General features: G+C 28.2%; 58 protein-coding genes (1 of these 58 cut by a window edge). 30 read left to right on the top strand and 28 right to left on the bottom strand.

Translation table 11 applies throughout. The features are described 5' to 3' along the window. Window positions 1-228 carry the end of a hydroxymethylglutaryl-CoA lyase-like TIM-barrel protein gene (locus BTO18_RS06355; RefSeq protein WP_105015425.1) on the top strand. 1,293 nt of this gene lie to the left of the window's left edge, so only the last 228 of its 1,521 coding nucleotides appear in the window; its start codon lies beyond the left edge, outside the window; the stop codon is at window positions 226-228. 99 nt (window positions 229-327) lie between these two features. Further along, window positions 328-1,383, top strand: a complete 1,056-nt coding sequence (leuB, locus tag BTO18_RS06350; RefSeq protein ID WP_105015424.1) for a 3-isopropylmalate dehydrogenase — start codon at window positions 328-330, stop codon at window positions 1,381-1,383. Between the two features lie 73 nt (window positions 1,384-1,456). Here the strand turns inward: leuB and BTO18_RS06345 are convergent, their stop codons facing one another. The 10 genes from BTO18_RS06345 to BTO18_RS06300 all read right to left on the bottom strand — a co-directional run bounded on the left by BTO18_RS06345 (window position 1,457) and on the right by BTO18_RS06300 (window position 17,011). Further along, window positions 1,457-2,212, bottom strand: a complete 756-nt coding sequence (locus tag BTO18_RS06345) for an NYN domain-containing protein (protein WP_105015423.1) — start codon at window positions 2,210-2,212, stop codon at window positions 1,457-1,459. 120 nt (window positions 2,213-2,332) lie between these two features. Continuing rightward, complete coding sequence (locus BTO18_RS06340) at window positions 2,333-4,003, bottom strand: ATP-binding protein (RefSeq protein WP_105015422.1); 1,671 nt, start codon at window positions 4,001-4,003, stop codon at window positions 2,333-2,335. A gap of 11 nt (window positions 4,004-4,014) precedes the next feature. After that, on the bottom strand, window positions 4,015-5,688 hold the full coding sequence (locus BTO18_RS06335; protein WP_105015421.1) for a response regulator: 1,674 nt from the start codon (window positions 5,686-5,688) through the stop codon (window positions 4,015-4,017). A 37-nt stretch (window positions 5,689-5,725) separates the two neighbouring features. Next, entirely contained in the window at window positions 5,726-7,444 is a 1,719-nt protein-coding gene (locus tag BTO18_RS06330; protein ID WP_226789129.1) for a response regulator, read from the bottom strand. Next, entirely contained in the window at window positions 7,419-9,113 is a 1,695-nt protein-coding gene (locus BTO18_RS06325; protein WP_105015420.1) for a response regulator, read from the bottom strand. The genes BTO18_RS06330 and BTO18_RS06325 overlap by 26 nt, the downstream gene beginning before the upstream one ends. Window positions 9,114-9,334: 221 nt before the next feature. Then, window positions 9,335-10,264 carry a peptidylprolyl isomerase gene (locus BTO18_RS06320; protein ID WP_105015419.1) on the bottom strand — a complete coding sequence of 310 codons (930 nt, stop codon included), beginning with the start codon at window positions 10,262-10,264 and terminating at the stop codon, window positions 9,335-9,337. 50 nt (window positions 10,265-10,314) lie between these two features. Beyond that, window positions 10,315-11,883, bottom strand: a complete 1,569-nt coding sequence (locus tag BTO18_RS06315) for a hypothetical protein (protein WP_105017519.1) — start codon at window positions 11,881-11,883, stop codon at window positions 10,315-10,317. A gap of 4 nt (window positions 11,884-11,887) precedes the next feature. Next, window positions 11,888-13,480 carry a peptide chain release factor 3 gene (locus tag BTO18_RS06310; RefSeq protein ID WP_105015418.1) on the bottom strand — a complete coding sequence of 531 codons (1,593 nt, stop codon included), beginning with the start codon at window positions 13,478-13,480 and terminating at the stop codon, window positions 11,888-11,890. 229 nt (window positions 13,481-13,709) lie between these two features. Further along, window positions 13,710-14,408, bottom strand: a complete 699-nt coding sequence (locus BTO18_RS06305) for a peptidylprolyl isomerase (RefSeq protein WP_105015417.1) — start codon at window positions 14,406-14,408, stop codon at window positions 13,710-13,712. 107 nt (window positions 14,409-14,515) lie between these two features. Next, a complete protein-coding gene (locus BTO18_RS06300) occupies window positions 14,516-17,011 on the bottom strand; it encodes a ligand-binding sensor domain-containing protein (protein WP_146106884.1) in 2,496 nt (831 codons plus the stop codon). 324 nt (window positions 17,012-17,335) lie between these two features. On the opposite strand from BTO18_RS06300, the gene BTO18_RS06295 reads away from it, so the two are divergent. The 5 genes from BTO18_RS06295 to BTO18_RS06280 all read left to right on the top strand — a co-directional run bounded on the left by BTO18_RS06295 (window position 17,336) and on the right by BTO18_RS06280 (window position 23,122). After that, a complete protein-coding gene (locus BTO18_RS06295; protein WP_105015415.1) occupies window positions 17,336-19,096 on the top strand; it encodes a leucine-rich repeat domain-containing protein in 1,761 nt (586 codons plus the stop codon). 43 nt (window positions 19,097-19,139) lie between these two features. Beyond that, window positions 19,140-21,929, top strand: a complete 2,790-nt coding sequence (locus tag BTO18_RS06290) for a DUF8693 domain-containing protein (protein WP_105015414.1) — start codon at window positions 19,140-19,142, stop codon at window positions 21,927-21,929. Window positions 21,930-21,957: 28 nt separating this feature from the next. Then, window positions 21,958-22,122 (top strand): hypothetical protein, encoded by a 165-nt coding sequence (locus tag BTO18_RS17600; RefSeq protein WP_170063239.1) that lies wholly within the window; start codon window positions 21,958-21,960, stop codon window positions 22,120-22,122. 75 nt (window positions 22,123-22,197) lie between these two features. Next, window positions 22,198-22,716: an isopentenyl-diphosphate Delta-isomerase gene (gene idi / locus BTO18_RS06285; RefSeq protein WP_105015413.1), complete on the top strand. Its 519-nt coding sequence runs from the start codon at window positions 22,198-22,200 to the stop codon at window positions 22,714-22,716. Continuing rightward, on the top strand, window positions 22,709-23,122 hold the full coding sequence (locus BTO18_RS06280; RefSeq protein WP_105015412.1) for a 6-pyruvoyl trahydropterin synthase family protein: 414 nt from the start codon (window positions 22,709-22,711) through the stop codon (window positions 23,120-23,122). The genes idi and BTO18_RS06280 overlap by 8 nt, the downstream gene beginning before the upstream one ends. 30 nt (window positions 23,123-23,152) lie before the next feature. Here the strand turns inward: BTO18_RS06280 and BTO18_RS06275 are convergent, their stop codons facing one another. The 5 genes from BTO18_RS06275 to BTO18_RS06255 form a co-directional block, all read right to left on the bottom strand. Next, window positions 23,153-24,127 (bottom strand): hypothetical protein, encoded by a 975-nt coding sequence (locus tag BTO18_RS06275; protein ID WP_105015411.1) that lies wholly within the window; start codon window positions 24,125-24,127, stop codon window positions 23,153-23,155. Window positions 24,128-24,212: 85 nt separating this feature from the next. Next, window positions 24,213-25,127, bottom strand: coding sequence for a hypothetical protein (locus BTO18_RS06270; protein ID WP_105015410.1), 915 nt, complete (start codon window positions 25,125-25,127; stop codon window positions 24,213-24,215). A 220-nt stretch (window positions 25,128-25,347) separates the two neighbouring features. Continuing rightward, window positions 25,348-26,067, bottom strand: coding sequence for a DUF6090 family protein (locus tag BTO18_RS06265; protein ID WP_105015409.1), 720 nt, complete (start codon window positions 26,065-26,067; stop codon window positions 25,348-25,350). Between the two features lie 28 nt (window positions 26,068-26,095). Continuing rightward, window positions 26,096-26,287 carry a hypothetical protein gene (locus BTO18_RS06260; RefSeq protein ID WP_105015408.1) on the bottom strand — a complete coding sequence of 64 codons (192 nt, stop codon included), beginning with the start codon at window positions 26,285-26,287 and terminating at the stop codon, window positions 26,096-26,098. Between the two features lie 174 nt (window positions 26,288-26,461). Continuing rightward, window positions 26,462-26,632: a lmo0937 family membrane protein gene (locus BTO18_RS06255; RefSeq protein WP_105017518.1), complete on the bottom strand. Its 171-nt coding sequence runs from the start codon at window positions 26,630-26,632 to the stop codon at window positions 26,462-26,464. A 101-nt stretch (window positions 26,633-26,733) separates the two neighbouring features. Between BTO18_RS06255 and kdsB the strand changes: the two genes are divergently transcribed. The 4 genes from kdsB (at window position 26,734) to BTO18_RS06235 (ending at window position 28,775) form a co-directional block, all read left to right on the top strand. After that, complete coding sequence (gene kdsB, locus BTO18_RS06250) at window positions 26,734-27,468, top strand: 3-deoxy-manno-octulosonate cytidylyltransferase (protein WP_105015407.1); 735 nt, start codon at window positions 26,734-26,736, stop codon at window positions 27,466-27,468. Beyond that, the gene (locus BTO18_RS06245) at window positions 27,461-28,153 is read left to right on the top strand and encodes an HAD family hydrolase (RefSeq protein ID WP_105015406.1); all 693 of its coding nucleotides are present in this window, start codon (window positions 27,461-27,463) and stop codon (window positions 28,151-28,153) included. The genes kdsB and BTO18_RS06245 overlap by 8 nt, the downstream gene beginning before the upstream one ends. A 41-nt stretch (window positions 28,154-28,194) precedes the next feature. After that, window positions 28,195-28,455: a hypothetical protein gene (locus BTO18_RS06240; RefSeq protein ID WP_105015405.1), complete on the top strand. Its 261-nt coding sequence runs from the start codon at window positions 28,195-28,197 to the stop codon at window positions 28,453-28,455. 122 nt (window positions 28,456-28,577) lie between these two features. After that, complete coding sequence (locus tag BTO18_RS06235) at window positions 28,578-28,775, top strand: hypothetical protein (RefSeq protein WP_105015404.1); 198 nt, start codon at window positions 28,578-28,580, stop codon at window positions 28,773-28,775. A 26-nt stretch (window positions 28,776-28,801) separates the two neighbouring features. Here the strand turns inward: BTO18_RS06235 and BTO18_RS06230 are convergent, their stop codons facing one another. The 4 genes from BTO18_RS06230 to BTO18_RS06215 form a co-directional block, all read right to left on the bottom strand. Next, on the bottom strand, window positions 28,802-29,263 hold the full coding sequence (locus BTO18_RS06230) for a sensor of ECF-type sigma factor (RefSeq protein WP_105015403.1): 462 nt from the start codon (window positions 29,261-29,263) through the stop codon (window positions 28,802-28,804). A gap of 12 nt (window positions 29,264-29,275) precedes the next feature. Further along, the gene (locus tag BTO18_RS06225; RefSeq protein ID WP_105015402.1) at window positions 29,276-29,803 is read right to left on the bottom strand and encodes a hypothetical protein; all 528 of its coding nucleotides are present in this window, start codon (window positions 29,801-29,803) and stop codon (window positions 29,276-29,278) included. 31 nt (window positions 29,804-29,834) lie between these two features. Continuing rightward, on the bottom strand, window positions 29,835-30,383 hold the full coding sequence (locus tag BTO18_RS06220) for an RNA polymerase sigma factor (protein WP_105015401.1): 549 nt from the start codon (window positions 30,381-30,383) through the stop codon (window positions 29,835-29,837). Between the two features lie 68 nt (window positions 30,384-30,451). Further along, window positions 30,452-31,900: a nicotinate-nucleotide adenylyltransferase gene (locus BTO18_RS06215; protein WP_105015400.1), complete on the bottom strand. Its 1,449-nt coding sequence runs from the start codon at window positions 31,898-31,900 to the stop codon at window positions 30,452-30,454. Between the two features lie 75 nt (window positions 31,901-31,975). On the opposite strand from BTO18_RS06215, the gene BTO18_RS06210 reads away from it, so the two are divergent. The 5 genes from BTO18_RS06210 (at window position 31,976) to BTO18_RS06190 (ending at window position 36,097) form a co-directional block, all read left to right on the top strand. Next, entirely contained in the window at window positions 31,976-32,758 is a 783-nt protein-coding gene (locus BTO18_RS06210) for an MBL fold metallo-hydrolase (protein WP_105015399.1), read from the top strand. Window positions 32,759-32,871: 113 nt separating this feature from the next. Beyond that, window positions 32,872-33,225 carry a hypothetical protein gene (locus BTO18_RS06205; RefSeq protein ID WP_105015398.1) on the top strand — a complete coding sequence of 118 codons (354 nt, stop codon included), beginning with the start codon at window positions 32,872-32,874 and terminating at the stop codon, window positions 33,223-33,225. Beyond that, window positions 33,226-34,044 (top strand): cell envelope biogenesis protein OmpA, encoded by an 819-nt coding sequence (locus BTO18_RS06200; RefSeq protein WP_105015397.1) that lies wholly within the window; start codon window positions 33,226-33,228, stop codon window positions 34,042-34,044. Window positions 34,045-34,065: 21 nt separating this feature from the next. Continuing rightward, a complete protein-coding gene (locus BTO18_RS06195; RefSeq protein ID WP_105015396.1) occupies window positions 34,066-34,551 on the top strand; it encodes a Rab family GTPase in 486 nt (161 codons plus the stop codon). A 4-nt stretch (window positions 34,552-34,555) separates the two neighbouring features. Continuing rightward, on the top strand, window positions 34,556-36,097 hold the full coding sequence (locus BTO18_RS06190; protein ID WP_105015395.1) for an ATP-binding response regulator: 1,542 nt from the start codon (window positions 34,556-34,558) through the stop codon (window positions 36,095-36,097). On the opposite strand, the gene prmC is transcribed toward BTO18_RS06190, so the two are convergent. From prmC to BTO18_RS06175, 3 genes are read right to left on the bottom strand one after another with little or no spacing between them, the layout of a single operon-like run. After that, the gene (gene prmC, locus BTO18_RS06185; RefSeq protein WP_105015394.1) at window positions 36,094-36,960 is read right to left on the bottom strand and encodes a peptide chain release factor N(5)-glutamine methyltransferase; all 867 of its coding nucleotides are present in this window, start codon (window positions 36,958-36,960) and stop codon (window positions 36,094-36,096) included. The genes BTO18_RS06190 and prmC overlap by 4 nt on opposite strands. A gap of 4 nt (window positions 36,961-36,964) precedes the next feature. Continuing rightward, complete coding sequence (cls, locus tag BTO18_RS06180) at window positions 36,965-38,389, bottom strand: cardiolipin synthase (protein WP_105017517.1); 1,425 nt, start codon at window positions 38,387-38,389, stop codon at window positions 36,965-36,967. Window positions 38,390-38,394: 5 nt separating this feature from the next. Then, window positions 38,395-38,886, bottom strand: coding sequence for a GNAT family N-acetyltransferase (locus tag BTO18_RS06175; protein ID WP_105015393.1), 492 nt, complete (start codon window positions 38,884-38,886; stop codon window positions 38,395-38,397). Between the two features lie 51 nt (window positions 38,887-38,937). On the opposite strand from BTO18_RS06175, the gene BTO18_RS06170 reads away from it, so the two are divergent. Genes BTO18_RS06170 through BTO18_RS06150 form a run of 5 tightly spaced genes read left to right on the top strand, consistent with a single transcriptional unit; the run spans window position 38,938 to window position 42,557 of the window. Continuing rightward, complete coding sequence (locus BTO18_RS06170; protein WP_105015392.1) at window positions 38,938-39,402, top strand: LEA type 2 family protein; 465 nt, start codon at window positions 38,938-38,940, stop codon at window positions 39,400-39,402. Between the two features lie 51 nt (window positions 39,403-39,453). Continuing rightward, window positions 39,454-40,488 (top strand): bifunctional diaminohydroxyphosphoribosylaminopyrimidine deaminase/5-amino-6-(5-phosphoribosylamino)uracil reductase RibD, encoded by a 1,035-nt coding sequence (gene ribD / locus BTO18_RS06165; protein WP_244905135.1) that lies wholly within the window; start codon window positions 39,454-39,456, stop codon window positions 40,486-40,488. Further along, window positions 40,481-41,089, top strand: a complete 609-nt coding sequence (locus tag BTO18_RS06160) for an HAD family hydrolase (RefSeq protein WP_105015390.1) — start codon at window positions 40,481-40,483, stop codon at window positions 41,087-41,089. Before ribD ends, BTO18_RS06160 begins: the two co-directional genes overlap by 8 nt. After that, a complete protein-coding gene (locus tag BTO18_RS06155) occupies window positions 41,086-41,952 on the top strand; it encodes an EamA family transporter (RefSeq protein WP_105015389.1) in 867 nt (288 codons plus the stop codon). Before BTO18_RS06160 ends, BTO18_RS06155 begins: the two co-directional genes overlap by 4 nt. After that, window positions 41,949-42,557, top strand: coding sequence for an IMPACT family protein (locus tag BTO18_RS06150; RefSeq protein ID WP_105015388.1), 609 nt, complete (start codon window positions 41,949-41,951; stop codon window positions 42,555-42,557). Before BTO18_RS06155 ends, BTO18_RS06150 begins: the two co-directional genes overlap by 4 nt. Before the next feature lie 24 nt (window positions 42,558-42,581). Here BTO18_RS06150 and BTO18_RS06145 read toward each other — a convergent pair whose 3' ends face one another. Next, window positions 42,582-42,980 carry an acyl-CoA thioesterase gene (locus BTO18_RS06145; protein WP_105015387.1) on the bottom strand — a complete coding sequence of 133 codons (399 nt, stop codon included), beginning with the start codon at window positions 42,978-42,980 and terminating at the stop codon, window positions 42,582-42,584. A 174-nt stretch (window positions 42,981-43,154) separates the two neighbouring features. On the opposite strand from BTO18_RS06145, the gene dnaA reads away from it, so the two are divergent. The 3 genes from dnaA to BTO18_RS06130 all read left to right on the top strand — a co-directional run bounded on the left by dnaA (window position 43,155) and on the right by BTO18_RS06130 (window position 45,815). Beyond that, the gene (gene dnaA / locus BTO18_RS06140; RefSeq protein ID WP_105015386.1) at window positions 43,155-44,582 is read left to right on the top strand and encodes a chromosomal replication initiator protein DnaA; all 1,428 of its coding nucleotides are present in this window, start codon (window positions 43,155-43,157) and stop codon (window positions 44,580-44,582) included. Between the two features lie 9 nt (window positions 44,583-44,591). Then, a complete protein-coding gene (locus BTO18_RS06135; RefSeq protein WP_105015385.1) occupies window positions 44,592-45,044 on the top strand; it encodes a low molecular weight protein-tyrosine-phosphatase in 453 nt (150 codons plus the stop codon). 66 nt (window positions 45,045-45,110) lie between these two features. Continuing rightward, on the top strand, window positions 45,111-45,815 hold the full coding sequence (locus BTO18_RS06130) for an SAM-dependent methyltransferase (protein WP_105015384.1): 705 nt from the start codon (window positions 45,111-45,113) through the stop codon (window positions 45,813-45,815). A 6-nt stretch (window positions 45,816-45,821) separates the two neighbouring features. On the opposite strand, the gene BTO18_RS06125 is transcribed toward BTO18_RS06130, so the two are convergent. The 4 genes from BTO18_RS06125 to dapF form a co-directional block, all read right to left on the bottom strand. After that, window positions 45,822-46,403, bottom strand: coding sequence for a peptidoglycan-binding protein LysM (locus tag BTO18_RS06125; RefSeq protein ID WP_105015383.1), 582 nt, complete (start codon window positions 46,401-46,403; stop codon window positions 45,822-45,824). Between the two features lie 195 nt (window positions 46,404-46,598). Beyond that, window positions 46,599-47,630 (bottom strand): endolytic transglycosylase MltG, encoded by a 1,032-nt coding sequence (mltG, locus tag BTO18_RS06120; RefSeq protein WP_105015382.1) that lies wholly within the window; start codon window positions 47,628-47,630, stop codon window positions 46,599-46,601. A gap of 20 nt (window positions 47,631-47,650) precedes the next feature. Further along, window positions 47,651-48,175, bottom strand: a complete 525-nt coding sequence (locus BTO18_RS06115) for a GNAT family N-acetyltransferase (protein WP_105017516.1) — start codon at window positions 48,173-48,175, stop codon at window positions 47,651-47,653. Continuing rightward, on the bottom strand, window positions 48,175-48,945 hold the full coding sequence (gene dapF, locus BTO18_RS06110; RefSeq protein ID WP_105015381.1) for a diaminopimelate epimerase: 771 nt from the start codon (window positions 48,943-48,945) through the stop codon (window positions 48,175-48,177). Before dapF ends, BTO18_RS06115 begins: the two co-directional genes overlap by 1 nt. Before the next feature lie 130 nt (window positions 48,946-49,075). Between dapF and BTO18_RS06105 the strand changes: the two genes are divergently transcribed. Together BTO18_RS06105 and BTO18_RS06100 are read left to right on the top strand one after the other, a co-directional pair. Next, window positions 49,076-50,461, top strand: coding sequence for a trypsin-like peptidase domain-containing protein (locus BTO18_RS06105; protein ID WP_105015380.1), 1,386 nt, complete (start codon window positions 49,076-49,078; stop codon window positions 50,459-50,461). Between the two features lie 130 nt (window positions 50,462-50,591). Further along, a complete protein-coding gene (locus BTO18_RS06100) occupies window positions 50,592-52,034 on the top strand; it encodes a glyceraldehyde-3-phosphate dehydrogenase (RefSeq protein ID WP_105015379.1) in 1,443 nt (480 codons plus the stop codon). Window positions 52,035-52,208: 174 nt separating this feature from the next. Here the strand turns inward: BTO18_RS06100 and BTO18_RS06095 are convergent, their stop codons facing one another. Then, on the bottom strand, window positions 52,209-53,261 hold the full coding sequence (locus BTO18_RS06095; RefSeq protein WP_146106883.1) for a glycoside hydrolase family 113: 1,053 nt from the start codon (window positions 53,259-53,261) through the stop codon (window positions 52,209-52,211). A gap of 374 nt (window positions 53,262-53,635) precedes the next feature. On the opposite strand from BTO18_RS06095, the gene BTO18_RS06090 reads away from it, so the two are divergent. The 4 genes from BTO18_RS06090 to BTO18_RS06075 all read left to right on the top strand — a co-directional run bounded on the left by BTO18_RS06090 (window position 53,636) and on the right by BTO18_RS06075 (window position 57,662). Then, complete coding sequence (locus BTO18_RS06090; RefSeq protein ID WP_105015377.1) at window positions 53,636-54,193, top strand: DinB family protein; 558 nt, start codon at window positions 53,636-53,638, stop codon at window positions 54,191-54,193. A 3-nt stretch (window positions 54,194-54,196) separates the two neighbouring features. Then, on the top strand, window positions 54,197-54,817 hold the full coding sequence (locus BTO18_RS06085) for a hypothetical protein (protein WP_105015376.1): 621 nt from the start codon (window positions 54,197-54,199) through the stop codon (window positions 54,815-54,817). Next, window positions 54,818-56,815, top strand: coding sequence for an NAD-dependent DNA ligase LigA (ligA, locus tag BTO18_RS06080; protein ID WP_105015375.1), 1,998 nt, complete (start codon window positions 54,818-54,820; stop codon window positions 56,813-56,815). Between the two features lie 139 nt (window positions 56,816-56,954). Beyond that, entirely contained in the window at window positions 56,955-57,662 is a 708-nt protein-coding gene (locus BTO18_RS06075) for a DUF4294 domain-containing protein (protein ID WP_105015374.1), read from the top strand. Window positions 57,663-57,671 lie beyond the last annotated feature (9 nt).

The following is a 57,671-nucleotide window of genomic DNA, read 5'->3' as shown; positions in this document are numbered from 1 at the left end:
GCTTTTATGAATGCATTGCGTAAATTGTACAAAACTCACAGTAAAAAAGATTTACCAGATTTAATCGATTATGGAGTTCGTATTCCTCCTGGAAGTCATTCTGATGCATTGTGTGAAACTATTATTACTTGGAAAAGAAAAGAAAAAGAATTTATTACACGTGGTTTAGATTCAGATCAAACAGTATCTGCAATTAAAGCCACAGAGAAAATGTTGAATATAATTTAGGCGTTGTCATTCCGAAGGAAGAATGACTGAAGGAATCTTTTTATTAATAAACAGATTGCTTTGTAAACTCGCAATGACATATTAAAAACAAACAACAAAATGAAATTAAACATAGCCTTATTAGCAGGAGATGGAATTGGTCCTGAAGTAATAGACCAAGCAGTAAAAGTATCTAATGCAATTGCAAAAAAGTTCAATCACGAAATTAATTGGAGACCTGCTTTAACAGGTGCTGCTGCTATTGATGCAGTTGGAGAACCTTATCCTGATGAAACACACGAAATTTGTGCTTCTTCTGATGCTGTTTTATTTGGCGCCATTGGACATCCACGTTTTGATAATGATCCTTCTGCAAAAGTTCGTCCAGAACAAGGCTTGTTAAAAATGCGTAAAAAATTAGGATTGTTTGCCAATGTTAGACCAACATTTACATTTCCTTCTTTGTTAGATAAATCTCCTTTAAAAAGAGAAAGAATAGAAGGAACTGATTTGGTTTTTTTACGTGAATTAACTGGAGGAATTTACTTTGGTGAAAAGGGTAGAAGAGAAGAAGGAGAAACTGCTTTTGACAATTGTGTATACACAAGAGCTGAAGTACAAAGATTAGCCAAAAAAGGTTTTGAATTGGCAATGACACGTGGCAAGAAATTATGTTGTGTAGATAAAGCCAATGTTTTAGAAACTTCACGTTTATGGAGAGAAACTGTACAAGCCATGGAAAAAGATTATCCAGAAGTTGAGGTTGCTTATGAGTTTGTAGATGCAGTAGCAATGCGTTTGGTTCAATGGCCAAATAGTTATGATGTTTTAATCACTGAAAATTTATTTGGAGACATTTTAACTGATGAAGCTTCAGTAATTTCTGGTTCTATGGGATTAATGCCAAGTGCTTCTTTAGGTGCTGATATTGGCTTATTTGAACCAATTCACGGTTCTTATCCACAAGCAACAGGATTAAATATTGCAAATCCTATGGCTACAGTTTTATCTGCAGCAATGATGTTTGAAAACTTTGGTTTACAAGCAGAAGGAAAAGCAATTAGAGATGCTGTAAATGAAGCCTTAAACAAAGGTATTGTTACAGAGGATTTAGCAGATGGAGGAAAAGCTTACGGAACTTCTGAAGTTGGAGATTGGTTAGCAGAAAATATCTAGTTTTTAGATTTTAAGTCTAAATACAAGTAAAAAAGCTCTCGAATTTCGAGAGCTTTTTTTGTGTTTGTAAATTTTATTTTATTTTTAAAAGTGGCTGAATTGAACCTCCAATTTCTTTTTTAATCACTTCAAACTTATCAATATTTTGAAAGAGTTTAGTCAGATTTTTAAAGCCATAACTTCTGGGGTCAAAACTTGGATCGATTTTTCTAATATTTAATCCTAAAGTTGATATAAAAGCAACATCATCTTCATTAGTAGAAATATCAAAAGCTTTATGAATTGTTTTCCAGTCGTCTTTAGAAATCCATACTTTTTCAGGAGTTACCTTTTTAGTAGGTTTGGTTTTACTTTTTTTGGTTATAGTTTCCTCTTCTTCCTCTTCCTCATCATTTTTTAAATTTTCTGTATACGTGAACACTTCACAAGATTTTACAAAAGCTTCTGGGGTTTTTTTCTCTCCAATTCCCATTACATATAAACCTTCTTCACGTATTCTTTTAGCCAAACCAGTATAATCGCTATCACTAGAAACAATACAGAAACCTTCAATATTTTTTCCGTGTAAAATATCCATAGCATCTATAATCATTGAGCTATCTGTTGAATTTTTTCCAGTTGTGTAGGCAAATTTTTGAATAGGACTAATTGAATGTTGATTGATAATGGCTTTCCAACTATTCATTTGTTGCGATGTCCAATCTCCGTAAATACGTCTAATGGTTGCTTTACCATATTTAGAAACTTCTTCTAATATTTCTTTAATAATTTTTGGTTGTGCATTATCACCATCAATAAGTACAGCTATATTGAATTTGTTTTCCATCAATTTCTTTTTTTTAAGTTCTTAAACTTATGAATTGCGAAGTTAATTGTTTTATGATAAAAGGGATGCTAAAAGGTTCAATTATAAAGCAAATACATTATCATTTTGATAAGAAATAGAATTTTAATTTTTAATAGCATTTTCAATTTGAGTTAATAGATCATCAGGATCAAAGGGTTTAAATATAAAACCATTCATTCCACTTGCGTTTATTTTATCTTTTACTTCCATAAAAACTGATGCAGAAAGAGCTAAAATTGGAATTTTTGAGTTAAATTTTCTAATTTCTAATGCTGCTGTATAGCCATCCATAATTGGCATTTGTATGTCCATTAAAATAATATCGTAAGTGTTTTCTGTTACCATATTTACAGCTTGTAAACCATCATTAGCAACATCAACAATTAAATTCTCTTTCTCTAAAATTTGTTTACCAACCATTACATTAATAAGATTGTCTTCCACCATTAGAACTTTGTTCTTATTAAATTTGTAATCTCTTTTTTCAATGGTTTTATGCATTTCTTTATCTGATGCAATTTTTAAATTGATAGTAAAATAAAAACGACTTCCTTTGCCTACTTCACTATCAATTTTTATATCGGATTTCATTGTTTCTATAATACTTTTTACAATAGGTAGCCCCAAACCTGTACCACCATATAAACGATTTGTAGTTGACGATGCTTGGGTAAACGCTTGCCAAATTGCTTCATGTTTATCTTTTGGGATGCCAATACCAGTATCTATTACTTCTGTGAGTAGTTTTATATGTGTTTTTGTTTCTTGTTGTTTTTTAATTTTTAAAGTTACACTGCCTTTATCAGTAAACTTTATAGCATTAGTTACCAAATTATTTATCACTTGATTAAAACGAACTATATCTAGCCACACTATGGGTATATTATCATCTATATAAAGATTCATTTTTACACCTTTTTTTAAGCAAGTAGCTTCGTGTATTTTTTTTATCTGTTTGGTAGCTATCGAAATATCTGTGGGTACTTCATCTAACTCAATTGTTGTAGATTGCATTTTACTAAAATCTAACACATTATTGAGTAGGTTTAATAATATTTTACCAGAATAATTAAGTGCATTAATATTTTCTATTTGATCCTTTCTAGGATTATTATCGCCCAAAATATGCGATAAACCAATAACAGCATTTAGAGGTGTTCTAATCTCATGACTCATAGTGCTTAAAAATTGAGATTTTGCATTTGAAGCTTCTATAGCTTCAAGTTTTTTTTGATGAATTTTTTCGTAATATTTTGCATTTAAAATACAGAAATACACAAGTTGAAAAAGCACCAAAGAAATACTACTTGCAATTGCCATTGGATAAATTACCTCTCTTGCTGTTATGGGATTTAGTTTTTTTGTTGCAAAAAGATTAAAGTCAGTTATAAATAAAAGCGCCCAAAGAAAAAGAGGTAGTAAAGTGAATAAGATAACATAAACTCTTTCTCTTCTAAAAGAAAATAGAATAAAAGGCAAACCAATATTAAATAAATAAACAAACTCAACACTACCAGATTTACCAACAAATGACGAAATAACAGCTAACCCAATATTACTTGTTAGCAGATAAATAATTCTGGCAGGTAGCAATTTTTTTTGAATGGCTAAATAAGATGCAAGTACATAAGCAAAAATATTTATAGCATTATAATTGCGTAGCCAAATAAAATCGTAATAATGAGAAACTATAGTACAAAGTATAGCAAAACCAATATTTACAAAAGTTAATGTAAATACAAGTCTAACTCGTCTTTTAGAAAAAGTTTCCATGATTAAATTTTCTATTTTTTACTTATAGTTTCATTGATTTGATTCAATAAATCTTGAGGCTCAAAAGGTTTAAAAATAAAACCATTCATTCCACATTCATTAATTTTATCTTTTACCTCCATAAATACTGATGCTGATAGTGCTAAAATTGGAATATTAGTGTTAAATTTTCTGATCTCTTTTGTTGCTGTATAACCATCCATAACAGGCATTTGAATATCCATTAATACAATATCATAATTATTTTCTTTTATTTTGTGTACTGCTTGTAAACCATCATTGGCAACATCTACTTTAAAATTTACTTTTTCTAGAATCTGTTTACCAACCATTACATTAATTAAGTTATCTTCTACAATCAGTAGTTTTTTACCATCAAAGTTATGTGACTTTTTAGTTTTTTCTTTTTTTAAGGCAACTGTTGATGCTATTTTTAATTGGAGTGTAAAATAAAATTTAGATCCTTTGTTAATATCACTTTCTATAAAAACATCAGAATTCATTGTATTTATAATGTTTTTAACTATGGGTAATCCTAAACCTGTACCTCCATATAACCTATTTGTAGAAGAAGAGGCTTGTGTAAAAGGTTCCCAAATAGTTTTTTGTTTATCTTTTGCAATACCAATACCTGTATCTGTTACTTCTGTTTTTAGCGTTATTTCTTTTTCTGTTTGATGCAGTTTTTCAATTTTTAAAGTTACGCTTCCTTTATCTGTAAATTTAATAGCATTGGTAACTAAATTATTGATAACTTGATTAAAACGTACAATATCTAATTTAACAGAAGGGATGTCATCATCAATAAACAAATTCATTTCAATGCCTTTTTTTAAACAAGAGTTTTCATGAATTTTTTTGATTTGTTTTGTAGCTAAAGATAAATCTGTTGGTATTTCATCAAGCTCAATTTTAGTTGACTGCATTTTACTAAAATCTAACACATTGTTGAGTAGATTTAATAAAATTTTACCAGAATAATTCAGTGCTTCTATATTTTCTATTTGATCTTGTTTAGGCTTATTGTCGCCTAAAATATGAGATAAACCAATAATTGCATTTAGTGGTGTTCTAATTTCATGACTCATAGTACTCAAAAACTTCGATTTTGCTGTTGATGCTTCTAAAGCTTCATCTTTATTATAATGAATATTTGAAAAATGTTGAGCATTCTGATAAGAAAAATAAATTAACTGAAAAGTTACTAAACATAATGTAGCAACAATTGAAATAGGATAAATAGTTCTACTAGCTATATTTTGATCAATTTTAAAATCTGTGATTAGGTTAAAATCTGTTACGTATAATAAAATCCAAAATAGAATAGAGAAAAGGGATAGTGAAAAAATATAATGTTTTTCTCTTTTAAAAGAGAATGTTAAAAAAGGTAAAGCTAGTGCATACATTAACATAAATTCGACTCCACCTTCTTGACCAATATAAGATGCAGTTGTAATTATGCCTGTATTTAATGTAATAAAATAAAGAAATCTTGAAATTCTTAAATTACCTTTTTTTGCAAGAAAAATAATAGCTAGGTAAACTAGTGAAGAAATAATATGAAAGTAAATTAAATCTTGAATTTCTAAAAAATAAGCAATAATAGCACAAGATAACGCAATAAAAAAAGTGATGGTTGTAATTGCGGATATTATACGAATACGTCTAGGGGAAAATTCTGACATTTTTTGATTGCTATTTCCTAAATATACTAAAAAATAATTATTTGTTTAAGGTAAACTTTTCTATTTGATTCAGTAAATCATCAACATCAAAAGGTTTAAAAATAAAACCATTCATACCACTTTCTATAATCTTATTTTTTACCTCCATAAAAACAGAGGCTGATAGTGCTAAAATTGGAATATACTTATTAAATTTTCGTATTTCTTTTGATGCTTTATAACCATCCATAACAGGCATTTGAATATCCATAAGTATAATATCATAATAATTTTCTTTTACCATATTTACAGCTTCTAATCCATCATAAGCAACAGCTACATCTAGTTTTACTTTTTCTAAAATCTGCTTACAAACCATTACATTAATTTGGTTATCTTCTACCAATAATACTTTTTTACCTTTAAAATTATATTCTTTTTTGTATTCGGTTTCACGTAAATCTTCTAGAGTAGCAATTTTTAGTTCAATGTTAAAATAAAAACGGCTTCCTTTGTTGGGTTTACTATCTATATGTATATCAGAATCCATTGCTTCAACAATATTCTTTACAATAGGTAATCCTAAACCAGTACCACCATATAAACGGTTTGTAGTGCTTGATGCTTGAGTAAAGGCTTCCCAAATTGTATCTTGTTTGTCTTCAGGAATTCCAATGCCAGTATCAATAATTTCGGTTAATAGTACTACTTTTTCATCTTTTAGATTAATTTTTCTTATTCTTAAAGTTACACTTCCTTTTTTTGTAAATTTAATTGCATTAGAAACTAAATTATTTATCACTTGGTTAAAACGTACAATATCTAGCCAAACCATAGGAATATCTTCATCAATCTCTAAATTCATTGTAATACCTTTTTGGAAACAACTGGCTTCGTGTATTTTTTTTATCTGTTTTATGGCTTTAGATAAATCTGTAGGAATTTCATCTAAATCAATTTTTGAAGATTGCATTTTGCTAAAATCAAGTACATTGTTTAAAAGGTTTAGTAATATTTTACCTGAATAATTTAATGCTTCAATATTTTGAACTTGATCTTTTCTAGGATTATCATTTCCTAAAATATGAGACAACCCAATTACTGCATTTAGCGGGGTTCTAATTTCATGACTCATTGTACTTAAAAAGTACGATTTGGCATCAGAGGCATTAATTGCTTCCTCTTTTGTATGATGTGCATCTTGGTTTAAACGTGCATTTATGTAGGAATAATAAATTAATTGAAATACTACTAAAAGCAGTGTAGTTGTTATAGAGATATGATAAACAATATTGCTAATATATAAAGAGTTATGGATGTCAAGATCTATAATAGGTCTAAATTTTGTAAAATAAAGCAACAACCAAAATAAAAATGGAAGTGAGCAGAATATAATAATTTTACATAGTTCTCTACTAAAAGAAAAGAAAGCAAAGGGCAAGCCAATTGCAAAAATAAAGAAGAAATCTACACTAGCTTCTTTACCTAAAAGGGATGATAAAAATGTAATTAATAGATTAAACATCACTAAAAAAATTACTCTAGCTTTTTGTGCCATTTCGTTTTTAGATAGTATAGTTGTAGTTAAAAATACAATAGAACTAAAAAGTATAAAGTAACTTACTTCTGCATTACCGAAAATAGTAACTAATATAAAGCTCAAAAAAGTGGTAACAAAACTAACCAAAGAAGTAAGGTAAATTACCTTAATTCTCCTTTCTGCAAACTTTCTTCTATTATTTTCTGACATTTTATGAGTTACTTGTATATTTTTCAATTTGGTTTATTAAATCTTCAGGGGTAAAAGGTTTAAAAATAAAACCATCCATTCCACATTCTTCAATTTTATCTTTTATTTCGATAAAAACATTTGCAGATAGTGCAAGTACAGGCATTTTAGTATTAAATTTTCTAATCTCTTTAGTGGCTGTATAGCCATCCATAACTGGCATTTGTATGTCCATTAAAACGATATCAAATTCATTTTCTTTACATTTGTTTAGAGCAGATAAACCGTCATTTGCAACATTAACAAGAATTTTTTCCTTTTCTAAAATTTGTTTACCAACCATAACATTAATAAGGTTGTCATCTACTAAAAGCACTTTTTTATTAGCTAAATTGTGTTCTTTTTTTTCAGTAATTAATATTTCTTCTTTCTTATCATCAGCTTTTTTGAGTTCTAAATCAAAAGAAAAAGTACTTCCTTTTCCATATTCACTTTCTATTTTTACTTTAGAATGCATTACTTCTAAAATGCTCTTAACAATGGGTAATCCTAAACCAGTACCTCCATAAATGCGATTTGTGGTGTTTGAAGCTTGTTCAAAAGCTTTCCATATTGTTTTCTGCTTATTTTTCGGAATACCAATACCTGTGTCTTTTACAGCTAAATGTAAAGTAACTTTTTCTTCAGTTTCCTTCATTTTTTTTATAATTAAAGTAACTGTACCATCATCAGTAAATTTTATGGCATTTGAAATTAGATTATTTATTACTTGATTAAAACGTACAACATCTAACCAAACAAAAGGGATACTTTCATCAATATCTATTTCAAGAATTGTGTTTCTTCGTTTACAAGCGTTTTTATGTATTTTCTGAATTTGTTTTACAGTTGATATAATATTTGTAGGAATATTATCTAGTTCAATATTTGTAGATTGCATTTTACTGAAATCTAGTACATTATTTAATAAATTTAAAAGAGTTTTACCTGAATAATTTAAGGCTTCAATATTTTCTATTTGATCTTTTCTAGGGTCATTATTCCCTAGAATGTGTGATAAACCTATTACTGCATTTAAAGGAGTTCTAATTTCATGACTCATTGTGCTTAAAAACTTCGATTTTGCTAATGATGCTTCTAAAGCTTTTTGTTTTTTAAGGTGAATTTGTTTGTAGTACTTTAAGCTTAAAACTGAAAAATAATACAATTGAACAGCAACAATACCGAAAGTGCAAAAAATTGAAATTGGATAAATATAGGTTTCTGCAACAGAAATATCTATAGGAGTACTTGTAAACAATTTAAAATCTGTAATTGCTAAAATAATCCAAAGTAAACCAGATAAACAAGAGAAGAAATACACATATATTTTTTCTCTTTTAAAAGAGAAAACAGAAAAAGGCAATGCCAAAGAATATACAAACATATATTCTACTGCACCAGCCCTACCTATATAGGATGCTGTTGACACTATTCCAAGATTTAAAAGAATAAAAAAGATTAATCTAGAAACATATATATTACCTTTTTTAGAAATATATGCACAGTAGAAATAAATAAAAACTGTTACTAAATGATAAAGAGCAAAAGTTGTAAGCCCTAACAATAATCCGATGAAAAAACAGATAAAAGCCAAACCAGCAGTTAATAAACAAATGGTGTACATTAGTTTATATATTCTCTCTGATGAACTTTTTTTAATTTTATCCTTTGGCATAAATTATATAATTAAAAATATCCCAAAAAATAAATAAAACTCTGTGGGGGGATAGATTTTTATTTCTTAATAAACTACAACTAATTTGTAGAGATTAAAATATATGAGCAAGATACTAAATATACTGTAAATCAAACTTTAAAATTTTGATAAAATTTATTATAAGAAAAAAAACCTTCTGAATATTCAGAAGGTTCTTATAATAAATAAAAAATGTTCTTTTAGTTAACGCCCATTAATTCTACATCAAAAATTAATGTTGAATTAGGAGGTATTACTCCACCTGCACCACGTTCTCCATAAGCTAAATCAGAAGGAATTACCAAACGTGCTTTGTCACCAACTTGTAATAATTGAATACCCTCATCCCAACCAGATATTACTTGACCAACACCAACATTAAAATCTAGCGGTTTTTTTCTTTTGTATGACGAGTCAAACACAGTACCATCTAATAATTGCCCCTTATAATGTACAGACACTTTAGCGCCTTTTGTTGCTTGTTTTCCACCACCTTTTTGTAGAACTTTGTAACGTAAACCACTTTCAGTTTCATCATAACCTGAAGCAACAGAATCTAATAATGCTGCTTGTTTCGCTTTTTCTTCTGCTTCACGTTTTTCTCTAGAGCCTTCAAAAGTTCTAAAAACTTCAACAGCATTAAAACTCTCTGCATCAGCACCTACTCTAATAATTTCAACTTCCATAGTATTACCTTGTGCAACAGCATCAACTACATCTTGCCCTTCAATAACAGAACCAAAAACGGTATGTTTACCATCTAACCAAGGAGTAGGGACGTGAGTAATATAAAATTGACTACCATTAGTAGCAGGTCCAGAATTTGCCATAGCTAATTTTCCTGGAGCATCATGTTTTAAATCAGGATGAAATTCATCATCGAACTTATAACCAGGGTTGCCAGTTCCTGTTCCAAGAGGACATCCACCTTGAATCATAAAATCTGGGATTACTCTATGAAATTTTAATCCATCATAATATGGAGTTCCTTGATCTTTTGCTGAATTTTCTAAATTACCTTCTGCTAATGATACAAAATTACCAACTGTTCCTGGTGCTTTTTCGTGTTCTAATTGAACTAAAATATTACCTTTTGATGTTTTGAATTTTGCGTAAATTCCGTTATTCATATTATTCTAATTTATTAATTATAAAGATTCTGAAACAAGTTCAGAATATGTTATTTTTTTGCATTTAAAATGGATAATCCATAAGATAATCCAACATTTATATTTGACGAGTTTACATTGCCAAATGGAGACCACATTTGTCCTCCAGAAAGGTTAAAAGATAAATCATCATTTACATGATAATTAATACCAACAGTTGGTCTTATTAAAATTCCCTCACCAGAATCTACTCTTCCACCACCAGCTACACCAGCACTTGCTTCTAAAAATGCAGAAAATTTATCATTTAAAAAGGTATTACTCTTAATACCAAACCCAAAAACACCATGTGCGTAACCTCCAGATTTACCTAAATAGGCAAATGAAGCTTCACCAGCTAAATAAAAACGTTTATTAATATCATATAAAATTTTGATAGCAATCATCTGTAAATCACTATTAGGAATACCGAATTTAGCCACATCATAATAAGTTTGGTTTTGAACCCCAATTTGTATTCCTTGTGTTTTAATTTTTGTAGCTTTTTCGTTAGTAAAAGGATCTTTTGTACCACCACTTAAACCATAATGTTTTAAACTAAAGCCAGCAGTATATGCTTGAAAACTAGCAATGCCTCCTACAGATCTGTGATAACCTGCATGTAAACTTAAACCAAATTTTTCTGTTAATCTGATGTCTGCACCAATATTAGGATAAGCAGTTAAACCACCTTCAGGGAAAATTCTACCTCCAGCTGCTCCAATTCCCATTTTTGCAAAGAAGTTTACATATTTAGTTTCGATAAAATTTTTACCTACTCCAAAAAACATATCCATAAAACCAGCAGTTAAGCCTCCATACATGGCATCTACATGAGCATAGATAAACGTATTATCTGTTAAATAGCGTTGATATTCGAAACCTAAAATAGAAAGTACTCTATCTATTTGTTGGTATTGAGGGTTAGTACTTGCATCTGTTCTTGAGTTACCAAAAGGAAAAAAGTAATCAAAAGTGATTTGTTGTACACTTTTTACGGCTGGTTTTTTCCAAAAACTATCTTTAGAATCATTATTTGCTACATAGGTTTTCTGTGCATTTGCATAAGAACTTGTTCTAACTGTTGTTGGTATTTCTAAAAAAAAAGAAAAATTATCATCTCTCTGAATTTTTGTAAAAAAGTTTACATAACCATATTGAATTCCAAAAGAAAAACCTTTTGTTTTGTATTGTAAACCAGCATTAGGGTATAAAATACCACCACCACCAACTAAACTTCTGTAACCACCACCACCACCAAAATGGATGTTAGCATCAAAATATAAATTTTTATATATAGGTAAATTAACACCAAGATTTACTCCTAATGTAAATAACCCTCCTTGGTCTCCTGTAATAGCAGTATGAAAACCAGCACCTGTGTACAACCAGTTATTTAATGGGATATTATAGTTTAAGCCAATAAAACCCATAGTTGGTTGTAAAGCGTAGTTTACTTTTTCATCTGGTTGATCTATTAAAATATAATTTAAACGAATTGTATTATGTAATTCTTTTCCTTGTAAATCATCTAAAGTAAGTTCTTGAGAAAAACTTTGAAAACTTATTGTTGCTATAATAAAGAATACTATTTTTCTCATTTTGTTAATCTTTAAATTCACTCGTAAAATGTAATTTTACTGAAGGATATTTACTTTGTGTCATCTGAATGGTAAACGCCGAATCTGCTAAAAAAACCAACTGACCTTGTTTGTCTTTTGCCAAATAGCGTTGTTTTACTCTTTTAAATTCTTTGAATTCTTCATTTTTAGGATCTTCAGGTTCTACCCAACAAGCTTTGTGCACACTTAAATTTTCATAAGTACATTTTGCACCATATTCATGTTCTAATCTATATTGAATTACTTCATATTGTAAAGCACCAACAGTACCAATTACTCTACGACCATTCATTTCTAAAGTAAATAATTGAGCCACACCTTCATCCATTAATTGATCTAAACCTTTGTATAATTGTTTAGATTTCATTGGGTCTGCATTGTTTACATATCTAAAATGTTCTGGAGAAAAACTCGGTATTCCTTTGAAATTTAATTTTTCACCTTCAGTTAACGTATCACCAATTTTAAAGTTTCCAGTATCATGCAAGCCTACAATATCTCCAGGATAAGAAGCATCTACGATTTCTTTTTTTTCTGCAAAAAAAGCATTTGGGCTAGAAAATTTTACTTTTTTACCATTTCTAACATGCAAATAGGGAGCATTTCTTTTAAAAGTCCCAGATACAATCTTTACAAAAGCTAATCTATCTCTGTGTTTAGGATCCATATTTGCATGAATTTTAAACACAAATCCTGTTAATTTTTCTTCTTTGGAATCAACTAAACGTTCTTCGGCTTTTTTTGGTTGAGGTGAAGGAGCAATTTCTATAAAAGCATCTAATAATTCTTTAACTCCAAAATTATTTAATGCAGATCCAAAAAATACAGGTTGTAATTTTCCTTCTAAATATTCTTCTTGATTGAATGCAGGGTATACTTCATCAATTAATTCAATTTCTTCACGTAAAGTTGTAGCTGCTTTTTCTCCAACTACTTTATCCAATTCAGGGTTTGACAAATCATCAAATTCTACACCTTCAGATATTCCAGTTTTATTATCACCAGAAAAAAGATTTAATTTCTTTTCCCAAATATTATAAATTCCTTTAAAATCGTAGCCCATTCCAATAGGGAAACTCATTGGTGTTACTCGTAAACCTAGTTTTTGCTCAACTTCGTCTAATAAATCAAAAGCATCTTTACCTTCTCTATCTAACTTGTTAATAAAAACCAGTATTGGTATGTTTCGCATTCTACAAACCTCAACCAATTTTTCAGTTTGTGGTTCAACACCTTTAGCAACATCAATTACAACAATAACACTATCTACAGCAGTTAAAGTTCTAAACGTATCTTCAGCAAAATCTTTGTGACCAGGTGTATCTAGAATGTTTATTTTTTTATTTTGATAGATGAATGCTAGTACAGAAGTTGCTACAGAAATACCTCTTTGACGCTCAATTTCCATAAAATCTGAAGTAGCACCTTTTTTGATTTTATTGTTTTTTACTGCACCAGCTTCTTGTATGGCACCACCAAACAATAATAATTTTTCTGTTAAAGTAGTTTTACCTGCATCTGGATGCGAAATGATACCAAATGTTCTTCTACGTGCTATTTCTTCTAAAAAACTCATTTACAAAAATTGAGGTGCAAATATAGGTTTTATTCTATTAAATTTCGCAAGGGTTCTCTGTGAGATAGTGGTTATTAGATTTGAAAAAAAATGACATAGATTTTAAAGATTTTGATTGGTATAAATTTTAAAATACGAATTCACGAATTAAAAAAAGGTAATTTAAAAAGACATATAAATTTGCTCAACTTTCCCTTTTTTGGAAAGTACCTGAAATGCAAAGGGGCTTTTAATCCAAAACTTCAATCGTCATTTGTATATCATTGATTGGCCATTCATCAACACCAACTTTTACTCTAGAAATTTTATCCATCGTATCAAAACCGCTAACAACCTCACCAAAAACGGTATGTTCATTATCTAGATGATGTGCTCCATTTCTTTTGTGTACCATATAAAATTCAAAAGGGCTTGATAATTTATTTGGATTTTTTTCCCATTGTCTAGCAGCTGCTAATGCACCATATTTATGTTTTCTATGTTTTCTAAATTCTGGTTTCATTAGATAATTACCATACTTTCTACGTTGTTTTTGAGTGTACATATTATCTGAATTGCCACCTTGTATTACAAAGTTTTTGGCAACTCTATAAATTACTGTTGTATTAAAATATTTAATTTTTGTAAGAAATATAAAATTTGCTCTATGGACAGGTACATCTTTATATAATCGTAATTTTATATTGCCAAATTTGGTTTTAATAATAACTTTTGTTTCTTGATTTTGCTTACCATATTCTGTTAGAAAAGCTTCGACATTTTTACTATTTAAACTATCCCAAGATTTTACTACTTTTTTTATTTCTTTTTCTTTGATATTTTTTTTAGGGGTAACTATATCATCTTTTTTAGTGGTTTTTCTCTCTTCTTTGCATTGATAGAAAGCTATAATTGCTATCCAAAAAAATATTTTGAGAAAATTTTTCACGTGTAATTATCAGTTTTTAATTTGCATCAAAGATAATTCATCAGCAGATAAAAACAGTAGAAATTTTTGTTATACAAGCTGTAAGTGAAAAGTTATAAATACAAAATCTAAAATTGAATTCTATTTAAGGTATTCAAATAGGTTTCGCCAACTGGTATTTTTTTATCTTTTATGACAACCCAGTTTTTTCCTTTACTAGATACTTTTTCAATTCTGATAATGTAAGAGCGATGTACTCTCAAATATTCTAAAGCGTCTGGTGTTGTGGCTATAAAATCGCCAATTTTACAACGTATTGTGTAGTTTTTTTTATCGGTAATAATATCTAAATAATTACCTTGTGAATTAATGTATTGAATTTCTTTTGTTGGAATTTTAAAATCTTCTCCATTTGCTCTAAAGTTGTAAAATTGTTCTTCACGTTTTATGCGTTTTATAGCTACACGCATTAGTTCTCTGATGATATCTTTGTTGTAAGTAAGTACACGAATCTTAAAGAATAAATAGATTAATCCGCAAAGCAGAAGTGTACATAAGCAATAAAACCACCAACTTTTCCAGAAAGGTGGTTTTATGACGAAAGTATAATTTATTTGTTGTTTGCTAATGCTATTTCCAATTTCAGCTTTGGCTTGAAAAGTATAATTTCTTGGTGCTAAAGAAGGAAAACGAATTTTTCTATTGGTAGTTTTTGACCAAGTGGTATCTATCTCTTTTAAACGATACAAATAGTTAATTTTGTTGCTGTTATTGTGTGAGATTGCTTGTAATGTAAAGCTAATATTGTTTTGATTGTAGTTTAGTTTTGCTTTTTTTTTAGTTAGTGTTTTACTATTTATAGTTGTTTTTTTAAGTGTTAGCGAAATAATTTTTGATGCGTTTTTCTGTTCTAAAATATCTTTTTTAAAATAACATAATCCTTTTTTTGTGGCAACCCAAACTGTATCGTTTATAATTTCGACATCATCAATATCGTTACTTAATAAGCCATCATCTTTTGTAATTGTAGTAATAATATAGGTTTTGTCTTTTTTAAATGAAATTCTATTTAAACCAGTATTAGTGCATGCCCAAATTGTAGTATCGTTTTCAATATGAACTTCACTTACAATATCATTTGTCAATCCATTTTGTTTATTTATGTTGTAAATATCATCCGAATATATAACAAGACCATAACCTTGTGTTGCCATATAGAGTGTATTTGTGTTTTTATTTAAGTCAATGTCATCTATTCTTTTTGATAGTATTTTTGAAGGTTGAAACTTACTTATGGTATCATTTTTAAAAGTAAATAATCCAAATGCAGTACCCAATAAAAGCTGATTATTATACCAACATACATCTTGTGCATTTTTACTAATTTCTGCCTCTGTAACATTATTATTAATAAGCGAATTGTAAATAAAACCGCCAGTAGATATAATTCCATCCTCTATGTTTTCTGATAATTTTCTGCTTTCTATATCAAAGGTTTTTTTTGTAGTATAGTTTATAAAATTAGTATCAGCATAACCATACACTTCATTGGTTACTGCATTGAGTTCTACCATAGCTTTATCAGTATTTAAACCTTTATACAAAAATTCAAATCGATTTTTATGTAAACGTGCAATGTCTCCATTATGAAACCCTGCGTATAATTTATTATCATTTGTTTTTACTAAAGATGAAATATGGTCTTGAGTTAAAACTTTTATTTTAGGATTTTTAACATAGTAAACACCATCATTTAAAGTACTAAACCAATAGCCACCTTCAGCATCCAACAAAAAGTTTGATACTGATTTTTTGGATAAAAATTTTTTGATAATTTTTCCTGAAATATGTCTAATATCTGCGCCATTTGTGTAATAACCAGCAAAGAATACGCTATCGTTTATACGTTTAATCCCTATAGGATTTGGTTTGGTATTATAGTATTTTAATAGTTTTTGATTGTTAATCAACCCTATTTTTCTATCAATAAATAGAGATTGGGTTTTATTTAGAGGTACAACCTCTATTCTTGAGCTTGGTTTATACCTATTATTAATAAAAAAATACTTTGAATTTAGTTTATAATCATAATTTAATAAAAAAAAAGTTTTTGTCTTTAAATCAAAACCTAGTTTAGAAAAATATTTTGATTTTGTAAGGTAAAAGTTTTTATCAAAAAGATGTTTTGTATTACCATTTTTATCAATTGTAATTAAACCAGAAAGACCATAGCCACCTGTAAGTAAAGAACCATTCTTATTAATTACAACATTTTTTAAAACGGTATGAGAATTAATTTCAGATTTTAATAAGTCATTGTATTTGTAAACTGTAAAACCGTCAAAAACTTCATTGAAGTAAAGAAATTTTTGGCTATGGTATTCATAACACCAAATTTGCCCATTTTTTTGAGGATAAAAATCAAAAAATGTATTTCCTGGTAAACCATCTTCTGTGGTAAAATTTTCAAATTCATAACCATTATAACGAGATAACCCTTTGTCTGTGGCAAACCAAATATATCCTAATTTATCTTGATAAATATCATATACTTCAGAGCTTGGCAACCCTTCATCTACACCAAAATGTTGGTAAATATGTGTTTGAGCATGGCTTGTTTGCACGCAAAAAAAGAAGATAAAAATATGATACTGTAACCTCAATAAAAATGTTTTCAACAAAGGTAGTACTATTTCAAAAACCTCTTATATATAGCTTTTTGTGTTTGTCACTATTTAATAGGTTTTTGTCACAATACCAATAAAAACAAATGATTCAAGGGTTTTAATTTTTGTTTCTTGATTTATATCTTCATTTTAAATCAAAAAATAAATGATACAATTTTCATCACTTTTATCCTTGTTTTTATCACAAACAACTTTTTTTAAGATGATTATTTCTATCACTAAAATACTTTAGTTAGATATTAAAAATCAAAATTTAAAAAAATGAAAAAAACAGTACTTACTTTAGTAGCCTTACTTATTTTCTATGTGGGGCAATCTCAAACATTTACAAGTAATTTTATTACTTATAATGTTACCTCTATACAAAAGAAAACAGTAGACATTACAGATTACAATAATGCAGGTGGCACAGCTGTAAATATACCTGAAACAGTAACTCACAATAGCATTGTATATAAGGTTACAACTATAGGTTTTGGAGCCTTTTCAGGAAATTCAGTAACAGGAGTTCAAATATCAAGTGTTACTTTTCCAGATACTATTGTGGAGATTGGTAAGCAATCTTTTCAATCTAATAATCTTACAAGTATTATTTTACCAAGTAGTTTAAAAATTATTGGAGATTATGCTTTTCAAGGAAATGATTTAGAGCTAATTACTATTCCAGAAGATGTTACTACAATTGGTAAAGGTGCTTTTAGGGTAAACCCATTAGAAAAGATAATTGCTCATCCTACAAATCCACCAACAATAACTACTTTAACTGGTCCTGATGATACTTTTGATATTGGAGGAAATCGAAGTAACATTGATTTATTATTTCCTTTTGGTACAGAAGACGCTTATGTAAATAATACAGGTGCTTTGTGGACGGGTTTTAAATCGGTTTCAGAATTTTTTATCAATAATTACATAACGTATCAAGTAACTTCCCCAATGCCTTACGAAGTAAAAACTATCGATTATGATAGTACAGGTGGTTCCAATGTTGTAATAATAAATACAGTAACTCACGCCTCTACATCATTTACCGTAAATGCTATTGACGATTGGGCTTTTTATAATAATAATTTAACAGGAATTACTATTCCTAATAGTATCCTAACAATTGGTGATAATGCCTTCAGAACCAATAACATTACTAATTTTAATATTCCAAATTCTGTTACAAGCATAGGTAAAAGTGCTTTTAAGAACAATAGTTTGGCGAATATTGTAATTCCAAATTCGGTTACAGATATTGATGAAAATGCTTTTGAAGATAATCAACTTACGTCAGTAACACTATCTAATGCTTTAACAGAAATAAAGCCTTATGTTTTTCAAAATAACTTGTTAGCGTCTTTAACGATTCCTAGTAATGTAACCATAATACAAAAAAATGCATTTTTAAATAATAAGCTAACATCACTTACAATTCCAAGTAACGTTGGTGTTATTAATCAAAGAGCATTTAAAGAAAATTTGCTATCAAGTTTAACCATAGAAAACGGTCTTCATACAATTAACCAAGAGGCTTTTAGAGATAACCAATTAACAACATTAACAATACCAAGTAGTGTTAGTTTGTTTGGTAATGCTTGCTTTTTAGATAACTCATTAACCAATATTACAGCAATGCGTTCTACAGCTCCAAATATCAATACAGATGCTACTTGGGATACTTTTGCAGGAGACAGAAGTGGTATTGATTTAACAATTCCTGCTGGATCTATGGCAAGCTATGTAACAGGAACAAATGCAGAATGGACTGGTTTTAATTCGGTTACAGAAGACGCGTCTTTAAGTACATCAACTTTTGATATTAAAAATAATGTGAAATTGATAACGTCTGATGATCAAATAGAAATTACGACTTCAAATAATTTATTATTTAAAAGCTATAGTCTCTACAATATTAATGGTTCCAAGATAAAATCTGGAAAAGAGAGTAATATCAACATAAATAGATTCTCTAAAGGAATTTACATCTTAAATATCGCTTTTGATAAAGGGCAATTGACTAAAAAGTTCATTAAATAATGTAATCATCACTTTTTGAAAAACTTACAAAATCAGAAATAATATGAAAAACAATTTACTTCTTTTAGCAATAGCGTTATTTGTAAATACAATCTATTCGCAAACCATAACTTTTGATGATCAAAGTCATACAGCAGGACAAATATTAGCAAACCCTTATTTGATAACAAATAATGGAGAAACGTTTCGATTCACAATTTCAGGAGGTGCAGCAACAAATCATATTTATAGAACTGCAGAACCAAGTTGTGGAACTAATGGAATGAGCCATATTTATGCTGGTAATACTTCTTCTACAACTTGGACAATTGAAACAGTAAATGGTAATAAATTTAATTTAGGAACTATACGTTTTGATAATGTTTTTAGTTGTTTTGCTTTTAGTTACAGTTTAACTATAGAAGGTTTTAAAAACAATATGTCTACAGGAACACAATCTCATACAGTTTCAGGTACAAACTCAATTTTTACATCAAATTCAAATTTTAATGAAGTTGATAAAATTGTAATTTCAGCTTCTGATTTAGGAAATTTAGGAATAGATAATATCAATTGGGTAACAGTTGTTAGTACTGTTGTACCAACAGTAACTTCTTCAAACGCTATAAATATATCAGCTTCAGCAGCTACTTTTGGGGGAAATGTAACTGCTGATGGAGGAGCTACTGTTTCTAATAGAGGAGTTGTATATGCAGTTTCTAGTACAAACTCTAATCCTGAAATTGGTGGAACTGGAGTACAACAAGAACAAAATGGAACAGGAACAGGTGTTTTCTCTGAAAATATTACAGGATTAGCACCAAGCACTACTTATGCTTACAAAGCTTATGCAACAAATTCAGTAGGAACAAGTTATGGAGCAACTTTAAGTTTTACTACGTCAAATGTTCCACCTACAGTGGTTACAACTGCAGCAAGTTCTATTTCAGGAACATCTGTTACTTTGGCAGGAAATGTAACTGTAGATGGAGGTTCTTCTGTAACAGAAAGGGGAATTGTCTACTCCATTTCTAGCACAAATTCAAATCCACTAATAAACGGCACAGGAGTTACAAAAGATATTAATGGAACAGGAACTGGTGTTTTTTCAAAGTCGATAAATAACTTTTTGTTAAGCACTAATTATTCTTTTAAAGCATATGCAATTAATGCAGAAGGAACAAGTTATGGAGCTGTACAAACATTTAGCACTTTAGCAGGAAATACAAATTCATTTTTACCTTCATCTGGTAATTGGTCAGACACTGGCAATTGGTCTTTAGCAGCATTGCCAATAAGTACAGATAATGTTGTTATTGAAACAGGAAAAACAGTTTTTTATAATATAATTAATACTACTGTAGCTTCTTTAAATATAAATGTAGGAGGCACAATAAATATCTTATCAGGAAATGGATTAACTATAAATGGAGATATTACGCAAAATGGGACTTTCAATATCTTGTCTGATGCGAATTCTAATGGTTCTCTAATCGTAAATGGAAGTTATTCTGGTTCTCAAAATGTGAATTATTTAAGATATTTAACTACAAATTGGCACTTAATTACTTCTCCAGTAAATGGTCTAAACATCAATGCATTATCTGGAAATGTAGCAACTAATGGAAATAACTATGCAATTGCTCCTTATGTAAATACTGTAGTTTCTGCATCAAGATGGAATTATTACACAACAGCTTCTGGAGGAAACAGCATTACATCCGCAGGAAATTTTCAAGATGCAAAAGGATATTCTATTAAAAAAAGTATTGCTGCTGGAACAGTTAATTTTTCAGGAAGTTTAAATACAACAGATAAAAATATACCTATAACTGATGGGGGTGATGATCCTGCTGGAAATAGATGGAATTTGGTAGGAAACCCATATACAGCCACCTTATATGGAAATAATTTAGCTAATGCAACTCACAATTTTTTAAAGACAAATATTGATGCAGGTAATTTAGACCCAGTAAGAGCTGGTTTGTATTTTTGGAATGGAACACCTCCTTATGAAGTAAAATCTATAGATGATGCTGCTTTTTATATTGCGCCTGGGCAAGCATTTTTTGTTCACGCTCCAGATAATGGAGGCACTTTTGTAAACTTTACAGAAAATATGCAGACACATCAAACTGGAAATACATTTCTGAAGAATAACACAACTTTTCCTGAAATTATTTTAAAAGTCAAAGAAAATAAAAATACTTCATCCACAAAAATAAGATATATAGCTAATAAAACTATTGGTCTAGATATTGGTTCTGATGTTGGTACTTTTTCAGGAATAAATCCTGAATTTGAAATTTTCACAAATTTAGTTTCTAATGATACTGCTACAAAGTTTGCAATACAAGCGTTACCAAAAGATAATTTAGAGCAAATTATTATTCCAATTGGAGTAACATCTGGAGCAAATAAAGAAATTGAGTTTACAGTTGAAGCTAATAATTTTCCTACAAATCTTAATATTTATTTGGAAGATAGGTTATTAAATATATTTACAAAATTTGAGAACGAAAACTCAAATTATAAAATTACTAGCAGTACTAATTTAAAAGATGTAGGTAGGTTTTATTTACATATTTCATCAAAAAAATTATCAGTTAAAGATAATCTTTTAACAAATATTAGTATGTATATGATAAAGAATAATACCATTAGAATTGAAGGATTACAATATGCAAAAGCAGAGTTTACAATGTACAATTTGATAGGCAAGAAAATAGTAAAAGCTTCATTTTCAAACAATGATGCCAAAGATGTTTCTTTACCAAAATTATCAACAGGAGTGTATTTAATAACGCTAGTTACAGAAAAAGGGAACTTACATAAAAAGATAATTTTAGAATAAAACTAAACGATAATTTCAAAATAAAATTATGAAAAACACAAAAAATAACGATGAAATTACTCGTAAAGAGGCTCTAAAAAAGATTAAAGATTATGGAAAATATGCTTCGTTAACTGCATTAAGCACTTATATATTATTAAATCCTCAAAGAGCACAAGCCTCAAGTCCAGAAGTTCCAGGGAGCGGTTTTTAACAACAAAAAACAATTTATATTTTTTTTGACAAAGTTTGGGTTTAAAAATTGTTTCCATGTCTTATCTTTGCAATTATGGAAGAATTGGTAGTTTTGGTTGATGAAAAAGATAACGAGATTGGTTTAATGCCCAAAATGGAGGCTCATGAAAAAGCTGTTTTGCATAGAGCTTTTTCAGTATTTATTTTCAATAAAAAAGGAAAATTGATGTTGCAACAAAGAGCAGCATCTAAATATCATTCTCCTTTATTATGGACAAATACTTGTTGTTCTCATCAAAGAGAAGGAGAGAGCAATGTAGAAGCAGGCAGAAGAAGGTTACAAGAAGAGATGGGTTTTACTACAGATTTGAAAGAGGTATTTTCTTTTATCTACAAAGCTCCTTTTGATAATGGCTTGACTGAACATGAACTAGATCATGTACTTATTGGTCGTTTTGATAATGAACCAAATATAAATAAAGAAGAAGTTGAGAGTTATAAATGGATGATGCTTGAGGATGTGAAGAATGATATTCAGCAAAACCCAGATAATTACACAGAATGGTTTAAAATTATTTTTAAAGAATCTTATCAAAAACTAACAGATGCCTAAAGTAACAGTTCATAGAAAAGCTCATTTTAATGCTGCACATAGATTATATAGAAAAGATTGGAGTAACGAAAAAAACTTTGAAGTTTTCAATAAATGTAGTAACGAATATTATCATGGACACAATTATGAATTAATTGTCTCACTAACAGGAGAAATTAATAAGGAAACTGGCTATGTTTATGATTTAGGTATATTAAGAAATTTGATTAAGTCAGAAATAGAAGAGTGTTTTGATCATAAAAACTTAAATATCGAGGTACCAGAATTTAAAAATTTGAATCCAACAGCAGAAAATATTTGTGTTGTTACCTTTGATAAATTAAGAAAACACTTGCCTGAAACTTTAGATTTAAAAATCACTTTGTACGAAACTCCAAGAAATTTTGTTAGCTATTCAGGTGAATAAAATATGGTTTGCTTACTTCGATTTTTAATTTTATTTGGCAGCTAACAATGTATTATCTGAACTTTCTTTATCATTATTATAAGCTAGTTTTGTTAAGTGTTTATAATATTTTACAGATTTAGATAGCTTGTTGTAATTATAGTACGTGAAATTTGTAAAATTTATTTTTTTCAACAAATCTTTATTTCTTTTGTGCATACTATCAATAAATATTTTTTCTCCTTTTTTTAATGAGTTAAACTTTAACCAGCCTCCCATGAATAAGGTTTCTGAAGAATATATTATTGAAACTTTAGGCATATTTTCTACTTCAGATAAATACTCAAGCCTTTGGTTTGCATAACTGTAACCACTTTTTGGATTTCTTACATATACATGTATTAAAAGTCTATCTACATATTTAGATATTTTTTGGATTTCTCTTCTAGAGTATTTACCAACATAAGCTTCAACTTTAATAGTATGAGTACTATTATCAGCTAAACTCTTCATTGTTTTTAAAGATTTCAAAAAGAAATTAAAAGAGTTCGTTCTATTACATGATTTTCCATTTTTCTTCATGTAATTGTTACAATAATATCCCCCATCTTTTGAAGCATCTTCTTTCCAGAATTCATATTCTAAATTGTAAGCATCAAACTTTTCTTTAGGATTAACTCTAGTTTTGTTATAGGCATGAATAGCCTTAACAAAAAATTCACCACTCTCTCCAGAGCCTCCAACTTCTTTAATACCAAAATTAATTTTAGCTTTAAAAATAAATCGAGCTAAAATTTCATTTTTACTGGCATCTGCAAGCGGATAATCTCTATTGATTTTATGTAAATCGTAAAGAATAATTTTATCAAAACCATTTTCTTTGGTAAAACGCAAAAGATTATCTTCTTTGTTTTCATTACCAAGTATATGATAAAATTGATCTACATAAAGAATTCGATTAGAACCAAAACTGTAAAAGTTTAGGCAAAGAAATATGATTAGGAACATAGGGGTCTTCCACTTCATAATGATGGGGGTTAGGGGTTATAATAAAGTGCTAAATTATAAAAAAAAAGAAATTTACCAAAACTTTTTTAGTTTTTTACTAAAATTAGTTTTTTCTGTAAGAGTTATAGCTTATAGATTTTTCTAGGTAAGAGTAGGTGTGGTAAGCAAATCCATCAATACCGTTAATACCATTTAACGTATTATTTTTTTTGTTTTTTTGGTTCTTAAATAAACTTTCTCCTCTATCTAAGCTATCAAATTTAAGCCAATAACCCATTCCATTCATTCTAGCTGAAAAGAAAATTGATACTTTTATATTACTATTTATTTTAGATAAATACTCTAAATTTTTTAGTGTTGAGTCAAAACATATTTTTGGAGATTTTCCATTAGTATGAATTAGTAAGCGATCGCAATATTTACTGATTTTAGAGATTTCCTTTTGTGTATAATAACCAACATAAGCTTCAATTAATATATTGTGTTTACTTTCTTTGGCTAGTTTTTTTAGTTTTTTTAAGCTTTCTAAAAAATAGTTGAAAGAACCTTGTCTATTACATGGTTGGTTATTATCTCTTAAATAGCCTTCACAGTAGTAACCTTTGTTGCTAGAAGCCTTTTTAGACCAGTATTCGAATTCTAAATTATAAATATCAAACTTTTCTTCAGGTTTTGGTCTTGAATTATTATAGACCTGAACTATATCTATAAAAAAAGTGGCACTTTCACCAGAAGCCCCTACTTTTCGAATACCATATTTTAATTTTGCTTTTGCTATAAAATCTGCTAGAACACTATTTTTTCTAGTATCCGTTAACGGAAATCTTTTATCTATTTTATTTAACTCATAAAGAATAAGTGTGTTGAAATTATTTTTTTTAGCAAAACCTAATAGTTTATTTTCTTTACTAGGGCTACCCAATATATTGTTGAAGCCATCAACAAATAAGGCTCTTTGATTACTATATACATTTGTAAAAAAAAGTAAGCTTAATACGAAAGAAATATTTTTAATCACAGACAAATAGATTGCAAAACAAATATACTAAATATTAGATTTAAAAATCTACATTTTAATTTGCTTCAATTTTTTAATTATTGTCAAAATTTATGCCATTAACTAATTTGCTTTTAAGGTTTTTCTTTTTTACTTTTCTTATAGAGTATAAATAAACGAATACCTAATCTAGCAAAAAGTATAATTGCAATAATCATGATTATATTGAAACCGTCCATTTTTATTGTACTTGTTTATCTATTAGTTGAATAACCTTAATAGCACTTTTTTTATAAGCAGTAATAAAAAGTAAATGATTTTTACCAGCTAATAAGTTATGTGAAGCTACTTGTTTTCTATACTCTTCGCTTTCTGTAAAATAAATAATCATATTTGGAGTAAGCTTACCTTGAGTCCAATCTACATACCAGTCATATTTTTTATAAACTTCTATGTTAGACAAAACTTCTTTTTTAACAAAACCATTACTATCTTCAATAATAGGAATAAAGGCAGTGTAAAATTGAGAAATTGTTGTAAAAATAGAATCGTTTTGTATTTCGTTTTTTGAGTTGAAGTTTTTAACCATTTCATATCCTTTTTTCTGAATTGTAAATGACCTATACCTGCTTACTAAACTTTTTGTTTCTGGATGTTCTTTGTAATTCTCTCTACTAATTTTTTTATTGATAATTTTTAAACTGTTTTCTTCAATTTTTTTATAATATTTAATTAAAATGCCAGCTATTAATGTATCTCTTTTAAGATCTTCTTTTATAGTTTTTAAAATGGTGCTAAATTCATTTTTTTGCTTTCTATTTTCATTCCAATTATTAATTTGCATAGCTAACAAAATACCTATCATAACAAGTACAATTTCTCCAATTGCATATTTAAGATATTTAGAAGATTTATTTTTTACCATAAACTCTTTTCTGGTTTTTTTAAAAATATTAATCATTTTTTTGAAGAATACTAAAATTTTATATTTAACCACTTATTCCATCACCATCAATATCTTTATTTAGATGTTTTTCTAGTTCTAGTAGTGTTTTTCTTAATAATGTTTTTGTTTCTTTTAGCTCTTTTTCTAGAAAAGAAACTCTGTCTTCTAAATTATCAGCTTTTTTAGACTGTTTCTCAATTGCTGATTGTTGCATCAAATCCCAAAATATACCCATATCAAGTTGTTCTATTTATTTTATGTGAATATAATATTAGTGTACAGAAAATGCTAGATGTTACAGTATAATTTTACAATCATTACCATGAAATTTAAAAAATACCATAAAAAAAAGCCTAAACTTGACTTTTAGACTTTTAGACTTTTCTAATTTTTAAATATTCTTAATATTTTATCTCATAGGTCGCCTACCTGTAATTAAATTATATAAAACACTAATTATTGCTACCACTAGCAAAATGTGGATTAAGTTTCCTGTAGGCATTCCTTGTGCAAGACCAAAAAAACCTAACAACCATACAATTATACAAATTACTGCAATCAACCATAATATACTTCTCATAATTTTATTTTTTAAGTTCATTCAAAATTAGGTTTATAATTAAACAAAAATTAACACTATCCATTTAAATATTATCTTTGATGCATCAATAATAGATATTTATGAGAATAATTGCCATGATTCCTGCACGTTTTGAAGCAGCTCGTTTTCCAGGTAAACTGATGAAAGATTTAGGAGGGAAACCAGTAATTTTGAGAACTTATGAAGCGGCTTTACATACTAAATTATTTGATGAAGTGTATGTAGTTACAGACTCTACTATTATTTTTGATAGTGTTCAAAATTTTGGAGGTAAGGTGATTATGAGTAGAAAAGAACATGAATGTGGTTCTGATAGAATTGCTGAAGCAGTTGAAAATATTGAGACAGATATTGTTGTAAATGTACAAGGAGATGAGCCTTTTATAGATGAAAAATCCCTATCAAAATTAATAAAAGTGTTTAAGACTGATGCTAAAAAAGAAATAGATTTAGCATCATTAAAAGTAGAAATTACTAATCAAGAAGACATCGAAAATCCAAATAACGTTAAGGTAATTACTGATATAAATAATTTAGCAATTTATTTTTCTAGAAGTGTTATCCCATTTCATAGAGATAAAAAAATTATTGTAAAATATTACAAACATATAGGTGTTTATGCTTTTAGAAAACAAGCTTTACTCGATTTTTACAAAACACCAATGACACCTTTAGAAGCTTCAGAAAAAATAGAAGCTATTCGATATCAAGAAATTGGTAAGAAGATAAAGATGTTAGAAACCAATAATATACCTATAGGAATCGACACTCCAGAAGATTTAGAAAAAGCCAAACTCCGTTTAAAAAATGTATGAGAATATTAAAGTAATTGCCTTTGATGCTGATGATACTTTGTGGGTTAATGAAACTTATTTTAGAGAAGCAGAACATCAATTTGCAAAGCTATTATCTAAATATGAAACAGAAAATAAAATAGACCAAGAGCTGTTTAAAAAAGAGATAGATAATCTTTATTTTTATGGTTATGGCATCAAAGGTTTTATTTTATCAATGATAGAATGTGCATTAGAAATCTCTAATTATCAAATATCTTCAAAAACCATCGAATCTATTATAAATATTGGTAAAGAAATGTTAGAAAAACCAATAGAATTGATAGATGGTATTGAAGATGTATTACAAAACTTACAACAAAAATACAAATTGATTGTAGCCACAAAAGGTGATTTATTAGATCAAGAACGTAAGTTAGAGAAATCGAATTTGCTGAACTATTTTCATCACATAGAAGTGATGAGCGATAAGAAAACAAAAGATTATAAAAAATTAATTAAGCATTTAGATATTAAACCTTCAGAATTATTAATGATTGGTAATTCTCTAAAATCTGATGTTTTACCATTGGTAGAAATTGGGGCGTCTGCTATACACATCCCTTTTCATACTACTTGGATACACGAAGAAGTTACAGTGCAAGAAACCTCTACAACAAATTATAAAACACTATCAAATATAAAAGATGTTTTAAAGTTTTTTTAAATAAATAAGCTAACTTTGCATTAGCAATAAAATAAGAGAATATGGCAAGTATAAAAAACTTAAAAAAAGATATTAATTATGTTTTGGGTGATGTTATTACCTATACATTAGATGTAGCTACACTTAAAAATGAAGCTAAAAAAGCAGACCCAATCGTAGACGAAGCAATTGAAGCTTTTGATAATTTAATAGCTAGAGTAAATGCAAATAATGTAGAAAATAAAAAAGCACACTATAAAGCAATTCATAAAGATTTAGAAGAGAAAGCAAAAGAATTAGTTGATAAAGCAAATGCTATTTAATTAACATTTTTTAAACAAAATTTTATGACCAACATCATTTTTTGATGTTGGTTTTTTTATTAAATTTGAGAAGTAATAAAGAGTGAAATTTTACGTTTAACTTTATATTAAATTAGATAAAAATGGCTAGAGCAATGTTTGAATACACAAAAACGATTTTAAAGAAAGTAAGTTTTAATTCAGAGTTGTTTTGTAAAGAACTTGAAAAAGCATTAAGTAGATTGTTACCTTATGAAATTGATGAGTTAACAATATGGCTCAAACAATTTACTGCCAACAAACCAGAATTATATACTTGTATGAATTTAATAAGCAAATAAAAAAGGGAGCTATATAGCTCCCTTTTTTATTCATCATCATTTTTTCTTTTTCGCTTATATTTTCGCATTAATTTTCTTGTAAACTCAATTTCTGCAACCTGTAGCTTAATTATTTTTTTATAAGATAAAAATTTCTCTAATTTATTAATAAAACTTTTTTGAAGTTCATAAATTTTTTTGTCAGTATCTAGTTTAGATGATATTAATTCTTTTGCATCCACTTCAGAAATAGCATCAATTTCTCCTTTCTTTCTAATAGCGTTTTTCATTGCAGTTCTAGTTTTAGAGCGAAGTTTATGTTGCTTTAAGTCATAATCATTATAGATAGGCCAAAATTTTTCAGCCTCATCACTAGTTAAGTTTAATTGCTCTGTTAAGTATGCAATTTTTAGAGCTTTAATTTTTTTTCTACTGCCTTTTTTCATCTGTGCAGATACACTAATTGTAGATAAAAAAGTAATTAGAAATAATAAAATTATTTTTTTCATCATTTATATTTTTTAATTTATTTCATTTAATATTGAAGAGTTATCAATAGTATTTATATAATCTTCAATAGTTTCGTCTTTTATTGTAGTTAAAGAAAAATCGTTTTCTTCTAAAATATCTTCTTCAAAAACTGATGCAATATCATCAGAATGTATGGTGCTAGTTTCTAGCCAAAACTCAATTTCATTATCAGAAATTAGAATGTCTGTATTTTTATTAAATGTAAGCATATTCGACCCAATAAATAGAACAATACATGCAGCAGCTGCGTAAGGTATTATTTTTAATATTCTTTCTTTAAAAGAAACTACTTTAGGTTCTTTTTTAATAGCTACTTTACTTAAAATTGTACTTTCTAAATTATTAAAATAGTTGTTAGGTACCTCAAAGGCTTTTTCTTTATTAAATTGTTCTTCAGACAGTTTAGAAGAAACACTTTGTTCTATAGCATCAAAATAATCTGAAGGCGTATTAAAACCAGTTTTCTTACCTGCTTTTTCTTGAATGTAATTTGCACTATTTTTTAATTCTCTTTCCATTGTTATTTAGACCTTTAACTTTTAAAAAGGTTTAATTGGTTTGTGTTTTAATGTACTTTTCAATTTTTCTTACAGCATGAAAATAAGATGCCTTTAACCCACCAACAGAAGTTTCTAAAATTTCTGAAATCTCATCATATTTTAATTCTTCAAAATACTTCATATTAAAAACAAGTTGTTGTTTTTGAGGTAAAGTAGCAATAGCTTTTTGTAAAATAATTTGAATTTCATCACCAGAAAAATATATGTCACTTTCTAATGTATTTGCTAATGTTTCTTGATAATCAGAAATATCTACATTTCTTTGTTTTGCTCTTTTGTTTATAAAAGTGATTGACTCGTTTGTAGCAATTCTATACATCCAAGAATAGAGCTTACTTTTTTCATTAAACTTATCTATACTTTTAAATATTTTGATAAATGTATTTTGTAAAACATCATCAGCATCATCATGAGATATTACAATTTTACGTATGTGCCAATACAAGCGTTCTTTGTATTGAGTAATCAATTTTCGGAACGCTTTTTCTTTGGTTGAGCTGTTTTTAAGCTCTGCAACTAAAGTATCTTTTATTATCAAAAAAAACCATGTTTTCTGTAAGACAGAAAAATACTAAAAAGGTTTAATTAAAATAAAAAAAAGTGTATTTATCTTCGATTTCTGCTTCTAGAATAGCCAAAAAGTCTTTTTTGTTTTATAGTTTCTGCAATACCTTCTGGTAACATTTCTTCCCAACCATCTTCACCATTTCTAATCATTTTTAGAACTGTTCTAGAGAAAATATCGAGAATATCTTTATCAAAATCTTTAATATCTAAAAGCCTACCATTGTTTTTAAAGAATTTGTATAGCTCTTTCATTCTTGGATGAACTTTTAAGTTAGAACTATTGATATATTCATCAGATTCTTGGTCATGATAAGGGTACATATAAACTTTTAAATCTCTATAAAATAGCTTACCAAAAGCCTCTAAAATTCCACCACTTACGTCTCTGTAGTATTTTTCGTCAAAAATTTGGATTAGGTTGTAAACTCCCATAGCAAGAGCCATTCTCTCTTTAGTAAATTCGCTAAAGTATTCCACCAATTTAAAGTATTGTTGAAAACTGGTAATCATTACATTTTGCCCCAAAGAACACAATAATTCTGCTCTATCTAAAAAGTCTCTTTCGTTAATTTTACCTTCGGCTGATAAATTACTTAACGTAATTTCGAAAATAACTTGTGTTTTTTCTTCTTTAACTTTATTTTCTTCTAAAAACATTTTTTTAGACTGCTCAAACATATCCATGTTTACTTTAGTAACAGGTCTAAAACTACCTCTTAATGCCAATATGTTTTTCTTATAAAGTACTTGTGCAGGCAATAAATTATTTCCATCAGGACCGAACATTACTGCATTTGTCATTCCGTTTTTAAGTAATTGTAGACTCATTAATCTATTATCTACATACATAAAACGTGGGCCAGAAAAATTAATCATATCAATTTCAATCTGATGATTTCCTAAATTGTGATAAAAAGATTTTACCAATTCTTTTGGATTATCATTCAAATAAAAAGCACCATAAATTAAATTTACACCTAAAATACCTAAAGTTTCTTGTTGTAAACGAGCATCTGTTTCTTTAAAACGAAGGTGTAATACAATTTCATTATAATCTTCTAGAGGATCTAACTGAAAACGAATACCTACCCAGCCATGACCTTTAAACTTTCGAGCAAAATCGATAGTAGTTACTGTATTTGCATAACTAAAAAATAACTTGTCTGGATGTTTTTCTCTACTTAACCTATCTTCTATCAAGTCAATTTCATGACGCAACATTTTCTTTAAACGAGATTCGGTTACATAGCGCCTGTCTTTTTCTATTCCATAAATAGCATCAGAAAAATCTTTATCGTAAGCACTCATAGCTTTTGCTATTGTACCAGAAGCGCCTCCAGATCTGAAAAAGTTACGTGCGGTTTCTTGCCCTGCACCAATTTCTGCAAAAGTTCCGTAAATGTCAGAATTTAAATTGATACGCAAAGCTTTGCTTTTTGTATTTGGAACGCTACTTATTTCTTTATCACCTTTTAAAGATATTGCCATATTATGGTTTTTATAGTCTAACAAATGTACTAAATAAGAGTGCTATCAGTCAATTTTTATCTTACTTTTGTTAAAATGAAAAATGATAAAAAACTGTTAACAATTACTTTTTTGGGTACAGGTACTTCTCAAGGAATACCTATGATTGCAAGTAATGATCTTGTTTGTTTATCAAAAGATGAAAAAGACAAACGATTACGCTCTTCAATTTTAATTTCTTGGGATGAAGTATCTTATGTAATTGATTGTGGTCCGGATTTTAGACAACAAATGTTGCGTGAAAAAGTGCAACTTATTAATGGGGTATTGTTTACACACGAACATGCAGATCATACTGCTGGTTTAGATGATTTACGGCCTTTTTGTTATAAGATAGGAGAAATGCCTATTTATTTGAATAAGAGAACGTTAATAAGTTTAGAGCAACGTTTTCAATATATTTTTAGTAAAGAAAACAGATATCCAGGAGCACCAAGTGTAACCCCATTTTTAATTGATAAAATACCATTTTCTATTAATAATATAAAAGTTATACCAATAGAAGTAATGCATGGTAAATTGCCAGTTACAGCATATAGAATTCAAGATTTTGCGTATCTGACAGATATGAAAGCTATTGCTAAAAGTGAAAAAGAGAAGCTGAAAGGTTTAGATGTTTTAGTTGTAAATGCTTTAAGAATAGATAAACACCCAACGCATTTTAATTTGCAAGAAGCTCTAGAATTTGTAGAAGAGCTTCAACCTAAAAGAACCTATTTTACGCATATAAGTCATAAGTTGGGTTTTCATCAAGAAGTTTCTAAAACACTACCAGAGAATGTTTTTTTAGCTTATGATGGCTTAAAAATTTCAGTATAGATTTTAATAAATTGTTTTTTAATGTATATTTGTCTAGATAGCTATTGTTTATAAGACTTTAGATTATTAAGAATTTAAAAGAAGTTTCATAAATCTAACCCCAAAAAAAATCCATGGCAAAAAATCAAGAACCAAAAAATCAAGCAAATACTAACAATCATGTTGATAGTAGAATAGCTGCAGTAAGAGATCTTATTTTTGGAGAAAATATTCAGCAATACGATTCCGAGTTTGCAGATGTTTATGATAAAATTAAAGCTCTACAAGAAGAAAGTAAAAAAAGTTTATCCGAATCTGTTACTCATTTAGAAAATAAGCTTTCTGATTTAGAAAGCCTAATGGAACATAAAATCCAAGATTTAAGTGATGATTTTGAAAAGAAAATAGCAGATTTAGATGCAGAAAAAGCAGATAGAAGAAAACTAGGTAAAGCTTTAGAGAAAATTGCATTGATGTTACAAGAGTAGATGAAAAAAACGACTGTAGATAATGTAAATGACAATCGTTTTGAGCAACTCAAAGAACTTCTTTTATTTGATGACAGAAAAGATTTTGATGCTTTAAAATCAGAAATTTTAGAGCAAGAAAAGTTAAAACAAAAAGTAAGCCCTTTTATTGATGAAAAGGTAGAAGATTTAAAAGATAACTTTCCTAAATATTTTGGAGAAAATATTACAGAAGCTATAAAAGTTCAAATAAAAGAATCTCAAGATGATGTAGTAGAGGCACTTTACCCAATTATGGGTAAACTTGTTAAAAAATTTATTGTTTCAGAAATTACAAAGCTTTCAGATTCTATTAATGAAACCATCAACAATAAATTTTCTATAAAACACATTATTCAACGATTATTTAAAGGCAAAACTACAGATGCAGAAGATGTTTTACAAGAAGTTTTTGAAGCTGTTATAGAAGAAGTTTTTGTTATTGAAAAAGATTCTGGTTTATTAGTTGGTAATTTTTCTAGAGGTACTATTGCAGATAAAGATATGATTTCTGGTATGTTAACTGCAATTAAATCTTTTGTTGAAGACGCTTTTTCTAAAGAAGGTCAAGATTTAGAAGATATTAAATTTGAAACCTTTCAATTGTCTATCCAAAACTTCAAATCAATCTATATAGCAACTGCAACATCTGGTATAATTAAACAAGATTTTAAAGATATATTATACGATAAGATAAATAATTTAGCAGAAATAATTTTACGAGATAGAAGTTTTCTTAAAGATGAAGCTAAACTAAATACTTTAATAATAGAAAACTTGATAATAAATTTTGACAAATAAAAGTTACTTTATCATAAAATAATGATAGCAAAAAAAGTATTACTTGTAGGTAATTTTGGTGTTGGTAAAACATCACTCATAAGAAGATTTGTATTGAATGAATTTTCTGAAGATTACATTAGCACAATAGGAGTTAGAGTAAGTACTAAAGTTGTTTCTTGCAATGATGAGAAAATAAAACTATTAATCTGGGATGTAGCAGGTACTAAAGATGATGAAAAGGTGCCAAAAGCATACTTTTTAGGAGCAAGTGCAGCTATGTATGTGTTTGATTTAAGTAGAGAAGAGACCTACTTAAATTTACAAAATCAATTACAAGTAATAAAAGATTTATCTGGTTTGCAAAAAATGGTTCTTGTTGGCAATAAGAAAGATTTATTAACAGCTCAAGAGATTGATGAAGTGAAAAATAAAATTCCTTTACAAATCGATTTAATTACAAGTGCAAAAGAAGATGAAAATGTAGAAGATGCATTTACACAATTAGCAAAACAAACTTTAAAATAGTACTTTGATATCATCAAAAATTAATCATTTTTTTATAGAAGTTGCTACAGATTATAGTGGTAATGTCAAAGAAATAGTAGCAGGTAAATTTGTAAAAAAAGAATTTGTTATAAACACTTCAATTTTTACTGTATGCCCTTTTTTAGAAGGTACATTAGAAGCATTACCAATTAAAGAACCTTTTTTAATAGAAGGCATGTTAATTATTTCTAGTGATAAAGAATATAATGTTGATATAGAGTTGTTTAAAGATAATGATTTTGTATCTGTTTTAATACATAATAGAACAAATGTTTACAAATTTGTAGATCAGTTAAACCAAAGTAGAAATGATTTATTTTTTCTAAAAAGAGAAATTGATGAAAAGAATAAAGAGCTAAAAAGATTAAGAGAAATTGCAGATAAAGCTAATGAATCAAAATCTCGTTTTTTAGCCATGATGAGTCATGAAGTTAGAAATCCACTAAACGTAATTTTAAATTATACAGATTTAATTAAAAAAGAAAATTTATCAGAAAAAGTAATCAATTATGTTAAGTATCTTACTATTTCTGGTAAAAATTTAAAAGTTATTGTAGATGATATTTTAGATTTATCGAGGGTTGAAGCTGGTAAATTAGAGCTTGCAAATGAACCTATTAGTCTTCAAAATATAATAGAACAACTTCGTAATAATTATAATGCGAGTCACACCAATAAAGAAATAGAACTTTTCTTTAATACTTCAAAAGATATTCCTGAATTTGTTTTTGGTGATGATGTTAGAATCTATCAAGTTTTAACAAACCTAATTAATAATTCAATAAAATTTACGCCTAAAGGCTTTGTAAAAACTGAAATTAGCGTTATTAAAAAGGAAAAAAATAAAGTAGAAATTCTATTTAAAATATCTGATTCAGGAAGAGGAATGACCAAAGTACAAGCCTCTAAAATTTTTGAAGAATACCAGCAGAATAAGTTAAGTGATAGTAGAATTCATAAAGGTGCAGGTTTAGGGCTATCTATTGTAAAACGTTTGGTAACTGCTATGCAGGGTAATGTTTCTGTTGAAAGCAAAGTTAACGAAGGCACAACCTTTTTAGTTGAAATTCCTTTTTTAATTGATACTCAAAACACATTCAGAAAAAAAGAAAAAATTGAAAAGTTAGAAGGTAATTTTATTAAGGGCAAAAAGATTTTAGTAGCTGATGATAATTTTTTGAACTTGAAAATTGTTGAACATATATTAAAAAAAGAAGAAGCAAATTATCTTTTTACAAGAGATGGCGTAGAAGCACTTTTGGCTATGAAAAAAGAAAACTTTGATCTAGTTTTGTTGGATATTAATATGCCAAATTTATCTGGTGAAGAGTTAATAAAACAAAAGAAAACTTTTGATAATAATAATTCTAGAACTCCTTTTGTTGCTATGACAGCTAATAATACCAAAGAAGATATTGAATCTTATTTTAGCATTGGTTTTGATGCTGTTATACCAAAACCTTTCACGCCAAAACAATTTATTGACAAATTGAACAACATTCTTTCAAAATCTGTAAAAAGTTAATTTTTAGCTCTTATCATCCTGTCATTACCAAACAAATCTTTTTTTAGTTCAATATTTGTAAATCTTTTTTTTCTTATAAGTTGACGGGTTTCATTACCTAAATATTGATTAATCTCAAAAAACAAAACTCCATTTTTAGTTAGATGATTTTTAGCAATATCTGCTATCTTATTATAAAATAGTAGCGGATTTTTATCTGGAACAAACAATGCTAAATGAGGTTCATTTTGCAAAACATTATTTTTTATTTCAACCTTTTCTAGTTCTCTTACATAAGGTGGGTTAGATGCAATAATGTCAAAAGTAAAATTTTGATTTAGTACTTCATTTAAATTATTAACTTGTAGAATATTTGCCTCAATAAAATGAATTTTTACGTTGTTTAAATTAGCATTTTGTTTTGCTATTTTCAGAGCTTTACTAGAAACATCAATAGTATAAATAGTTGCGTTTGGTAAATGTTTAGCTAAAGAAATAGGGATGCATCCTGTGCCTGTGCCAATATCTAAAATTGATAAATTCGTGTCTTTATTTTTGATTTCTGATAAAATCCATTCCACTAATTCTTCGGTTTCTGGTCTAGGAATTAGAGTGTTTTTATCAACTAAAAAAGGCAAACCATAAAATTCAGTTTTGCCCAAAATATATTGTATTGGTTCTTCTTTTTGTAGTCTTTTTAAAGCTTTGTTTAATATTGTTAACTGCTCTTTTTTTATTTCTAAATTAGCATTTAAAACAGTATCAATTCTTTGAAAATTAAGATAATCATCCATCAATAAAAAGAAAAAAGTATCGATTTCTGTTTTGGGGTAAAGATGAATTAGTTCATCAATAAAGAATTTTTTGAATTCAATAATTTTCATAGAATTATAATAAAGGACTAAAAAAACGACATAAACGTTCTAATGTTTTTTGTTTGATAGATCTATTTCTAAAAGTCTCTAAATCAATTTTAGTAGCTAGTTCTTTTCTTTCATCAAATTCAGATCTAATTTCAGAAGTTATTTTTTTATCAAAAATAATAGCATTTATTTCATAATTGTGTTCAAAACTTCTACAATCAAAATTTGTAGAACCTACAGATGCAATTTCATCATCAATAAATATTACTTTACTGTGAGAAAAATCATCTCTTAAATAGATGTTTACATTCGCTTTTAGTAAACTTTCAAAATAAGAATACATACTGTACATTGCTATTTTAGAATCACTTTTTTTGGGTAGTAAAAGAGTAACATTTACACCACTTAAACTTGCAATTTTAAAAGCTTCTAAAATAGAGAAAGTAGGTATAAAATACGGGTTTAAAACACAGATATTTTTTTCAGCTAAATTTATAAAACTCAAATATTGTTGCATTACCACAGATTGCTCATAATCTGGGCCACCAGAAACTATTTGCAATTTTGTGTTTCCTTTTATTTTAGTAACTGTAGTATATTTTTCATTCTTACTTAAATCTTGATCTGTAGCATAGTAAAAATCTTTTAAAAACGATTTATGAATACTGTTTACAGTACTCCCTTTTATCTCTAAATGGGTGTCTTGCCAAATGCCTAAATCTGTATCTTTAGTAATATATTCATCAGAAATATTAACCCCACCAGTAAAACCAATTTCATTATCAATAATTGCAATTTTTCTATGATTTCTAAAATTTAAAGAAAATAGAAACGAACCAAATTTAAACGGAGTTTCTGGGTAAATTTCTGCTCCAATTTCTTTTAGTTTCTTTTTTGTTTTCTTTTTTAAACTAAAGCTACCAATAGTATCGTATAGTATTCTTACTTCTACATTTTCTTTTCTTTTTTCTTCTAAAAGTTTTATAATTTTTGATAATATTTCTCCATTTTCTATGATGAAATATTGTAAATGAATAAATTTTTTAGCATTTTTTATTGCTTTAAACATTGCATTAAAAGTTTCTTCTCCGTTTTTTAAAAGAATAACTTCATTATTATCTTCAACTATAACATTTGTATTATTATAAATTAATTGAGCAATTTTTTTTTGTTTGATGTTATCTAAAATAGTTATGTTAGAATTTTTGTCAGAGTTAAAAGATTTTTGGATATAATTTTTTCTTTTTTTGGTTTCTTTAAGTTCAAAAAACTTAATTTTTCTTCTATTGATTCCAAAAATGATAAAACAAAATGCGCCTAAAAAAGGAAAGAAGAATGTAATCAAAATCCAACTTAAAGATTTAGAAGGCTTTACGCCAAAATATAATATATTGTAAAATGCCCAACAAAATAAAATAAGATGTAAAATTCCTAGAATATAATAAATCATTTCGCTTAAATTTTCTTTATCATCCAAACGTTACAATTGTAATGACATGTATTGCCCATAGGTTCATCTAAATTTTCAAAGCCATATTTTTTATAAAGTTTTACAGCACTTTGCATATATGGTAAGGTTTCTAAATAACATTTTTCAAATCCGAATTCTTTTGCTTTTTCTAGGCATTTAGAAATCATCTTTGTTCCTAGACCTTTTCCTCTAGCACTTGGCAAAAAATACATTTTTTGAAGCTCGCAAACATTACCTTCGTAATTATTGAGTTGAGCAATACCTGCACCACCAATTACTTTATTATTTAGTTCTAAAACAAAATAAGCAGCATTAGGTTTTTGGTAAGTTTCAAACATATTGTCTGTTGCTTCATCTTCGTAAGCTGTACCTACTTTCGGAGCTCCCATTTCTAGAATTACTTCTCTAATAACAGTTGCAAGTTGCTTATTATCTTTTTGCTGAATTGGTCTAATAATAAAATCAATATTTGTCATTTAATACTGTATTTTTGCAAAAGCAATTTAGTTATTTTTTAATAAGTACTCATGAAAAATATAGTCTATTTAGTATTGGTTTTTATAGTCCTTTTTTCTTGTTCTGTTAAAGAGAAACCAATTTTTATAAAAGTTGATAATTTGAAACTTATTAGCTATAAGAGAGATACGATTATACTAAAAGCCGATGCTTTTTTTCAAAACCCAAATGATGTTGGAGGTAAAATTTCTACGGATGAAATAAAGGTAATTATTAATGATAGTGAAGTTGCCCAAGTTTCTTCAGATGAGTTTGAAGTACCAGCAAGAAATCAATTTACAATACCATTAAAAGTAGCAATACCAGCAAAACGCGTTTTTGAAAATAACAAAAACGGAATTTTAGGAGGTTTACTAAATTCCCTTTTAAATAAAAGTATCAAAGTACAGTTTAAGGGAGATTTAAAATATAAAGTTTTTGGGTATTCAAGTACTTATCTTATTGATAATACTCAAGATGTTAAAATAAAATTTTAAACTGAATTTAATTTTTTAAATATCGACCACAAAGATTACATAAAACGCTGTTTGCAAATTGCTAAAAACGGAATTGGTACCACAAGACCAAACCCAAGTGTTGGTGCTGTAATTGTGCATCAAGATAAAATTATAAGTGAAGGTTTTACATCAAATTATGGTGGTAATCATGCAGAAGTAAATGCTATAAACCATGTAAAAAATAAATCTCTTTTACAAGAGTCTACAATCTATGTAACTTTAGAGCCATGTTCACATTTTGGGAAAACACCTCCTTGTGCAGATTTAATAGTAAAACATCAATTTAAACAAGTAGTTATTGGTTGTTTGGATGATAATCCTTTAGTGGCTGGCAAAGGAGTTCAAAAATTAGAAGCAGCAGGAATCAAGGTAATTTCTGGTGTTTTAGAGGATGAATGCAAAGCACATCATAAACGTTTTATTACTGTTCAAAATAAAAAAAGACCTTATATTATATTAAAATGGGCAGAAACACAAAATGGTTTCGTAGCTCCAATAAAAAAAGAAAAGCAATCTCCAGTTTGGATTTCTAATACCTATTCCCAACAATTAGTTCATAAATGGAGAGTCCAAGAACATGCTATTTTAGTAGGTACAAATACTGTGATTGCTGATAATCCTAATTTAAATGTAAGAACTTGGTCAGGAAACAACCCTCTAAGAATAGTTTTAGATCAAAATTTACGAATTCCAATTAATGCTAACGTTTATAATAATAAAGTAAAAACTATTTTTATAACAGGGAATAATATTGAAAAGGTAAATGTTAATATTATAAATGAAAATGAAAAATCGCAAATCTTTTTTGAAGAAATAAATTTTCAGCAACATGTAGCAGAAGAAATTTGTAGCGTTTTACACAAACATAAAATTCAATCAGTAATTATTGAAGGAGGCACACAAACCCTACAAACTTTTATTGATGCTAATCTTTGGGATGAAACTCGACTTTTTAAAAGTGATGTGAATATTAAAGAAGGAGTTAAAGCCCCTCAATTAAAGGGTAGATTAGTATCTAAAGAAAAAATAAAAAACGATACTTTAAAAGTATATTTAAATGATTAAAAACATAATATTTGATTTTGGTGATATCTTTATCAATTTAGATAAACAAGGCACTTATAAAGCTATGGCTACTTTGGGTGTAACAGAAATTACAGAAGAAATGATGAGCATTTATCATCAATATGAAAAAGGATTGATGACTACTGATGAATTTATTCATTTTTTTTACAATAAATTTCAAATTCCGAAGGAAAAATTAGTAGCTGCTTGGAATGCTGTATTGTTAGATTTTCCTCAACGAAGATTAGATTTTTTAAAGAAATTAGCTTCTAGTAAAAAATATAGATTGTTCTTATTAAGCAATACTAATGATTTGCATATAAAGTCAGTACAAAACTCATTAGGAGATGAATTTTACAATGAATTTAAAAATAGTTTTGAAAAATTTTATTTATCACACGAAATTCATTTTAGAAAGCCAGATAAAGAAATTTATGAGTTTGTTTTAGCTGAAAATAATTTAGTGCCAAAAGAAACATTATTTGTAGATGATTTAAAAGAAAATACAGATTCAGCTGCAATATTGGGCATTAATACTTGGAATTTAATTCCAAAAAAAGAAGACATTACACAATTATTTTCTAAAACCAATACAATTTGATTTATTTAGTTTTAAGTATTTTATTTTCTTCAGGATTATTTGTGATTTTTAAGTACTTTGGTATATATAAAATCGAAGTTTTAAAAGCTATTTTCATCAACTATATAGTAGCTTTTATTTTAGGTTTTTTATTTGCAGAACGTAGTATTAATGTTACTTCAATACCTAATCAGCCTTGGTTTTTAGGTGCTGTTTTTCTTGGAGCTTTATTTGTTTCCATTTTTTTTGTAATGGCAATGACGTCTCAAAAAAATGGAGTTTCAGTAGCTTCTGTAGCAGGTAAAATGTCTGTAGTAATTCCTGTTTTATTTGGTGTTATTTTATATCAAGAATCTGTTACTTTTTTAAAAGTTATAGGTATTATAATTGCATTAATAGCTGTGTATTTAGCATCTAGTAAAGAGGAAAAATCTACTCATAAAAATGTAAGTTTGTTATTTCCTATTTTATTATTTTTTGGTTCAGGTGCCATTGATACCACATTAAAATTTGTAGAGGTTAATTATGTACCTAAAGAAGATGTTTCTATTTTTTCTGGAATCTTATTTGGTATAGCTGCATTTTTTGCATTTATAATTTTAAGTGTTCAATACTTAAAAAAAAGAAAACCTTTTGGTGTTAAAAATATTATTGCTGGTATTATTTTAGGAGTGCCAAATTATTTTTCAATTATTTTTTTGATAAAAGCATTGCAAACTAAAGGTTTTGAAAGTTCTACTTTATTTACCATAAATAATGTTGGGATAGTAATTTTATCAACTTTAATAGGTATTGTCTTGTTTAAAGAACAGTTTAGTACTAAAAATAAAATGGGAGTTGTGTTGGCAATTTTAGGAATTGTAATAGTAACTTTTGCAACATGATAAAAGATACATATAACACAATAATTAAACCATCAAAAGAAACAATATTCAAAAAAAAAGGAAGTAAGTTTTATGGCTATGCATATCCTGTATTTAGTGAGGATGATGTTAAAAATTACTTATCAATACTAAAAAAAGAACATCACACAGCACGTCATTTTTGCTATGCGTATCAAATTGGGATAGAAAAACCAAAATTTAGAGCAAATGATGATGGTGAACCCAATAATTCTGCAGGAATGCCAATTTACGGGCAAATTCAATCTTTTGATGTCACTAATATTTTAATAGTTGTTGTACGTTATTTTGGTGGTACAAAACTAGGAGTTGGTGGTCTAATTTCTGCTTACAAAAAATCAGCTCAACTTACTTTAGAAGCTTCAGATATTATAGAAAAAACCATTGAGGAGCAATTTCAGCTAAAGTTTGATTATGATAAAATGAATGCTGTACAGCGAATTATTAAAGAAGAATCCATAGATATTGTTTCACAAAAATTAGAAATTGATTGTACCTATATTATTTCAGTAAGAAAAAAAGAAGCTGATATTATTTTTAACATTTTTGACGATTTGTTTAAGGTTGATGTGAAAAAGATACAGTGATGTTTAAAAAAATAAAAAACTATTCTAAAACCCCAAACCCTCAAACAAATAATCAGGACATCTTGTAGGTTTACTCGTTTCCATATTTATAAAAGCTAAAACTGTATTTCCAGTACAAATCAGTTCGTTATCTTGGTTTGTAATAGTGTAGTTAAATTCAATTTTAACCATAGGTTTTTTTACCAAAGAAGTATCTACAGTTAGAACATCATCAAACAAGGCAGATTTTTTAAAATTACATTGTAAAGAAATAACAGGAAGCATTATTCCACTATTTTCCATATCTTTGTAAGAGATGTTGAGTTTTCGAAGCCAATCAATACGACCAAGCTCAAAATATTGAGCGTAATTTCCGTGATAAACTACCCCCATTTGATCAGTTTCTCCATAACGTACTCTAAATGAGGTGGAATGCTTGTTCAAGTTAAATTTATTGTTTAATTCATTCGAATTTTACGCAAAAAAAAGTTAATAATCAATAGCAAATTGATTTTTTTTTACTGAATTTTATTCACACTTTTGTAGGGCTTTAAAGAAATACACACAAACTCTTTTTTAGGGTTTAAATATTAATAAAATACTAGCTTCTACAAGTACATGAATAACACAGCCGAATCTGTTTGGATAGACTGCCTGTCTTTTATAAAAGACAACATTAAGCCACAAGCCTACAAAACTTGGTTTGAGCCTATAAAACCAGTAAAACTTTCGGGAGAAGCATTGACCATTCAAGTACCAAGCAAATTTTTTTATGAGTGGTTAGAAGAGCACTACATTAAATTATTACGTGTTGCATTAGTAAGACAATTGGGCAATGATGCTAAATTGATTTATGATGTAAAAATGGAAAACAATTACAGTAGTAACAGGCCACAAACTGTAAAAATTCCAAGCTCTAACAGAAATCCTTTAAAACCACAAAAAGTTGCAGTTCCTTTAGAATCTAGTAAAAGAGAATTAAGAAATCCTTTTATAATTCCTGGATTACAAAAAGTAAAGATAGAGTCGCAACTCAACCCAAATTATAGTTTTGCAAATTTTGTAGAAGGTGATTCTAACAGATTAGCACGTTCTGCAGGAATGGCTGTAGCCAATAAACCAGGAGGTACCTCTTTTAATCCATTATTAATTTATGGTGGAGTAGGTTTAGGAAAAACACATTTAGCACATGCTATTGGTGTTGATATAAAAGATAAATATCCAGATAAAACTGTTTTATATATTTCATCAGAAAAGTTTACACAACAATTTATAGATTCTGTAAAATCGAATACAAGAAATGATTTTATTCATTTCTACCAAATGATTGATGTGCTAATTATAGATGATGTACAATTCTTATCTGGTAAAGCTGGTACACAAGATGTATTCTTTCATATTTTTAATCATTTACATCAAAATGGAAAACAGGTAATTTTAACTTCAGATAAAGCTCCTGTTGACATGCAAGATATAGAACAACGCTTATTATCTCGTTTTAAATGGGGATTATCTGCTGAATTGCAAGCACCTGACTACGAAACTAGAATTTCTATATTAGATAACAAGTTGTTTAGAGATGGTGTAGAAATGCCTGATGATATTATTGAGTATATTGCTAAAAATATAAAGTCTAATGTTAGAGAGTTAGAAGGAGTTTTAATCTCAATGATTGCACAAGCTTCTTTTAACAGAAAAGAGTTCTCTTTAGAATTGGCTAAACAGATTGTAGATAAATTTGTAAAAAATACAAAACGTGAAGTATCTATAGATTATATACAAAAAGAAGTGTCAAAATATTTTGATATGGATGTAGCTACACTTCAATCTAAAACTAGAAAACGTCATATTGTACAAGCAAGACAATTGGCTATGTATTTTGCAAAAAGATTAACCAAAACTTCATTGGCAAGTATAGGAAATCAAATAGGACAAAGAGATCATGCAACAGTACTACATGCTTGCAAAACTGTTGATAACCTAACAGAAACTGACAAACAATTTAGAAAATACGTTGAAGATTTAACCAAGAAGTTAACTTTTTAATTCCTTTTTTTGATGAAAATTCTCATGGTTTGTTTAGGGAATATTTGTCGTTCACCATTAGCACAAAGTATTTTAGAATCAAAAGTAAACCCAGATTTAGTTTTTGTTGATTCAGCTGGTACAGCTGCATATCATATAGGCAATTTACCTGACAAAAGATCTATCAAAGTTGCTCGAAAATACGGAATAGATATCACAAACCAAAGAGCAAGAAAGTTTACTGCAAAAGATTTTGATGAGTTTGATGTTATCTATGCTATGGATGATAGTAATTATCGAAACATACTTTCTTTAGCGAGAGATAAAAATGATGAGGATAAAGTAAAAATGATTTTAAACGAATCTCATCCTAATAAAAATTTATCTGTTCCAGATCCTTACCATGGAGTAAATCAAGGTTTTGAAAATGTTTATAAAATGTTAGATGAGGCTTGTGATTTTATTGTCAATAAATTAAAATAACTTCATTGTAAATTGTTTCTCAAACAATTTATGTAATTTAGTGCAAAAGCCAAATAACCAGATACGATGCTAGGTAAACTATATTTAATTCCTACTACACTTGGTGATACTGAACCACTAGAAGTAATGCCACTTTCTATAAAAAAAGTTGTGGAACAAATTGATTATTATATTGTTGAGAATGAAAAATCAGCAAGACGATTTATCAAGAAAATAGCACCAAAAAAACAACAACCAACATTAACAATAAAATTATTAGACAAGTATGCTATTGAAGAGGAAACTCAAAAATATTTAGATGTATGTGAGCAAGGTTTTAATGTTGGGTTACTTTCTGAAGCTGGTGTGCCAGCAGTTGCAGATCCAGGAGCAAGTATCGTGAAATTAGCTCATGAAAAAAATATTAAAGTAGTTCCTTTGGTTGGACCATCATCAATATTATTAGCAATGATGGCTTCTGGTATGAATGGTCAAAATTTTGCTTTTAATGGTTATTTACCTATAGAAAGAGCCGAAAGAAGAAGAGCGATTAAAGAGCTAGAAAAAATATCTGGAGATAAAAATCAATCTCAAATTTTTATTGAAACACCTTATAGAAATGAAAAAATGTTTACTGAATTAAAAACGGTACTCTCTCCACATACAAACTTATGTATAGCTTCTGATATTACTCTACAAACAGAGTTTATAAAAACGATGACTGTTAAAGACTGGAAACACTATAAACCAGATTTGCATAAAAAACCAGCTATTTTTATTATACAAAAGTAAATCTTTCTAAACTGTAGCTTTTCTATCAGCAACTAAATTAGAAACATCATAGCCGCCAAATTTCTTTAAGTAGTGAGAAATTGTAGCTCCATAAGCATCTGCAAAATGCTGTTTACCATAACTTCTTAAGAATTTTTTTACATTTCCTGCACCACTTAAATGAGCTGCTGCTATAATTCCAGATTCAGTAATTTCTATGCCATTAATTTTCTTACCAGCAAATTTTTTAATTTCTCTTCGTAAAATCCATTTGTTTACTTTACACAAAGCTTCAAAAGCTTTTTCTTGCAATTCAGGATTTTTTAAGAATTGATTTGTATCATGAATCTTAAAACGCTGTAAAGTAGTTTTACCAAATTGGTATTTTCCTAAATAACCTAGAGTGTTTACAACTGTATATCTTCCTTGAGATTCTTTAAAAGCAACAGCTTCTTTAAATGCAATATAATTCTTTTGTAAATATGGAATGTTGTAGTCAATTACCTCTGGATATGTAGCAATTTTAGATTTTTTTAAAGTTATTTTATAAGAAGTAGCATCATTAAATACTATCAAAATACTTGCTAAAAATAAAAACCTTTTGATCATAATAATCTCTTTGTTTTACAGTTGCAAATTTAAAGTATATCTATAAGTATTTGATAATTAATATATTAATTTCGTCGAAATTATAAATTTTATCGTTAAAGAGTTGTTTTTTTAACATTACTGAACTACTATAACGTTTCTTAATGTGAAATTATCAAGTAAATAGTATATTTTTTATTATTAAATTTTAAATAATTACCTATTTACTCCTTTTTTATTCAACCAATTTTGATATTTAGCTGCATTTCTGTTGTGTTGAGCTAATGTTCTAGCAAATTTATGGTAACCAATTTTATCGATATTTGCACACATATAGAAATAACTATGCTTATCTGCATTTAATACTGCATCAATAGAAGAAATATCTGGCATAGAAATTTGAGTAGGAGGTAAGCCTCTATTTTTATAGGTATTATATGGTGAGTTAATTTCTAAATCTACCTTTAAAACTCTTTTTACAATAAAATCTTCCCCCTTTACTTCTTTAATAGCATAAATTATAGTGGGGTCTGCTTGTAGCGGCCATCCTTCTTTTAATCGGTTTAGATACAAACCAGCAACAATTGGGCGTTCTACTTTTTTAGCAGTTTCTTTTTGAACAATAGAAGCTAAAGTAATTACTTCATTCTTGGTCATTTTCAAAGCTTTTGCCTTTTCTAATCTTGCTGTAGTCCAAAAACGGTTGTATTCTCTCAATAAACGATCTCTAAATTTATTAGGTTTCACTGTCCAGTAAAATTCATAAGTGTTTGGTATACATATTTGTAAAACAGATTTTTTGGTAAATCCATTTTTATCTAAAAAGCCTCTATCAGTAAAACTATTAATAACAGCTATTGAGTCAATATCTAATTGTTCAGAAATTCTACCAGCAAATTTTTCTAATGTATCTTGATTATTGAAAGATATTTTAACAGGTGTTTGCTCACCAATTCTTAATTTATTTACAATATCATTATTAGACATGTTTTCTGTAATAATATATCTACCAGGTTTAGGAGTTGTAAATCTTTTTTGATTGGAAATCCATACAAAAGTAGATACATCATTTAAAAAAGGAGTAATTTTTTGTTTGAGGGTGGTAAAATCATCTTTAGAAGAAATAAATAAATCTCCACTTTTTAAAACATTATCACCATAAATTTTTTGATAAAAATTATACGCTATCACCCCTGTAACTGTAAGTAGAATGAGGATAATTCTAAAAATTATTTTTTTACTCAACATTTTTAATTTAAAATACAAAATTACTCTTTTATCAATTGATATAAAATTTCATCTTTAAATTTTTCGTTGGATAAAATCCAATCTCTTTTGATACCAGCTTTTTTAAATTGATGTCTTTCAAAAAGACTAATACTTTTTTTGTTATCAATAGTAATATTTGCATACAATTGATGTAGTTGCAAATGTGTAAAAGAATATTGAATTAATAAAGCCAAAGCCTCTGAAGCAAAGCCTTTATTTTGATAAAAAGGATGGATTAAAATACCAATTCCTGCTCTTTTATGCTGTGGGTTAAAATCAAATAAATCGATCATACCTATTTGTTTTTTTGTTGAAATATCTTCAATAACTAGTCTTAATTGTTTGGTTTGATAAATATCTAAATGAGCATTTTCTAAATATTGTTTTAACATATACCTAGAAAAAGGAGTTTGCGTATGGCTAACTTCCCAAAAGGCTTCATCATTTTCAACAGGATGTAAAAAATCTAAATCTTCTGGTTCAATAGCTCTTAAAAAAATATGTTTACCTAATAGTGTTTGCATCATATATTTATAGATCCTTCAAAAACAAATTTAGCAGGTCCTTTTAAAAAAACATTTTTATAAATGCCTTTTTCTTCAGTAAATGTAACCTCTAAATTTCCTCCTTCAACAGGTAGTGAAATAATATTACTTTTGGTTCTATTTATTTTGTGCATAGCAATTGCAACAGCAGTTACACCAGTTCCACAAGCTAAAGTTTCATCTTCTACACCTTTTTCATAAGTGCGTACTCTAAAGGTTTGATTATCGATTTGTTGCACAAAATTGACATTACTACCTGGATTTTCGTAACTGTATCTTATTTTTCTACCTTCATTAAAAACAGGGTAATCATCTAAATTATCAACTAGTTCAACATGATGTTGAGTACCAGTATAAGCAAAAACCGAGTTTTCATTCACTTTTATGTCATTTACATCAATCATTTGTAAGGAAACAATACTGTCTTTTATAGATGCAAAATGTTCTCCATCAACAGCTATAAAATTTGTTTTATCCTCTATCATATTAAGGGTTTTTGCAAATGCAACTGCACATCTTGCTCCATTACCACAAAAAGTTTGACTTCCATCTGCATTGTAATAAATCATTTCAAAATCATAATTCTCATCATCCTCAATCAAAATAATACCATCAGCACCAATACCAAAATGCCTGTCACAAATTTGTGAAAAAATGTCAGTTTTTTCTTTTGGAAAGGTTTTTGCTCTGTTATCAATCATAACAAAATCATTACCAGTTCCTTGATACTTAAAAAAAGAAATATTCATACAACAAAGATAATGATTTGTTAAAGATATAAAGTCTGTTAAAGCTTGGTTAAAAGCCGTTAAAAACAAGTTAAACAGATTTTTTAAAAATGTTAAAATTGTATATTTGATTGATTAAAAATTTAAAATTATGAAGAAATTTTTAGGTTTATTAGGCATGGCAATTCTAGGAGGTGCCATTACTTTAGGAGGTTATAAAATGCTTTTTAATAATGAAGTTGTTGTTAAAGAAGCTATTCCAAAATCTTTAGAAACAATAAATACAAACTACACTCCAGCCTATAATAATGTTGATACAGAAGCAATTTCTATTGACTTTAGGTTGGCAGCAGAGCAAACTGTAAATTCGGTTGTACATGTTAGAAATACTACTACTAGAACTCAAACAAACCCTTTTGCAGAATTGTTTTTTGGAGGAGGAGGTACTCGTAAATATGAGCAAGTTGGTACAGGTAGTGGAGTAATTATTTCACCTGATGGTTATATTGTTACCAATAACCATGTTATTGATGGTGCTAACGATTTACAAATTACTTTAAACAATAAAAAGAAATACAAAGCAGAATTAATTGGTGCAGATAAAAGCAATGATATTGCTTTGTTAAAGATTGATGCAGATGAGGACTTACCTTATACACCTTTCGCAAATTCAGATAATATTAGACTAGGAGAATGGGTACTTGCTGTTGGTAATCCTTATAATTTAACATCAACAGTAACTGCTGGTATTGTGAGTGCAAAAGGTAGAGATTTAGAAGGTAACAATAACATAGAATCTTTTATACAAACAGATGCTGCAGTAAATCCAGGAAATAGTGGAGGAGCATTAGTGAATACAAGAGGGGAATTGGTTGGTATTAACACTGCTATATCTTCTAGAACAGGTTCTTTTATTGGGTATTCTTTTGCTGTACCTTCTAATATTGCTAGAAAAATTGTTGATGATATTTTAGAGTTTGGTTCTGTACAAGAAGCAATATTAGGTATTACTATTGATCAAAAATTTGATGAAGAAGGTGTAAAAATAGTTGATGTAATGTATGAAGAAGGTGGTAAAAAATCTGAATTAAAATCTGGAGACATCATCAAAAAAGTAGACAATGTAAAAATTACAAAATTTTCTGATTTAAGTGGACAACTAACTGCAAAAAGACCAGGAGAAAAAGTAAACGTTACTGTTGATAGAGATGGAGAATTACTTACAAAAGAAGTTATTTTAAATAAGAAAAGTACATATATTTCACGTAATTTAGGTGTGTCTTTAAAAGATTTGACTGAAGAAGAAAAGAAAAAATATGATCTTAAAGGAGGCGCAAAAATTATACAAAATGCAAATAGAACTTTAAGTTATTATGGTGTTGAGAAAGGGTATATAATTTCTAAAATTAATAAAAAAGAAGTTAGAAATGCTTCAGAAGCTAAAAAGTTAATCGATGATAGTTTTTCATCTAGAAGCTCATTATATTTAGAATTAATCAACCTAAATGGAGAAATTGAAAGATATGCTTTAAAATAAAATCATTTTACCTAGAATATTAAAATCCTGATATTATCAGGATTTTTTTATGTCTTAAATTTTTTACGAAATCGATTTCGTGTTTTCAAAAAAAGAAATACTTTTGCAAAAAATATTAATTGTAATAACCATGTCAACAACCCTAGATTACGAAAAGGAAGTAGCTTCTCAAGCACAAATTAGAAGAGCAACTGTAGAATTTATCAATATTGTTAATGATTTATGGTATGATAAGTCTATAGAATTGGTGCTTTTTAGAAATCCTTTAATAGACAAAAGAGCTAATGAAGTTTTAAACTTAATAGCCTACGCTAAAGAATTTGTAAACAAATCTATTACAATTCATGATGCTTTAAGTATAGCTAAAGCAATTCAACAAATAGATTTACCATCATCAAAATTAGATATTGGTAAATTAGCTTATGAGTGTCATTTAAATCCAAAAGGTTGCGATGATAAAATTGCTTTTGTAAAAAAACAATTAAGAAATGCAACAGAAGCCAAAGACATAAAACCAAAAGATGTGGTTTTGTATGGTTTTGGTAGAATTGGGCGTTTATTAGCAAGAGAATTAATGTCTAAAATGGGTAAAGGTTCCCAATTGCGTTTAAGAGCTATAGTAACTCGTGGAGAAATTACTCAATCAGTATTAGAAAAAAGAGCGTCTTTATTAAGTATAGATTCCGTTCATGGAGATTTTTTAGGTACAGTACAAACTGATATTGAAAATAAAGCATTAATTATAAATGGTACAACTGTTTATATGATTTCTGCAAATAATCCAGAAGATATAGATTACACTGTATATAATATAAATGATGCTTTAATCATTGATAATACAGGAGCTTTTAGAGATGATGTAGCTTTAAGCAGACATTTAAAATCTAAAGGAGCAAGTAAAGTTTTATTGACAGCACCAGGTAAAGGAGTGCCAAATATTGTACATGGTGTAAACCATAAAAAATACGATTCAGATACTGTAGATATTTTCTCTGCAGCCTCTTGCACAACCAATGCAATTACACCAGTTCTAAAAGTTTTAGAAGATACCTATGGTATTAAAAAAGGACATCTAGAAACCATACATGCATACACAAACGATCAGAATTTAGTAGATAATATGCATAGCAAATACAGAAGAGGTAGAGCTGCAGCACTAAATATGGTTATTACAGAAACAGGAGCAGGGAAAGCTGTTGCAAAAGCATTACCAGCTTTAGAAGGTAAATTAACATCTAACGCAATTCGAGTTCCTGTACCAAATGGGTCTTTAGCAATTTTAAGTTTGCAATTGCATTCAATGGTAAATAAAGATAATATCAATGCAACTTTAAAACACCATGCATTAGAAGGCGATTTGGTTGAGCAAATTAAATATTCTATGGATAATGAGTTGGTATCATCAGATATAATAGGTTCAACAGCTCCATCAATTTTCGATAGTAAAGCCACAATCACAGATGGAGATACCATTGTAATTTATGTTTGGTATGATAATGAATATGGGTATTCGCATCAAGTAATGCGTTTGGCAAAACACATTGCAAAAGTGAGACGATTTACTTATTATTAGTAGAAGTTATATTTAAATTTAAATCAGAATTCCCAAAACGATTTGTTTTGGGTTTTTCTTTTTTTGAAGCTTTTTCCTGCTTTCAGCACTCGCTTTTTTTCGTTCCTCAAAAAGAGCTCAAACAAATGCTTCAATCAGGGCTAAACCTATTTGCATACAAAGATAAATCTTAAATTATTTTGAGTACCAAATAGCAATCATATTTTCACTAGGTGTGCCTTGTACAGGAAAATCGCTGCTATTCCATTCCCAAGGAAAAGTGCCAGCAAACCATTCTTTATTCCAAAGCTCTTCATACAAAGCTTGGTATGCAAGTAGCTGCACTTTATTAGATTTTTTTCTATACAAACGTTGAAAAAAAGAACCCCAAGACCAAGGCTCAATAGTTGCATACAAATCATTTCTATAGCCAACTTCTGTAAAGAGAATTTGTTTATTATATTTTTTAGAAAGCTTTTCAAGTTTTAAAAGGTGAGGTTGCCATCCGTTTTTAATGGTTTCCAAATCAGGGTTTTTAACTTTTGTTAAAGGGTAATAAGCTTGTATACCAATATAATCCAATTCATTCCAAAATTCAGTAAACTCAAAAGAATCATCCCAATTTGCTGCATAAGTAAGTTTACCTTTATAAATAGATTTTATTTTTTTAATTAAACTCAACCATCTTTTTGGTCTTTTATCTAAAGAACTTCGCAACTCTGTTCCAATACAGAATAGTTCACTATTTGTTTTTTCAGCTAAATGAGCATAATGTATTTGTATTCGTTGGTACTCATCAAACCAAATATTCCAATTCTTATCATCATCAAAATTGATGTTAGATCTCCAACCATCAGACATCCAAATATGAGGTTTTAAGAGTATAGAAAATCCTTTTTTGCGGGTTTTTACAATGTTTTTGATGAAAATTGAATCTCTTTTACTCCATTCATTTTTAGCTGTACTTGGAGAAATCTCAATTGATTTTTCATCTTTTTGATACAAATACGGAATTACAGAAATCCACTCAACATTATTTTTTATTAGATTATCAAGCGTTTTGTCAATTTTTCTTCTTCCTAACCTATATACATTCATTCCTCTAAATCTTCCATCGTTTGAAAACTTTTGAGCAATTTTTTGAGATGTATTTTCAACTGAATAATTCCATTTATAATCAAAATCTTCAGAAGTGTTGTAGTCGATAATCCATTTAATACTAAAGAATAACACTAAAAACGGAAGCATTAATCTCAATAAAAATTGTTGTAAAGCAATTTTAAAACCTTTGTTCTTGTAAACTTTTCTGAAGTATTTAAAAATGAAAAGGAGGATAATAAACAAAACCCAAAGAATATGTATAAACAGTAATCCAGATTTTGTGGTAACAAAGTTCCAAAAAGAATTTAAAAATTTTGAGAAACTTGTAATTCTAGAAAAAGATAAAATCAAATAAAATAGCAAGCAAAATACCCAAGTAAAAAAATAAGTAAAACATAAATATTTGAGTAATTTTTTCAATGGTTTGCTGTAAAAAGTAAATGTAAATAAGTTTTTGCTTAAAAACTATTTGTTCTCTGCAAACATGAATTTATTTAGTATTTTTAACCAAAATTTAAAAGATGCGTAAGTTTGTATTAGTCCTATTTTATTTCACTTTTTTAAGTATGGATGCACAAAAAAAATTACCTTATTACGAAATTCCTGAAGCTGCTAAAGAATTCACACCAGGAACTACAGCAAGCAGAATGATTGATGGTTTAGGGTTTAGATATTATTGGGCTACAGAAGGACTGAAAGAAAAAGATTTGGCTTTCAAACCAAATTCGGAAGCAAGAACTACTTTAGAAACCATAGACCATATTTTAGGATTATCGCAAGTAATTTTAAACGCGACTTTAAAAAAAGCAAATGGAGACAAGCAACCCAAAATGGCATTTGCAGAAAAACGAAAAAAAACATTAGAAAACCTACAAGAAGCTAGCAAAATTTTAAGAGAGAGTAAAGATATTTCTCAATATAAAATGATTTTTGGAGAAACAGAATTTCCTTTTTGGAATGTAATTAATGGTCCAATTGCAGATGCCATTTGGCATGTGGGTCAAGTAGTTTCTTTTAGGCGTTCTTCTGGGAATCCTTTTCCTAAAGGGGTTAGTGTTTTACGTGGCACAAAAAGTTAAAAAATGAAGAGGTTGATTTTCTTTTTTCTGATTTTAATCATTACTTCTTGTAAAAAAGATGCAATAATTAAAGATAATTTCCCAGAGTTGGAAGAAGAAATAATAACTATTAAATTTCCAGAAAAAGTAAAAGTCATTCTCAATAATGATCTTAAAACTGATACTATAATTGAAATTAATGCATTTGATTATTTATTAGATTTTAAATTAAATTATACAGAATTAAATAGAGAAATTAAAAACAGAAAAATTGAGTTTGATAATAATAATTTTAAACTTATAATTGAAAGTAGAAACTTTGATAAATCAAAATACATTTTATCTAGTCAAAGAGAGTTGGGACTTACAATTAATGGTCAAAAATTTGAAGGTGCTGATGATGATTTGCTCCCAAAAGAGATAATATCTAATATTTTTTTTAAGTATAATAATGAAGAGAAAAAAATAGATAAATCTATATTTGAAAATTTAGGAGCTCCAAATTTTAATTTAACAAGTTCATATCAATTAAATCAAGATTTCATAGTTTTAGAAATGCATAATGGTGATGGAGCATATGCATATGCAGTTTATATTTTTATTCATAAAACAGGAAAAACTAAAAAATTAATTGTTTACTTATAAATGACAATTCAACAAAAAATACAATCTTTAAAAGAAGAATTAAATCAACATAATTACAATTATTATGTGTTAGACAATGCTTCAATATCTGATTTCGATTTTGATATCAAACTCAAAGAATTAGAAAAATTAGAGCAAGAGAATCCTGAATTTTTTGATGCAAATTCTCCAACACAAAGAGTAGGAGGAAGTATTACCAAAAATTTTGAGACAATTACCCATAAAAATAGAATGTATTCTTTAGACAATTCCTATTCTAAAGAAGATTTACTAGATTGGGAAAAACGTATTCAAAAAATATTAGGGACAACAGAAACAGAGTATACTTGTGAACTAAAATTTGATGGAGCATCCATTAATTTAACCTATGAAAATGGTCAATTTCAAAAAGCAGTAACAAGAGGAGATGGTTTTCAAGGAGATGAAGTGACGAATAACGTAAAAACAATTCGCTCAATTCCATTAACTATAAAAGGAGATTTTGTAAGTGATTTTGAAATGCGAGGAGAAATCATTTTGCCTTTAGATGGTTTTGCCAAAATGAACATAGAACGTTTAGAAAATAATGAGGAAGCTTACAGAAATCCAAGAAATACAGCAAGTGGAAGTCTAAAATTGCAAGACAGTACTGAAGTCGCCAAACGTCCTTTAGACTGTTTATTATATCAAGTGGTAACATCAGAAAGAAAATACAAAACCCATTTTGAAGGTTTAGAAAACGCCAGAAAAGTAGGCTTTAAAGTGCCAAAAACTATAAAGCTTGCAAAATCAATTGATGAGGTTTTTGAGTTTGTAAATCATTGGGATAAAAAACGCCATGATTTACCTTATGAAACAGATGGAGTTGTCATCAAAGTCAATAATTTACAACAGCAAGAAGAATTAGGCTATACCTCTAAATATCCAAGATGGGCAATTGCTTATAAATTTAAGGCAGAACAAGTTTCAACTATTTTAAATGAGATTACCTATCAAGTAGGTAGAACAGGTGCAATTACACCAGTTGCCAATTTAGAACCTGTGCAATTGGCAGGAACTACTGTAAAACGAGCTTCTTTGCACAATGCAGATCAAATTGAAAAATTAAATATCAGAGAAAATGATACTGTTTTTGTAGAAAAAGGGGGCGAAATTATTCCAAAAATTATTGGAGTAGATTTTACAAAACGTCCAGAAAACTCAACTCCAACAATATATGCAACTCATTGTCCAGAATGTGGAACTGAATTGGTAAGAACTGATGGAGATGCAAAACATTATTGTCCAAATGAATTTGGATGTGCACCTCAAATAACTGGAAGAATTCAACATTTTATCAGCAGAAAAGCAATGGACATTGAGGGTTTAGGAGGAGAAACTGTTGATTTATTACGAAAAGAAGGATTAATTCAAAATTATGCAGATTTGTATGATTTAAAAGTTGAACAGGTAATTCCTTTAGAAAGAATGGCAGAAAAATCTGCTCAAAATATGATTAACGGAATTGAAAAGTCCAAAGAAATTCCGTTTGAAAAAGTATTATTTGCGCTCGGAATTCGTTTTGTAGGTGAAACTGTCGCTAAAAAACTAGCAAAACATTTCAAATCCATTGATAATTTAATGACAGCAACTTTTGAAGAACTCATTAATGTTGACGAAATTGGAGATAGAATTGCACAAAGTATTGTCGATTTTTCTAATGATTTGAATAATATTCAACTGATAAATAAGTTAAAAGAAGTTGGGGTTCAATTAGCAGTTTCAGTAGAAAGTTTAGAAAATCAAACTGATAAATTACAAGGACAAATATTTGTAGTTTCAGGCGTTTTTCATCAAATGAGTAGAAACGAACTCAAAAAAGCCATAGAAGATAATGGAGGTAAAGTAAGTTCGTCCATTTCTAAAAAAACAAATTTTATAGTTGCAGGAGATAATATGGGGCCAAGTAAATTAATAAAAGCAGAAACGTTAGGCATCCCAATAATCACTGAACAAGACTTTATTGATAAGATTAATTAGTGTAAAATTTGGTATTCTTTTTGCAAAGCATATTTGTAAAATAAGAAATGTCAATTCGAGTGATTTTACATTTAGTAAAAATGATATCGAGAATAATTAAATGAAAAAACTATTTTACATATATATTATATTGTATTCAATGTCTTCTTTTTCCCAAAAAAAAGAAGAATTAGACTCATTACCCAATAATTTTGATGATTATATACTTGTAAACCCTGGAGATACAATTACAATCAAATTGAATGAAATAACTTTATTGCCAAAGGCAAAATTTAAATCCAGAGAAGACATTCGTTATTATTTGTGGTTTCGTAGAAAAGTCCTCAAAGCATATCCTTATGCAAAACTAGCATCAACAAGATTAGATTCTCTAAATGCAAGATTAGAAAGAATTCCTTCCAAAGGAAAAAAAAGAAAATACACAAAAAGAATTCAAAAATATATAGAAGGTGAATTCACAAATCAAATAAAAAAAATGACCAGAACTGAAGGTCGTATTTTAATAAAATTAATTCATAGACAAACAGGTAAAACTGCTTTTGATAATATAAAAGGATTAAGAAGTGGATGGAAAGCTTTTTGGTACAATACAACCGCAAACCTTTTTAAACTTTCTTTAAAGGATGAATATCATCCAGAATCTATAAATGAAGATTATTTAATAGAAGAAATATTACAAAGAGCCTTTCAAGATGGGGTCTTAAACGTGCAAAAATCAAAATTAGACTTTGATTTCTCAAAAATTATCACAAAAAATAAAGCTAATATAGATGTTGAGAAATATAAAATGATGTTTGCAAAAAAGAAAAAGGTAAGAATTTTCAAAAGGAGGAGTGGTTCAGGGTAATTTTAAGAA

Origin of the sequence: Polaribacter porphyrae, assembly GCF_002954685.1 — a bacterium.
In the GTDB taxonomy this organism is placed as follows: Bacteria; Bacteroidota; Bacteroidia; order Flavobacteriales; family Flavobacteriaceae; genus Polaribacter; species Polaribacter porphyrae.
The sequence above is the reverse complement of the archived record's forward strand: the minus strand, read 5'-3'. Positions and strand labels throughout refer to the sequence as shown.

Bases quoted from the DNA above. Each gene is read 5' to 3' on its own strand.
- mltG (WP_105015382.1), bottom strand. From the start codon at position 47,630: ATGTTGAGTAAAAAAATAATTTTTAGAATTATCCTCATTCTACTTACA.
- BTO18_RS06290 (WP_105015414.1), top strand. From the start codon at position 19,140: ATGAAAAACAATTTACTTCTTTTAGCAATAGCGTTATTTGTAAATACA.
- BTO18_RS06240 (WP_105015405.1), top strand. From the start codon at position 28,195: ATGGCAAGTATAAAAAACTTAAAAAAAGATATTAATTATGTTTTGGGT.
- idi (WP_105015413.1), top strand. From the start codon at position 22,198: ATGGAAGAATTGGTAGTTTTGGTTGATGAAAAAGATAACGAGATTGGT.
- BTO18_RS06230 (WP_105015403.1), bottom strand. From the start codon at position 29,263: ATGAAAAAAATAATTTTATTATTTCTAATTACTTTTTTATCTACAATT.
- BTO18_RS06105 (WP_105015380.1), top strand. From the start codon at position 49,076: ATGAAGAAATTTTTAGGTTTATTAGGCATGGCAATTCTAGGAGGTGCC.
- BTO18_RS06320 (WP_105015419.1), bottom strand. From the start codon at position 10,264: ATGAATAACGGAATTTACGCAAAATTCAAAACATCAAAAGGTAATATT.
- BTO18_RS06085 (WP_105015376.1), top strand. From the start codon at position 54,197: ATGAAGAGGTTGATTTTCTTTTTTCTGATTTTAATCATTACTTCTTGT.
- BTO18_RS06215 (WP_105015400.1), bottom strand. From the start codon at position 31,900: ATGGCAATATCTTTAAAAGGTGATAAAGAAATAAGTAGCGTTCCAAAT.
- BTO18_RS06245 (WP_105015406.1), top strand. From the start codon at position 27,461: ATGTATGAGAATATTAAAGTAATTGCCTTTGATGCTGATGATACTTTG.
- BTO18_RS06090 (WP_105015377.1), top strand. From the start codon at position 53,636: ATGCGTAAGTTTGTATTAGTCCTATTTTATTTCACTTTTTTAAGTATG.
- BTO18_RS06310 (WP_105015418.1), bottom strand. From the start codon at position 13,480: ATGAGTTTTTTAGAAGAAATAGCACGTAGAAGAACATTTGGTATCATT.
- dapF (WP_105015381.1), bottom strand. From the start codon at position 48,945: ATGAATATTTCTTTTTTTAAGTATCAAGGAACTGGTAATGATTTTGTT.
- BTO18_RS06260 (WP_105015408.1), bottom strand. From the start codon at position 26,287: ATGGGTATATTTTGGGATTTGATGCAACAATCAGCAATTGAGAAACAG.
- BTO18_RS06280 (WP_105015412.1), top strand. From the start codon at position 22,709: ATGCCTAAAGTAACAGTTCATAGAAAAGCTCATTTTAATGCTGCACAT.
- BTO18_RS06275 (WP_105015411.1), bottom strand. From the start codon at position 24,127: ATGAAGTGGAAGACCCCTATGTTCCTAATCATATTTCTTTGCCTAAAC.
- BTO18_RS06335 (WP_105015421.1), bottom strand. From the start codon at position 5,688: ATGTCAGAATTTTCCCCTAGACGTATTCGTATAATATCCGCAATTACA.
- BTO18_RS06115 (WP_105017516.1), bottom strand. From the start codon at position 48,175: ATGCAAACACTATTAGGTAAACATATTTTTTTAAGAGCTATTGAACCA.
- BTO18_RS06210 (WP_105015399.1), top strand. From the start codon at position 31,976: ATGAAAAATGATAAAAAACTGTTAACAATTACTTTTTTGGGTACAGGT.
- BTO18_RS06195 (WP_105015396.1), top strand. From the start codon at position 34,066: ATGATAGCAAAAAAAGTATTACTTGTAGGTAATTTTGGTGTTGGTAAA.
- BTO18_RS06095 (WP_146106883.1), bottom strand. From the start codon at position 53,261: ATGCTTCCGTTTTTAGTGTTATTCTTTAGTATTAAATGGATTATCGAC.
- BTO18_RS06200 (WP_105015397.1), top strand. From the start codon at position 33,226: ATGAAAAAAACGACTGTAGATAATGTAAATGACAATCGTTTTGAGCAA.
- BTO18_RS06170 (WP_105015392.1), top strand. From the start codon at position 38,938: ATGAAAAATATAGTCTATTTAGTATTGGTTTTTATAGTCCTTTTTTCT.
- BTO18_RS06075 (WP_105015374.1), top strand. From the start codon at position 56,955: ATGTCTTCTTTTTCCCAAAAAAAAGAAGAATTAGACTCATTACCCAAT.
- BTO18_RS06175 (WP_105015393.1), bottom strand. From the start codon at position 38,886: ATGACAAATATTGATTTTATTATTAGACCAATTCAGCAAAAAGATAAT.
- BTO18_RS06295 (WP_105015415.1), top strand. From the start codon at position 17,336: ATGAAAAAAACAGTACTTACTTTAGTAGCCTTACTTATTTTCTATGTG.
- leuB (WP_105015424.1), top strand. From the start codon at position 328: ATGAAATTAAACATAGCCTTATTAGCAGGAGATGGAATTGGTCCTGAA.
- cls (WP_105017517.1), bottom strand. From the start codon at position 38,389: ATGATTTATTATATTCTAGGAATTTTACATCTTATTTTATTTTGTTGG.
- BTO18_RS06340 (WP_105015422.1), bottom strand. From the start codon at position 4,003: ATGGAAACTTTTTCTAAAAGACGAGTTAGACTTGTATTTACATTAACT.
- BTO18_RS06225 (WP_105015402.1), bottom strand. From the start codon at position 29,803: ATGGAAAGAGAATTAAAAAATAGTGCAAATTACATTCAAGAAAAAGCA.
- kdsB (WP_105015407.1), top strand. From the start codon at position 26,734: ATGAGAATAATTGCCATGATTCCTGCACGTTTTGAAGCAGCTCGTTTT.
- BTO18_RS06325 (WP_105015420.1), bottom strand. From the start codon at position 9,113: ATGCCAAAGGATAAAATTAAAAAAAGTTCATCAGAGAGAATATATAAA.
- dnaA (WP_105015386.1), top strand. From the start codon at position 43,155: ATGAATAACACAGCCGAATCTGTTTGGATAGACTGCCTGTCTTTTATA.
- ligA (WP_105015375.1), top strand. From the start codon at position 54,818: ATGACAATTCAACAAAAAATACAATCTTTAAAAGAAGAATTAAATCAA.
- BTO18_RS06150 (WP_105015388.1), top strand. From the start codon at position 41,949: ATGATAAAAGATACATATAACACAATAATTAAACCATCAAAAGAAACA.
- prmC (WP_105015394.1), bottom strand. From the start codon at position 36,960: ATGAAAATTATTGAATTCAAAAAATTCTTTATTGATGAACTAATTCAT.
- BTO18_RS06205 (WP_105015398.1), top strand. From the start codon at position 32,872: ATGGCAAAAAATCAAGAACCAAAAAATCAAGCAAATACTAACAATCAT.
- BTO18_RS06130 (WP_105015384.1), top strand. From the start codon at position 45,111: ATGCTAGGTAAACTATATTTAATTCCTACTACACTTGGTGATACTGAA.
- BTO18_RS06160 (WP_105015390.1), top strand. From the start codon at position 40,481: ATGATTAAAAACATAATATTTGATTTTGGTGATATCTTTATCAATTTA.
- BTO18_RS06100 (WP_105015379.1), top strand. From the start codon at position 50,592: ATGTCAACAACCCTAGATTACGAAAAGGAAGTAGCTTCTCAAGCACAA.
- BTO18_RS17600 (WP_170063239.1), top strand. From the start codon at position 21,958: ATGAAAAACACAAAAAATAACGATGAAATTACTCGTAAAGAGGCTCTA.
- BTO18_RS06125 (WP_105015383.1), bottom strand. From the start codon at position 46,403: ATGATCAAAAGGTTTTTATTTTTAGCAAGTATTTTGATAGTATTTAAT.
- BTO18_RS06235 (WP_105015404.1), top strand. From the start codon at position 28,578: ATGGCTAGAGCAATGTTTGAATACACAAAAACGATTTTAAAGAAAGTA.
- BTO18_RS06265 (WP_105015409.1), bottom strand. From the start codon at position 26,067: ATGATTAATATTTTTAAAAAAACCAGAAAAGAGTTTATGGTAAAAAAT.
- BTO18_RS06255 (WP_105017518.1), bottom strand. From the start codon at position 26,632: ATGAGAAGTATATTATGGTTGATTGCAGTAATTTGTATAATTGTATGG.
- BTO18_RS06315 (WP_105017519.1), bottom strand. From the start codon at position 11,883: ATGAGAAAAATAGTATTCTTTATTATAGCAACAATAAGTTTTCAAAGT.